Here is a 57,671-nt window from a genome sequence, read left to right as displayed (position 1 = left end):
ATAACAATACTCGGAATATAACGCCTATAGAAATAACAATTTTAATATTAGATGAAACCTTCAAAGAATATATGTTAAAAAATAACATAACCGAAAGAAATGTAATTACCAATCCATCAATAAAATAGTATACACTTTCCCCTACTATATCTCCTAGGAAAATGCAGGACACTACCGATATCAGCAATACAATTATCCAAAACAACTGTCTACTCTTTATAGATAGCTTCATAACATATACTCTCCTAAAATCCCACAAAAAAATTGTAGTTGTGACAAAAGACACAACTACAATTCTAGCACAATTATTCTATTTATTCTACTTTGTGGGGTTGACCTATAGTAAGCGCTTAGTGTTCCACCGTCATGACTGACAGCGGCACTTTTGAAATAATAATAACAGCTAAATATATGGAGCATTTCACTCCAATTATCATTCGATATAGTTCACTCATATGGAGCAATTTACTCCATATCGAATAGATTATTCAAAGTGGAGTGTTTCACTACACATGGAGGTTGTTATTATGCGAAGCAAATTTACTAAGCAACAAAAATTTGACATGGTAATGGAATGCCGCAACAGCGGCTTATCCGATTACATGTGGTGCAAGAAGCACGATATCCAGAGCAGTACCTTTTATAGCTGGGTAAAACAGTTAAAACGAGATGGAGCTAATGTTCCTGACAGAACATATGCCGAAGATTACCATATTGATTCAAAACCAGATATCGTGAAACTTGAAATTGTCGATGAACTTCCTGCTGAAAAGCCACCAGTGGTTCAGCAACTTCCATCAAACAATTGTGCCAGTATCGTAGAAATGGCAAAAGCTCATGAACTAAATATTTATGAATACATCAAATATATCCTGAGTCAGCGCCCATCGAAAGATTGGAGTGATGAACAGTTGGAAACAATTGCTCCTTGGCGTCGGGATGTAATTGAAAAATGTAAAAGATAATTGGAGTAAAATACTCGCATCCTCGCAATCCTCGCTTGGGTGCGAGAGATTTTAGGAGGGCCGCCTTTTTATTAGGCGCTTACGGTACTCATTATTTACCGTTTACGACCAGAGTCTTTCGACTAGTAATTGCAATCTAACCAATCCACATTTATAATAAAACAGGCTTTCGAACGAATCATCCGAAAGCCCGAAAAAATATTGTCAGTTTTGAGGTACTGCAAACCTTAGAATCTTTATATCTCTTGATCTTCTATCTTTTCATTAGTCTGTTCTATATCAATCTTTTGATCTTGTTCTTGGAGATGTGAGTTTCTGCCAATCAGAATTCCTTTTTCAAAGATATTCTTAATTCCACCTAACATTCCATCTCCGCCATTTTTTTTTGCTCCACCACCTAATAGAGCGAGTGCTCTCGTTATATCCGCAGCATTTGGACTTTTGCCCATCGATATATCCTCCTCCGTTTTACATGAGTCTGGGCACCGGTGCAATAGCTTTTTTATTTGATAGAATCTCATCTTCATCGTATAAAGCTGTTTGTGGTTTTGTCTTATAAATATTAAAGTACAAATACCCTCAAGCTTCATCGATATTAATCTCTACGGCCGTGAGTCTATGATAACACTTTCCAACGTAATTTCAATACACTTTTCATTTACAAAAGATTTACAGCTAACATTCTATCATATTTCATATTATTTTTTTTTATAATACCTGCTTTTTTACGACCTTATTGTTAGTACCTTGTTAATGAGCACTTTTGTTAATAGTATACAGTACTATTTTCTGTTTTCCCCATTTAAATTAACCTGCTTCAGCCCTTTCTCAACTTTAGCAAATACCCAAGTAAACACCTTACTAACAATAACCGCCAGTAGCGTATCCAGTATAAACACTGATATAAATTTAGCCCACCAAAATTCTCCGTCTCTATAACTAAAAATAATATCTATCAGCAATTCTTGGAAACAGTAAAACTCAAAACTTATTGCACCATAGAACACCATTATCTTCTTAGAAATTTTTACGAATTTGGATTCTCCATAATTACTCAGCAAATCACACATCTTAGCAAATAAAAGTGCAAACGAAACTGCTGTAAGGAATGATGGTATACAGAATCTTGAATAAGGAACAAACAAGAAGTAATCCGTGTAAATTGTTAAGTAGGCTAAATATACACTCAGAATATTGATTAATATAAGTGTGATCCAGCCAGCCTTACTAATTACTATATCCTTATTCTGAATCATTAATCCAAAGATTACTCCCATTATAAAAATAGGAATTCTATTTGTAAGAATAAATAAATCTTCTCTAAGAGTACCTATTATTAGTGGACTTACTATTGCCCAAACAACAATTACATCTATAAAGAAATGAATAGGTGCTTTTGTCTTTTCAGCTATTTTATAAAACCATGGAAAGAATAAATAATATGTACCAATTGCAGGAATAAACCACAAGAAACTATATAAATCAACCGTGTAAAATTTATAGCCACTTACATGAGCCAAAAAGCCAACAAAACTCCATGGCGAGATAAATGCTTGTATAACTCCTACAATTAAATATGCAGGAAGCAATCGTTTTAATCTTCTTACATAAAAAACAGGAATAGACTGTTTTTTTATAGCATATGTCATTCCGATTCCAGAAATAAGTAAGAATACATCTACTCCCGAATAGCCCATTGTTCTAATTAAAACCCATAACTTTGGCAGGTTCCAATCAGGTAACCAGATATGGAAAATAAAAATCCATAGAGCAGAAATACCCATAATTTCTCCTCTATATTTGTTTAATAACTGAAGTGAATTATCACCCTTCTTCATATAACCTCCGTCCCCCCTATTAATTATTATTTTCCCCTAGCAACAACCAAATATCCTACTACAGATATAAGTGAAACCAACTCGCTCAAATGCCATATCCATGGAATCTTATAATCCACAGTTATGTCTTCGGAATAATCCTCGCTGGCTATTACTATTCTATTATTATCTCCCAGTTGCCACTGAATCTCTTCTCCCGTTTGATCATCAGTAACAACCATATTTTTATACCCAAATTTCGGTAATGTAACAGTGTTCGCGTCAAACACTATTTCCACATTATCGCCCTCTTCTTCGATAATCTTCTTATCTGTGCCATCTATAAGATAAAGACTATCTGCTTCTCCAGGCCATCCATCCATATGATTACCTGCAAATGTCTCATTGGAATATGACAGGTATCTAAAAAATATTCCTGCCTGAAGAAAAGCTATAACTCCAAATAGTACAAATGAAATCTTGTATAAGTTCTTCTTTTGTGAAAATGTTTTTATAGCATAAACTCCCACTACAGTGAAGCATATGTTCATTATAGATAGATATCTCCATGGGAACTGAATTGAGCTTAATAGCTTATCTACAAAACTGCCTCCCTCAAATGCTTTCCATGGGAAATAAATCGACGATACATATGCTGCTAGTAGTCCTAATCCAAAGATCAAAAGCGCAGCTTTAAAATGTTTCTTCCCATTTTCACCAACAATTAGTTTCTTTGAAAATACTATTAGAGCAATCATAGCTACCACACAGATTACCAATCCGATTCCAAGAGCTAAAAACTCCTCGTGATTTGGCGACCATGACAAATCAGCTCCTCTACCTTGCGAAAAAGGTTTGAAAAACTGTGAGATATACAATCCTTCACCATCCACACCAAACTTTGTAATGGATGTATTGATATTCAAATGTTCTGTAAGATATATCTGCAAAAATGGAACTAGATAAAAAGCGTTGGTAAGCAGAATAACTACTACACTTAGCATTAGTTCTTTGAAAACCTTTAACGTTCTCTTGATATAAACCAAAGCAAATATAAATACAAAGATTGCAAGCATCTCTGTAGTAAGCATATGTGTCTGTAAGACACCGAATGCTGCGATAACTATAGGAGCTATTCTTTTGAATATTGGCTCTTCCTTTTCTTCAAAGTAGAGCTTATAAAAGCCATATACCAATAGTGGGATAAATGCCATCGCTGTGTATTCTCCCACTGCTGCTCTTTGATATACATTAGAAAATCTATAAGCTGCAAAAGAATAAATGAGAGTTCCTAAAAGCCCCCACTTATTCTCTTTGAAAATCCTTTTAAAACTAAAATATGATATTCCAACTGTGGCTATGTTTACCGCAATTACATATATATTGTAGGCTCTAAAAAGAGGTACTCCCAATATATTTAGTACAGCTGGAAAATACATGAAAATATTAGGATACATGGTAGAACTGATATAGCCGTACCCAAACCATGCATCGTGCTCATATCTTACTGGAAACTGACCTGACCTAAGCTCTGCTGCAATCACCTGTATTCTTCCCAGATGAAACACCAAATCATGTCCCAGATAAACACCACTTCTAAATGCTGGCAAACTAAAAAGTAATACCATCATTACTAATGAAATTGCTATGAAATTCTTCTCTTTGAATAATTTTTTTATTAAACCTTTATTATCCAAGCATTATCTCCTTACTGAACCATTCCAAAAGTTACAAGACTCTTCACAACATCCATAACAGTCAGATTAAAATCAAATGTAAAATTATGATCGAATGGATAGATACACATCAAAAAACACATAGCAATTGAAATATCACAAAGTACTGCGATTACTACTGTAAGAGCTTTGCTATTCTCGTATACTCTAAAGCAATAACCTATAGCTATAAAAGCAAGTACTCCTACCAGCCAGTAGATATCCATTCTATATCTTGGCCAGAAATATGGAGACCAAAGGGTATCCATAGCTGCTATAAAAATATTTATAAGGATAAGGGTTACTACTGATGCAATCATCTTATCCTCTTTTATTTCGCCAAATGTCTTACTGTTAAATATCGCAAATACAATAAATAAAAGAATTGGGAATGATACAAATGCTCCCAGTTCAAGTAAATTGATATCTCTTGATGAGATAACAAAATAATGAACTATTCCATGTATCTCTTCTTTTAGATTAAGTCTTGAAAGCATACTCATGTACTGAGACTGATCCTCAGTAGTAAGCTGGTAAGACTGGCCAAACTCAAATGGATTCTCAAATCGTAAATAGTTGTATGCCATAATCAATCCACCACAGACTGCATATGGTATAGCAACGAATAAAAGCTTTAACAATAACTTTATAGAAAATCCTCGTCTTCTAAAATAGGTAACTACTAAAGGAATAGCGAAAAAATTCGCAAATGCGATAGTAGGTCTACAGCCAAATGCTAAAGCTCCGAATAATCCTCCTAATACCGCATATACGATAGACTTGTTCTCACTACAGTCATCATATACTGCCTTCAAGTAGAAGAAGAAACTAAACAGCTCCACACATATTCCCATTACATTTGGAACAGTATAAAGCGATGGAGCTCCAACTGCATACCAAACAGAAATGATAGACATAGTAGCACACAGCATAATGTAACTACCAAATTTCATTTCTTTAAAGAATATGTCCGCAAGCTTCTTAAACAATAGACACATTGCAAAAATCAATACGGTTACTATTATCTGTGTGCCTCTGAATCCTAACAGCGAATGTCCCGTGATCAACAAATATGGCAAATATACCAATACAACAGGTGTCACACCAAAGTACATATAATAGTGGCCTTTGTAGTAAGCTGTGTCGTATTCAAAATTGGCACCAACCTCATCACGGCCCCATCTGTCATATGGATTTTCCATCGCTTCAAGCTTTGGGTCCACTTCCAAATCAAGATATAGATGTCCTGCTGCAAATGCCTCGGCCTGCTGTTCGTACTGCTGTCTCTGAGTTTTATGGTGACCATTATAACTTGGAGACAAATCCATAGGTAGTAAGCACACAATGATTAAGTAAATCATCAGCGCAAGCCCTATTCGCCATTCCTTAGCTGTGGCTTCATTAATTTTTATTCTGTTGATTTTTAGATTTGGATTAATTAGCACCACCATAAGCACTAAAGAAAACCAAAAAATAAAGCTGTAAACTATATTCACCTTTTTACTTCCTACCCTATCTATGCTTGATTTTATATCATTTTATAAATCTAACTACACTGGATAATTTTATCATAAGTACTTTTTTTATTCTATATATTGAATCTACGCCATGGTATATTTAATAGTCCTTATGATATAATTATATAGATTATTAAATCAAAATTTATCCTAATATATAAACCTTTTGAAAGGGGATTATAATGTCTTTTACATCAACATTATTTTTGTTTGTTTTTTTACCAATTTCCTTATCTTTTTATTATTTTTCCAAGGACTCATTTAAAGAATATTTGCTATTTGGTTTTAGCTCAATTTTTTATTCATTGGGGTCAATTTATTTTCTTGTTTTATTTCTAAGTTCAATAACTGCCACTGTATTAATTGGACGTATCATGCAAAAAATGGATAAGTCAAAACTCAAAACTCTTCTATTAGTTTTAGGAATTTCAATTAATACTGGCATACTTTTCTATTATAAATACTTTAATTTTGCTGGTTCAACATTGTCACAGCTTACCGGAATAGATTTTAAAGCACGTGAATTACTTTTGCCACTAGGCATTAGTTTCTACACCTTTAAGGCAATTTCATACCTTGCAGATATTTACTCAGGAAAATCCATACTAGATACCGAAGCTATACATGATTTTTTGTATCTATCTATTTTCTCTCAGATACAGTCTGGTCCAATCACAAGATATGGAGATTTTAAAAGATTAGATTGCAATATAAAAGATTCTTTTTCCAATGGAGCTATAAGATTTATGCTCGGTTTTAACAAAAAAGTTCTCATTGCAAATGTATTAGCAAACATTACCGATGAGGTCTTTAGCAAACCAGTAAGTGAATGCTCAACTTACTATCTATGGCTTGGTTCTATTTGTTATTCATTACAATTATTCTTTGATTTCACAGGCTATTCAGATATGGCAATTGGAATCACTGAAATGTTTGGGTACTCTTGTACAGAGAACTTTAACTATCCATACATGACAGAATCCGTTTCAAAATTTTGGAGAAGGTGGCATATATCTCTCAGTGAATGGTTTAGGGATTACATCTACATTCCTATGGGTGGTTCTAGAAACAAACACCATATTTTAGTTTATTTTAATCTCTTTGTTGTCTGGGTGTTAACTGGTATTTGGCATGGTGCTGCATGGAATTTTATTTGGTGGGGTATGGGATATTTTATACTCATTTCCTTTGAAAAACTTACCGGTCTGCCTAATCGTTTCAAGACAATTATTGGAAAAGGACTATATAGGCTATTCACACTGCTTTTTATTAATTTTCAATGGGTCATGTTTAATTCAAAAAATATCGATACAGGATTAGAATATATTAAGCATATGATTGTATACCAAAATAATGAATTAGCTACTCTAAGAGCTAAATTTTTATTTAAGGATTACATTTTCTTTATCGTTGTTGCCATCATATTCTGTTTCCCTATCGTCCCTTGGATTAAAAATAAAATGATTACTAAAGAAGTACCAGCTCGAACTTTTGACATTATTGAAAATACCATCATATTTATTTCATTTTTATGGGCAATTTCATTTATAATTGCTGGCCAAAATAATCCATTCGCATATGCCAATTTTTAGGAGGAACCATGTTTAAACATAAGAATAATATAAAACGTGTCTTCGCAATGTTCTTTATATTTATATTAGTTATAGAATTCATAAGAAGTAATTCCTATCTTAGAATACAATATTTATTGTCTTATTTAGGGCAAGAAAAGCTAACAAGTGAGTCAATAACTGTAGATTCATTAGAGAGTGAATTTTCATCGAATATATATCTTAAAAATAAATATTTAAACCTTAATGGAGCCATGGCAGGAATCCTCGGAATGCAAGGTTTTTATAGCAATATCGGAATTTATGTCACTGATGATAATTATATAGTTTCTCCTTCAAACTATACCACCACTGATTACGAATATGATGAAACAGTGGCCCTTAGAGATTTTCTTGAAGAAAACGGAATTCAATTTCTATATGTAAACGAACCTACAAAATATATAGATGACAATCTATTTCTTAACGAATTCGGAATCGAAACATATAGTAATAGAAATGCAGATAAATTTCTAAGTCGAATACACGAGGCAAATATAAACACTTTAGATCTTCGTGATAATATTAAGTCTGAAGGTCTAAACATTCAGGATTTATTTTATAGAACTGATCATCACTGGACTGTTCCTGCTGGTTTATGGGCAACAAAAATCATAGCCCAAAAACTTAATGATGACTACGGCTACAACATCGATTTATCTATTTATAATGATGAGAATTATGTTACAAAAGAATGGAAAAATTGTTGGCTAGGTGAACAAGGTCGAAAAGTCGGTGCACCATATGTAGGATTAGACAACTATATTGAAGTCAAACCTACTTTTCCTACAAGTTACGTATTCATTAAAACAGATGGTACAGTATGCGACGGGACTTTTGATAGTTTCATCGACGAATCCATATATAAACCAAACAACGATATTTATGATTCAATCACATGGCATTATTCCTATGATCGGATAGATTGTATAAATAACAATGTTGCAAATGGAAAAATTCTTATAATAGGTGATTCATATGAACATGTTACACAACCATTTTTATCACTTGGGGTACATGAAGTTCATTCGTTAATTATGAGAAAGTTCGATGACTCATTTAGTCTAAGAAATTATATTTTAAAAAATGAATATGATACTGTTATCGTCGCCTATGCTCAATTTATGATTGGCGCCCATGATGACGAGACATCTTCACAGTATAGAATGTTCAAATTTGATTATTAATATTTTCAATATTATTCTCCACTGTCCAATCGGACAGTGGAGTTTTTCAGCTCACTCTTCTCTTAGATAAATATTCATAAACGGGAAAATGAAAATTGTCATTACTGCTATTGGCCAATAATAACGGTAATCACTCCAGCCAGATGCAGCATATAAAGCAAAGACATTAAATATAGCAGGAATAAAAACAATCAAACTTAATCCTCTCCCCTTTAATAAGGCATACACTATATCCCCTAATAAAAACAACGTATAAATACCTGTTCGCCATGCCAAGATAAATATCACAGGGTTAATTGTTAATTTCGAGGTTATGGCTGCAAACATATTTGTTAATTTATTTTCAATTCTTGCAGGATATTTGTAAGGCATAGTATCCTTCCAGCTCATATAAAAGTAATAACTGGCAATTAAAAGCCAAATACTCCTTATTTTTCTTGGAATTAAGAAATATACTACTAGTACTAACGGAAAAAACACCCCAAATTCTACAGAATTAAATTGCATAACACCTTCATCCCACTTTAAGCATTTACTTTATGATTTACTTAATGTTAAAAATTGATTCTTTCCTCCTCAATAACTAGAGGTCTATTCATAATACGTTGATTCATGCTGAGTATATATTCGCCCATGAACCCTAAAAAAATGAGCTGTATACTTCCAAGGAAAAACATTCCAATAAGTATTGGTGCAGTTCCTGCCACAAATCTATCCCAATACAATAGCTTTAATACTAAATATATTATAGCAATAATAAAACTAATTCCAGCTACTCCTGCACCAACAAAAGTGGCTAATCTTAACCCAACCTTTGTATATGAAGTAAATCCAAGCATAGCCGCATCAAACAGTCTATAGAAATTATTACTGGTCTTACCTGCTCTTCTAAGCTGTTGTTCATATGGTATTTCTTTTCGTCTAAATCCAAGTTCTGCCACAATTCCCCTAAGGAATGGTGTTGGATCTTTCAGTTCTCTAAGAACCTGTATAAAATCTTTGTCATATAAACCAAAACCGGTAAAATGCTCTATCTGTTCTACATCTGAGAATTTCTTGATAGTTTTATAATATAAAGAACGAAAGGCATACATAATTTTATTTTCTTTACTTGTAACCTTCTGTCCAATTACAATTCGATAACCATTTTCCCATTCAGCAATAAATTTTGGAAGCATATCTATAGGATCCTGAAAATCTGCACACATTAAAACAGTGGCATCTCCTGTAGACTGTAACAATCCATAGTATGGTGAATTAAACTGCCCAAAATTCTTTGCATTAAAGATTGCCTTTATCTTTTTATTATTTGAAGTCATTGCGCGAAGTATGGCTCTTGTATTATCACTTGAATCATTATCTATAAAAATGATTTCGTAATCATAATTGGTGAGCTCTTTCTCAAACTCCTCTATAATAGCCTCTGACAATGGCTTGACATTTTCTTCTTCATTAAAAGTAGGCACTACAATGCTTATCTTCTTCATCTCATACTCCGTATATTATCTTCTAAACTCAATTACTTTCTTAATTCCTTCTTCGAAGGATACTGCCGGAGTGAACCCCAGATTTGAATAGCTCTTTTTTGTATCTGGCTCTATTCCGTATACTACTGTATCTCCTGGCTCAGCAAAATTACACTTCGCATTTACGAATTGATTGCTGATACTTTCAATAAACTGTCGTAATGGCTTGGATTCATTCCCTGCCACATGATATATACCAGCATCAATATCTTTACTTCCCAGTAAATAGAACATTCTTCCCGCATCAGACTCAAATAAATAATTCCATGTCTGAAGTCCTGCTGAGAAGTTTGCCTCTTCTCCTTTAAGGAACTTGTCAATACCATAATTAATCATGGTGCCCTCATTATCATAGCAACCATATACACTGAATATTCTTGCCCAGATATGCTTTATTCCAAGCTGTTCACACATTCTTTTACTAAGCATATTTGCAGAATATTTTGCAATCCCATATGATGTGACTGGATGTGGAACCGTCTCTTCTGAAATAATACCTTCACATCCACCATATTCTGCCTGAGAACCAGCCCCCACAAATCTCTTACAGCCTAATTTGTTTGCCAGCTCTACAGCCTTTAATGTAGTGCGAATATTATCCTCCTGCGCAAGTGGATAATCTCTTTCAGCCTTATTAGTGTGTCCCCATGCGAAATGGTAAAACACATCATAAGGTGTTCCATCACCCTGAAAAGAATCAAGACCATCCAAATCCGCATATTCAACCTGTAGGTATTCAGACTCAGGAAGTCTTGCTAAACGACTACTTCCTTCTCGTACTATAGCAAGTACTGTATTCTTATTTTCAATGCATTCTTTAATCAGTGCCACGCCTAACATACTTGTGGCACCAGTTACAACCACTCGCATCTACAACCTCATTAATTCTTCAAATAGATTTCTATCTATTAGTGGTTCTTGATCTTGATTTGGTTTTCCAAATTCAAGTTTAGGGAATACATATGTATTCTCATTTATTTTTATTTCAAACAAACATGGGTAATCATCATTCAACGCTTCTTTTACAGCATCTACCTGTCCTATTTTAGAAATACAATAATATTTCAACCCATATGCGCCTGCGATACCTTCGAAGTTTGGTGAAGAAAAACCACCTTCGTCCACAGTTTGAAAAAAATTATTATTAAAGTACATCTCCTGAAAATGTCTAATCATACCAAGAGCATTGTTATTAAAAACAAATATCTTTACTGGCAATTTATCTCTACATACAGTCTGAAGCTCCTGTATATTCATTTGAATACCACCATCTCCATTAAAAGAATATACTTTTTTGTTAGCACCATAGCATGCACCTATAGCTGCAGGTAAAGAATACCCCATTGCACCATGTCCACCTGAAAATAGTATTCGCTGTCCAACTTTGAGGTTAAATGACTGTGCTACCCAAACCTGATTTTGCCCCACATCGGTCGTTATTACAGATTCTCCATCAATATATTCACTAATTTTACTAACAAATTGATTTGGTAACCTATTATCCATGCCAAAAAGTTTACATTTGATTTCTTCACATATTGAAATCCAATTATTGTATTTATCTTTCTGATTTTCAAATACTTCAGATATTTGTTCAATAGCCAGCTCTGAATCGGCAACGACTGGTAACTCATCATTATGAACCTTATATTCCAGTTCTCCAGTATCAATATCGATTCTAATCAAATTGGCCGTTGGTGCAAAATTCATTCGTTTTGCGCCAACCTGTCGTATATCAAGTCGCGAACCTACCGCAATTACTAAATCACTTTTGGCTACTATAAAATTAGCTGTTCTATCACCATATGCGCCAATGAATCCATAATAATTTTCTAAACCAGCTGCACAATCCACAGCTAGCATTGATGATACAACGGGAATGCCCATAGATTTTATATATTCAAAATTCTTATCTTTTCGTTCCAGACCGTTGCCAATGACCAACACTGGTCTTTGTGCACTTTTTATTTCTTTTTCAATATTCTTTAACGTTGCCTTATCAATCGATTTTTTAATCTCTTTTTGAACATTATATGGTTGCAATTTTCCAGGTTCAATATCACCTCTAGTCACATCCATAGCCACATCCAAAAGCACCGGTCCCTTACGACCTTCATTAGCAATAAAGAATGCCTTTTCTAATTCATACTTGATTAGCTCAGGGCTATTAACTCTAGCGGAGTACTTTGTACACTGTGAAACCATTGAAACAATATCAGTTTCTTGAAATCCTCTTTGCCGAACATTCATGTTTTCCTTTTGCTCAAATGAATTAACCTGCCCTGTAATAAATACTGTTGGGATTGAATCCATATAAGCATTGCATATCCCAGTGATTAAATTAGTCGCACCTGGACCACTAGTCGCATATGCAATTCCTGTTTTACCACTAATTTGAGCATATCCACATGCTGCAAAAGCAGCACCTTGCTCATGGTAAGTAACATGCGCTGATATTTGATCTTGATATTTACTAAAGGAATCCATTAAATGAGTAACCATTCCACCTGGATACCCAAATACATGCTCTATTCCTCTGTCTATTAAAAATTCAACAATATAATCTGATACTTTCAATTTTACATCCCTATTGATCTACTGATTTACAGCCTCTTCAATTACCTGAGCCATATAATCAATCATATCATCTGTCATACCTGGGTATACACCTACCCAGAATGTATTATTCATAATGTATTCTGTATTCTCAAGTTCTCCAACCACTCTGTATGCATCTGTACCACGAATCTGATCGAAGCATGGATGCTTAATGAGATTTCCAGAGAAAAGAAGTCTAGTCTGAACGTTATGTTCCTCGATATACTTTGTTACATCATTTCTCTTAACACCACTCTCTGGTTTTACTGAAACTAAGAAACCAAACCAGCTAGGCTCTGAATTCTCTGCTGGCTCAGGAAGAATAATCTTATCTGCCACTGAGCTATTTGCAAGTGCATCGTGTAAACGAGCCCAGTTATGACGACGTCTCTCAATAAAGGTTGGGAATTTTTTAAGCTGTTCCACACCAACTGCTGCCTGCAAATCAGTTACCTTAAGATTATATCCAAAGTGACTATAAACATATTTATGATCATATCCCTGTGGAAGCTGGCCATACTGACCGTCATATCTGTGACCACAGAAATCATCCTGTCCTGATGGGCAGATACAATCACGTCCCCAATCTCTGAATGAGAGAATAAATCTGTGAAGCTGTGGATTGTTTGTATAAACACAACCACCTTCACCCATTGTCATATGATGTGGTGGATAGAATGATGATGTTCCGATATCTCCCCAAGTACCTGAGAATCTTGTCTCACCATCAATTGTATACTTTGTTCCAAGGGCATCACAGTTATCCTCTACAAGCCATAAGTTGTGCTTGTCACAGAATGCCTTCACAGCCTTCAAATCAAATGGATTGCCAAGAGTATGGGCAATCATTACAGCCTTTGTTTTAGAGCTTAAAGCTGCCTCAAGTTTTGTAACATCAATATTGTACTGAGGAACTGTTACATCTACAAAAACAGGAACAGCTCCATACTGAATCATTGGTGTAACTGTAGTAGGAAATCCAGCTGCAACAGTGATTACCTCATCACCTCTCTTAATCTGTCTATCTCCAAGTTCTGGCGCAGTAAGAGTCATAAATGCAATAAGATTTGCAGAAGAACCAGAATTTACAAGATGAGCGAATTTTACTCCAATCCACTGAGCAAACTCTTTCTCAAACTGGTCAGAAAAACGACCTGTTGTAAGCCAGAAATCAAGCATTGCATCTGTAAGAGACTGCATCTCTTTCTCATCATATACACGGCTCGCGTAACTTATACGGTCACCAGGTTTAAAGTTCTCCTTAGATTCCTTTGGTTCCTTAAAATCATGATAATAATCTGCTACAAGAGCCTTTATCTGTTCTCTTGCTTCTGCTTCATTATTCCAATTAGACATTTTTATTCCTCGTTTCTAACTAATTACTAATCTTCCCATTTCTTCCATGGTGCTTTGCCTGCTGCAAGAAGTTTTTCCAACTGTTGTTTTTCTCGAATGTTATCCATACACTGCCAAAAACCTCTATGCATATAGCTCATAAGCTGACCTTCATTTGCAAGTTTCTCTAAAGGTTCTTTCTCAAACACAGTCTGATCACCTTCAATGTAATTAAACACTTCTGGATTTAAAACCATATATCCTGCGTTTATTGGTGCGCCATCAGATAACTTCTTCTCACGGAATGACTTTACAGCGTTATCACCACCTATATCTAAAACACCCTTTGACTGATCCTGAAGCACTGCAGTAAGCGTGGCAAGCTTACCATGTTCCTTATGAAACTCCACCAATTTCTTAATATCTACATCACAGACACCATCGCCATAAGTCATAAGGAATAGTTCATTTCCTACATATTTTTGAATACGTTTGATACGACCACCGGTCATAGTATTAAGACCAGTGTCCACTACCGTAACCTTCCATGGTTCCATATGTGACTCATGAACAATCATATCAGACGTACCATTTGTATAATCAAATGTAATATCACTATTATGAATAAAATAGTCGGCAAACCATTCTTTTATTATGTGCTGTTTATAACCTGCGCAAATTATAAACTCATTATATCCATAATATGAATACTCTTTCATAATATGCCAAAGTATAGGTTTTTCCCCAATTTCAATCATTGGCTTAGGTTTAAATTGAGATTCCTCGGATATACGAGTTCCATATCCTCCTGCTAAAATTACTACTTTCATAAATACCTAATACCTCATTTTACTCAGTATACTTTAACTCAATTGATTTCTTTTTATAAAATACATTAATCATTATTTCATCTATAGGAGTTATAGAATCAAAAGATTGATCATATACATTGTCTGGTTCCAATCCAACGTATAAGAAATATGGTGACCATTCTAACGCTTTATCTCGTACAAGTACTACATTATCTTCATCACTATTCTCTATCTCAGACAATATTCCATCCCACATAGCATAGCTTTCTCTAATCAGTCCTGATTTTTTAACAATATCTATCTGCGGAATTTTAAGATATAAGCTCTGTGGAACTAACAATAAATAAGAGAACATCATAATTAATATTCCCCAACGTATTGATGTTATTTTATCAAGCTTAATATCATACTTTAATGCAAAATTCTGGCCAATCATCAATACGATAAAACACATACTCAACAGTAACAAATAATCCATAAGATAATATACTCTTACATCCATGTATGTGTTTGTATTTCCTTTACCCAAACAATAAGGAAGTATTGCTCCTATAACACCAATAGCAAATATTATCATATAAATTATTATATTATGCGATTTATCTTTTCTAGTCTTAATTCCGTAAAAGAAAATAAGCACAAACAATATTATAGCTAATGGGTGTGTTGTTATTATATCTTTCACCCTAACAATAGGATTTATAATAGCCTGCATAACCAATCTCCACATTGGAACTGTAATATTACCCAAATCACGACGCGCAAATGTACCGGGTGCAAAAACTACAGTTGATCCCATAACAATGTAGAATAAAAGAGGTACGATGTTTTTCAACCTCTCATGTTTATCTGTAAAACCTTTATAATCAATTAAATAATAATATAAATAAATTATTCCTATCGGTACACACAAAAATTCGTTTGTAGCAGGCAATATCCCCACTACAAACAACATTATGTAATCTTTTTTTTGTTTTCCCAATTTAAAGTATTTTATTATTGTAACATAAAGTAGCATTGTAACAGAAAACGGAATAGCATATGCAGTGCCACCTGTGTACCAATTATATACCTCACTATAATAGTAGGTAGACAAAAGTACTGCTACTATGAGAAATGTAATTATCTCTTTATTTTTTTCGCCAACAACTAACAAGTCAACAATAAATTTAATACTATATATTATTACATACATAGAAATAGCAAAAACAATAATTACACTCACTCCATAAATATGCCCTAAGTGTATATGCCATTTTGAATACAAGTTCAAAGGGTTAATACATTTTTGCAAGAAGAATATAAGCCATCTACAACTACCCTGAAAATATGTATGTTTTACATATTCCAAAGCATTTATAAACACGTTATTAGAAGATACAAATGAACCATATATAAAGTCATCAGATGCCGGTACCGAATAAAACATACTAAATAATATCGGTAATATTAAGCAAATATATCCGGCAAATAATAAGCCTTTAAATCTATTAATATGTTTAACCTTACTAATCAAGTTCATTTATTTTACCCTTTTTTAACCTTGTTGAAATATAAATGCTAATCTGAAACTGAGCCACTTTCAGATTGACAATCATAGTTGAAAATGTTATTCAGCTATTTTCATCTGAATTGATTTTTTACCATAATAAACATTTGGCATAATTCGTTCTTCATCATAAACCTTATCAGAACTTACATCAAAGACTTCACCATTTTGTATTCCTACTGAAAGAAAATATCTACTCCATTCTGGGACATAGTCTCTTTCTATTATCACATCATCTTCAGTTGATGCTTCTATTTCCTTCAAAACATCATCCCAATAATTAAAGCTCTCAGTTATTATCCCCCTGTTTCTCAATATATCAATCTGAACTATATTTAAATATGCATAATTCTGAATGATAGAAACATAAGCGAATAATATCAATGCTGTTATTACCATCAATTTATTTTTTGAATCAAATTCAAATTTGAATCGATAGCTTAAGTACTTTCCCAGCATTACACACAAAACCCCTAGTGAAACATGTAGACAGAAATCAAAAATATACTCCATTCTTATATCTAAATAAGTTGTATCAAATGCCCTTGCATAAATGTATGGGTATATAGCTCCTGTTATGATAATAATAAACAAAATAATTGTCTCAGGTATTCTCTTAACCTGCTCATGTTCGCTATTTGATAGAATTCCTATAAATATCAATATTGTAAATATTAATACAGCTAACGGATGGTCAACTATTAGGTCCTGAATTCTTATAACAATATCCTTAATATACTGAATAAAAGATTTTGAGATAGAAAGATCTAATTCATAATATCCCTGTCTAATCTTATTTCCTGGTGCAAAAACTGAAGATACACCGAGAATTATATACACTAAAAGAGGAGCAATATTCTTTATCTTTTTTCGAGGCTCTTCTTTTAATCTCTCCTCTAAGTCACAATAATAAATAAAATATACATATGTAATTCCTAATGCCACATCACAATATTCTATTGTGGCTGCAAAGAATCCAAATACAATGATTAACACATAATGTAACGTGCTTTTGTATCCCGATTCTGCATATTTAATCATTGCAGCAACAGCCAATACCACAAATGACATAGGAACAGAATACACCATTGCACCATTAAACCAGTTATAACACTCACTATAATAATTGGTACTTAAGAAAATTGTCATAATAAGAAATGTAACAAGTGATACATACTTTGACTCTTTTCCAAGCACTCTTTCAACGCACACCTTCAATCCAAAAATTATCACGACAGTAGTAACTATGAAAACTACTATCATAAAAAGACCATAATTGTGTCCAAGGTGAACATGACTATTTAAAGGATTTAATAATTTTGCTAAAAAGGTATTAACCCAACGTCCACACCATGTAGCCCATAATTGATATGCATAAACTACAGCCTGTATAAATGTACTTGTTTTGTCTGTTCTAATAGCATTTCCAAAATCATCACTTGCTGGAACTGAATAAAAAATAGAAAAACAGATTGGTATAAATAATATCAGATATAATAAACTATACTTGATTTTTTTCAGCATTAGAAAAACTCCTTTTATATCTTTTAGAAATATATCCTATGATTTTTGACTAACCTTCTTCTCAACTAACTCCCCAAATAAAATATTATACTTATCGTACATCTTCTTCTTTTCAAACTGCTGCACCTTATTCAGACAAGCCTTGCTTCGCTCCTCTGTCTTAGTACCCATAGCCTTTATCCCCTCTAAAAGGCCTTCCTTGTTGTACTTCTCCACAAGGATACCGCAGTCTTCATTTATCTCTTCCCTGCATCCGCCTGTATCGTATGTGACTACAGGTGTGCCGCAGGCCAGCGATTCTAATATAGTGGTAGGAAAATTATCCTCTATTGAGGCGTTCACGAACACATCTGCCTCTGAATAAATCTCTATCAGCTGCTGCACATTATTGGTGCGTGTGATAGGGATAATCTCCTTTGGAACCTCAGCCACCTGCTCTGGCTGCAATCCCACGATAGCCAGCACATAATCCTCTGGAAGGTGCTGCCCCACATATTTGATATCTTCAAAGCCTTTTCTTACCGTCCACTCCGAAGCAAGTGCAAGAACAAGCTTTTTATCTTCTATTCCATGAGACTTTTTAAAATCTCCCTTTGAAGGTGCAAACACAGTCAAATCAATACCATTGTTTATGACTTCTATTCTGCAATCCCTCAGGAACGATTCCTTGGCCAAATCTCCAAGCCATGCTGATGGTGCCACCAGCGTAAGGTTCTTACTGATTCCAGCAAAGAGCTCTTTCTTTAATTCGTAATTACGTTTTGAACGATCCATCCAAATTGACTTTGGATAACGTTTCTTTTCTGGGCAATCATGACACTGTGTTTTCCATTTATCACAACCAGCCAGATCAAAATATGGGCAGTGCCCTGTAAAAGGCCAGCAGTCATGCAGTGTCCACACTACAGGAATATCAGCCTCTTTTAGATACTCAAACAGTATTTTATAATTGCAAAAATAACCGTGGATGTTGTGAAGGTTCACAATGTCCGGATCATATTCTTTTAATCTCTTAACCAGCTTTTTTGTAGCTATTACAGAGCCAAGTCCGTGGGCATCAAACAATCTGGATACCACCAGATGCCATGCCAGATCCATCTTATTGCCAATCTTGTAGCGGTTTACTCCGTCACCTTCATTGGCCTGTCTGGCCCAGCATGCCAGTCCTTCGTTGCCCTCAGCCACAAAGTTCTTATATATATCATCACATATGGTGGCTGGGCCGCCGCCCTTACCACTCTCTGCATTAATTAACGCAAGCTTCATCTTTATTCTCTCTTTATTTCCTGTATCTTCTAGGAATCATATATACCAGCTTTCCCTTTTTAGAAAGCTTAATAAGGACATCCATCATCTCCTTGCAATCCTCTACCAATCCAAGATTGCAGTCGCCGATATATTCCTCTGAAAGCACATCTGCTTCCTTCAGGTATCCGGAAGTGCGCTCCTCCATACAATACTGAGCCCACATATCCTTCTGGACTCTTACTACCTTTTCTGATACCTCTCCGTCTATACGAACCTTATAGGTCACATCCTGGTACCAATCCTTTACAGGCCATTCATCACCCATTAAATCTGGAGCCATATGAGAGCCCATTGTGTTACTGCTGCTGGCCTTTACGCCTGCGAAAAGCAGCTTGGCATGGTTATCATAGCAGTAGCGCCATGCACTGGTCTTATCATAGACTGAGGTAGCCTCCATATCATGAGCCATCATTTCGTCAGCCTTTGGCCCCATGGCTGCCAGTGAATTATATGGAAATCTGGTGCGGATGACTCCATCCTCACATAAAAACTTATTTGGGAGCATTCCTGTCCAGCAGATAGTCTTCTTTGGATCGTATGGTCTGCTCTTTTCTGTAGGTGGTGTCAGGTTTGTAGTAGGAAAGCATGGGAGCACAAATGTGACACCCTTTTCTGCCACCTGTTTCTTCATGAAATCTATAAATTCCTCCGCAGTGATGCCTATAGTCTTCAGACCATCCATTGATGAATGGATAAGTACTATGTCATCCTGCTTTATAAAGGCATCTAGCTTTTGAAAGTACTGTACCTTCAGAATTGGATCTATTTCGGCTGGCTGGTCACTGCCAGAATGGGCCTTGCTGGCTCTCATTCTCTTAGCCATCTTTTTCAGTTCTGGGAACTTACCAAGGAATACTCTTGCTCCAACCTCAATAAATCCATAACGCTCTAAAAGCGAAAGTTTCATTTATTTATTCTCCTTCTTTATCAGAAGTGTCTTGTTATCGTATTTACGTAGTGCCTGACCTGTGATGTAAAGGTCTCCTTCACCTGCTGGGAACATAATGGTTCCAAACTGTCCCACACCCATAGGAAGAATATCTTTTGTGGCTGCAAATATTTCTTCACAAGTGAATTTGCCATCTTCATTCTTCACATAATATACTCTGGATTTTCTATCCTTTATTCCAGGTCCTGGCTTATGTGTAAACTCATATCTCCATCTAGGGAGCTTACTATCAGGTTCCACTGATGTGGAAAATACCATCTCGCTATCCGATATAACCTTTCCATAAATGGATGGTCCTGATATTTCTGCTATAGTCTGAATTTCTTTAGACTCAAAGTCTAGGTAATACAGATAGTTGCTTTCAAGTGGCGTGTCTGTGGTATATAGCATGCCTCCTTCTGTAGGAAGGGCTATACAAGCTCTATAAGCCTGCTTACCACTTACTATTACCTTCACATCCTGAAAGCCATTTCTGGCCTCATATATGCCTGATTCCGCGTCTTTATCGCCAGTTAGGATATAGACACAGTCTTTTTCTTTACATGGGACTAATCCATGAATATGGTATATGCTGCCTGCCGAAAATGTATAGACTACATTCCAAGAAGCATTATTATCCCTTTTATAAATATTTACAGCTGTACCTTCATGATTCAAAAAGTACTCGCCGTAATAAATACCATCTTCAAATCCGCTGATACCTTGTATTTTCACAAGGCTGAGTGGGTTGTTCATTTCAGCCCTGAAGCTATGCTCCAATTCTATCTGGCCATTTGTGCAGTCCACTCTGTATATAGCACCATGGTAGGTGATTAGTGCTGTGGTGTCATCTACGAAGATGCCGCAGCGGGGTTCCAGGCGAAGAGCTCGGGCAAACAGTCTTATTGAGCCCAATTTTTGCTTTAATGAACCTACTGGAATATAAGCTATTTTATATTCTTTACAGTTTAAGTCAGTAGATATAATCAACTTAGGGCCTTTACTGAATATAAAATATTTATTTGAGTAACAAATCAGTTTATTGTTTGAAACAATTTTTGATGTCATTTGTAATCAAAGGCTCTCCGTAGGAGAGGCTTCCTTTTCATAGGCTATTCTTTAATTCTATGTATTCCATCTAGGCAATGCTCAGCTACAAACATCTTTAAATCAGAATTATCATCTGATTCATAGTATTCCACAAGCTTCTGCTTGAATTTACCATCAAGCTCTACAGGGACATTAAAAATACCTTTGCCATGTTCGATAAGAATCTTGTTCATAGCATAGCTACCAACCCGCTTATTACCATCCTTAAATGGTTGCATTCGCATTATATATAGACCAATGTTAATTGCTTGATCTGTAATGTTTTTTGAAGTATCTACCTTGAGCATTTCACAAAGCTTATCAATATCTTCATTTGAAGGAATCTCTGGTCTCCAACTTGTACCAGAAATCATCACTTCATCTTCTCTAATCTTTCCAAGATATCTGTAGTCTACATCAAATCTGGCTATTAGGTTGTGGATATCTTCCAAAAATATAAGATTCAAATCTTTATTAAGATTATCCAATAGATAATGCCAACCATCTCTAAGACAGCACACCTTACTTACATCCTTAGGTTTTACAGATTCCACATTCACATCATTTAAGATATCCTGTGTCTCTGCAAATGTAACACCTATACCTTCAAGATTTGCCTGTTTGTATATAGAATCAACCAATATTCTTTTTGCACAGAAGATGTTTTCTTCCTGTGTCATATCAAATAAATCTGGGATTAACATTTGACACCTCATCCACTTCTATTAAGTATAAATTTTATCATTTCTTAGAGCAAATGTAAAAACAAGGAATAGCATCCAGCACAGCACAGACACTAGGGTTCCAAGCTTTAATCCTGGGGTGATATAGCTGAATTCTACATTGTGGTTTCCTGCTGGTACTTTGATGAGCATCATGCCACCAGACACTATGATATCAGTCTTCTCTCCGTCCACTGTGGCAGTCCAGCCTGTGTCGTATGGAACGCTGAAATATACGTATGTATCCTTATCGTAGGCTGTGACACATTTCATGCCATGGCCGTCTTTTTCAAATCCTAATACTGAGCCGTAGGTGTGCTCCACCACATAGTCAGATACACTGGTCTCGAAATCGATGTCCTCTGCCTTTTTCTCTGGAAGGTCTGATGTCACCTGAGTGTAAAGCTCATCTGTAGTACCAGCCTTATCCACTACCACACTATCAAGAAGTGCTATAGCTCTCTGTGTCACATCCAGCTTTCTAAGCTCATCCTCTGTGATATATGAATCTGCTGCAAAGCCGATAGGACATGCACCTCTTTCCATAAGGTACATGGTCTTATAGCTGGTAGGAAGCTCCTTTATAAGCACTCCTACACTCGGATCGAAAGCATAGAAATACTTTCCTGCCAAAAGCTCTGCCAGCCCTGGAATGTCGTTCTTTGGAATAGCTGTTACCTGAGCATAGTAATCAAACAGATCCTCGAAATCGCGGATGCTGTTTGTATCTGTGGAAGACTGATTTGAAAAGCCTGCCACATGAGCCACCATGCTTGTAAGATTCATGGTGTCATTTAATCTGTACTGACTGCTAGGAAGCTCTGTCTGCACAGCCGCCTCAAAGCGCATCTTATAATCCTTATAATCCATCCATGCGCATGTGCGATAGATATGAATAGTGGCTGTCATAAGCACCACTGAGAACACGATGAGAGATGTAAATACCACTCTGTATCCATCCTTTAAAAGTGCTGCATACAAATATGTGAGCACTGCGCCAAAAATAGCCACAGCCACCAGGATATAAAATCTCTTTGGATTGTAAATCATATCCAAATGGTTTGCTGCCACAGCCAGCACCACAATAAGCGCCAGGTATATTACCGAGCCTGCTCCTATAGCCTTCACATCTGGCTCCTCAAACATTTTTACTGTAGCAAGAGCAGCCATCAGTGTAAGCATGTACCACCAGCGCATCTGAGCTGCACTGTACATGTAGAACAAATCACTGAGTAGTGGAATAAAGCTGGCCACCAGACAGTAGATAAGGATCTTTGAAAGCCAATCCTTCTTTCTGCTAATGATGTAGGCAAGCACTAATCCCAGGCCCACCATAGGAAGATAAAAGCCATGGCTGGCGAAGCTCTGTGATTTCACAGCACTTATCTCTGTAAGTGTCTCTCCTGGAATCAGAAGTGCCTTTAGGATGTACAGGTAGTTTTGCACATCTGTAGTAAGCATGCTGATAATTCCTGAGAACTCACCTGTACGTGGGTTACCTGAAATAAAGATGATGTTTGGAATGAACACAAAGGCAGCCATTCCCACACCCAGTATTCCGCAGACTACACACTTCACTGCATCCAAGACCATGGTCTTGATATCCTTGCTGACAAAGCGACAAAGATAATATATCACTAGGAAAACCACCTCTCCTACAAAGAAGAAATAGTTGATAAAGCAATTTAAAAATATCGTAAATATGAAGAATTTATAATCCTTCTTTTCCTTGTATCTCTCCAACCCGATAAGTAAAAGTGGGAAGAAACAGATAGCATCATGGAAATGATAGAACAGCAGATTCACAAGTGAATAGCCTGAGAATGCATAAAGCACTGAGCCCATCACTGCCCATTTGCTGTCATTTACAAATCGTCTCAGATACAGGCATGAGAAGACGCCTGCAAAAGAAAACTTAAGCATGAAAAGCCATGCCACTATATAAGGGAAAGCATTTGCTGGAAACAGCATGCTAATCCAGAAAAATGGACTGCCCAGCTCATAAAAGCTAAAGCCATCCATTGTGGATGTTCCAAGATCGATATCCCAGCTGAAACCTGTGATGCCACTATCCAAAAGTGCATTGTGCAAACCGATAGTGAAAGGTATCTGCTGGTCGTTAAAATCATTTGTTAACACAAAAAAGCCCTCTCCCTTCACTACGAAGTAGATGAAAGAGAGAAAAGCTATTGTAAAACAAATTATTCCGGATTTTACGTAATCCTTTTTTAAGAAGTCCTTAAATTTAGTATTCATTATTAAATCGATATGACTCCATTCCTTCTCTTAAAAGTTTGAGCCCCATATCCTTGCTCTCAGCGTACACTGCTGGCATACGACGTGAAAGGAAAAGATTAGGTGCCTCTGTAATAGAATAAGCTCCACATCTATTAAAGGTAAGAACATCTCCCTCTTCCAAAGAAGACATCTCCACCTCGCGCACAAGAACATCTGCTGTAGTGCAAAGGCTACCTACGATACAGTATTTATCCTTTGCTGCTCTTGTATTGCTGACAGCTATCTCAGGAATCTTCATACCCTGAATCTGTCCGAAATAATTAAGATGATGAATACCACCATCTATAATAACGTAATTAACGCCCTTTGAAGGCTTAATCTCCTTAACAGTAGTCTCAAAGCGGCCGCATGTGCCGGCGATAAAACGTCCCATCTCGATACCAAGCTTCACTGTAGATTTGAAATCTGCGATGGCATCCATAGCTACTGCGAAGTTCTCAAAATCCTTATCGTCAGAAGGACCATCGAAATACTCCACTCCTGCTCCAGGACCAAACTCTAAGAAATCAATAGCTACACCTATCTCCTTAGCTGCATCTAATAGGCCATGTACATTAGCCTTATCTGCTTCGAACTTGGCAGCACGAGTCTTCTGTGTGCCAGAGAAATAGTGAATACCGGAAAAATCCACATGTGGGTAATCTGAAAGTGTCTTAAGAAGACCTACCACTGTGTCCTGATCCATTCCAAACTGATTGCCACTGGTGAGACGAAGAAGCACTTTTGCATGACAGTCTCTTTCAGCGCACACCTTTTCAATAAGGCGAAGCTGGCGAGGGCTCTCAGCTGTGATAATATCCACTCCGTACTCCACTGCCTCTGTGATATCCCATTCTTCCTTTAAAAGACCTGAATAAATAATCTTTTCAGGTGGAACAGAAGCTGCCTTACAGATAGAAAGCTCGCCAGGAGAACAAACCTCCAAATGGCGAACCATGTGAATAATATAAGGCACCAAAAAAGGGTTAGCCTTTATTGAATAGGTTAACTCTATATCTGGGATGAGGGACTTTATTCTGTCCACTCTCTGCTGCAATATATCGATGTTAAAAATATATGCTGGTGTATTAATCATTATTTCTGTAATGTCTCCACTAATGAAACCATAGCATCTAATGAATTAAAATGTGCTGCTGTAAGATACTGTGGCTCTACCTCAATATCAAACTCTGACTCAAACTGTGAAATGATAGCAACGATGTCGAATGACTCTAAAACACCGCCGTCTACTAAATTATCCTCTGTGGCGTAATCAATATCTGGTCTAACGCCCTCTAAAATTGCAAGAACTTTATCCTTCATTACTATACATCCTTTCAAGTTCCTTTAAATCTATTTTGCTGTTTGGCAGCTTAGGCATGCTCTCTAGATTAATCATCTTACGTGGTACCATGAAACCTGGTATGATTCCGCGAAGACCTGCAGAAAGCTCCTTAATAGTTGCCTCGCCTACATAATATAGCACAAGAACCTCGTTTTTGTCATCATAAATAACAGCGTTCTCTCCAACGCCTGCTATAGTAGCTGCTGCTGCCTCGATTTCATCAAGCTCTACTCTGTGTCCCATGTGCTTTATCTGGCGATCCTTACGGCCGTGGAACTCGATATTTCCATCAGGAAGAATACGTCCTACATCACCTGTCTTGTAGATTAGCTCTCTGTATCTGTTGTTTACAGGATTCTGGATGAAGTCCTGATTGGTTCTCTCTAGATTCTTGTAGTAGCCAAGGGCAAGTGTAGGACCTGTAACACAGATTTCTCCAAGCTCTCCCTCTTCTGGTACCTTTCCATCCTCGTCGATAAGGATGATTTTGTAATCGTCGTATGCTTTTCCGATTGGCACACTGTCGTATTCCATTGTGTGCTCGTCCACCACATAATATGTACATGATGCTGTTGCCTCTGTAGGACCGTACTGGTTTACAAACTTTGCATTTGGTAGGTTTGTTGTCCAGTATTCAAGTACTGGCTTTGTCATAACTGAGCCTGAGAAGCACACCTTATTTACAGTCTTAAGTGTGTCGTTCTTAAATGCATGAAGTGTATCAAGCAATGTCATAGAAGATGATGTCCATCCGATAGATGTTACTCCTGCATTATTCAAAGCATCAAAAAGCTTGTTAGGCTGCATGAAGAATTCCTTTGGTGTAAGGAATGAAGATGCACCTGTATATAATGGAATATAAATATCTCTGATAGCTGCAATGTAATCCAGTGGTGACTGATTTCCAAGTATATCCTCATCAGTGATTCCCATTACCTTTACATATGCTCTGATGTAGCAGATTACATTTCTGTGGCTGGCGATAACGCCCTTTGGAACTCCGCTGGAACCTGATGTGTAGATAATGTAAAGAGGATCAAGCTCTGTCATGTTTTCTCTTACTGCATCAAGCTTAGCCTGATCTGCAGGAGTCTTTTCCAGCTCCTCCACTGTAAGTACCTTTACCTCAGACTTGCCCACCTGCTCTAAGATACCCTGTACCTTTTCCTTTAAAGCCTCGCTTGTAACTACTGCTGCAGGCTCCAGGTTATCAAAGATTGAATTCAGTCTCTTGATAGGAAGAGTAACGTCGATTGGGGCGTAGATTCTTCCTGAGTATGCTACACCAAGGTAGCTGGCTATCATCTTTGGCTCCTTACCCATGACAACGGCCACTGGGCCCTCTGGGAGGTCTAAGTTTATGATGGCAGAGCCTACGGACTTAGCGAGGCATGACACCTCATCAAATGTGAGACTGTACTCAAGGTTTGAGTATACTGTTTTGTTTGGATATTTTGCTGTGCTATTTTCTAGCCATTCTAAAATATTTTTCATAATGTTACCTATTTTTGAAAAGTCTTTTTAAGGATTGGGATAGGCTTCGCGAGATTTCCGAAAACTGTCTCCCCATCTTTTACTGCACGGCCTACTACTGAGCCCATACCTACTGTTACGTTCTTTCCGATGTTGATACGGTTCTTTACGTTGGCGCCTACACCGATGAATGTGTTCTCGCCTACATCTACGAAACCAGCAAGTGTGGCCTGGGCAGCCATACATACATTTTTATGAAGAACGGACTCGTGTCCGATACTTACAAGGTTATCAAGCTTTACATTGTCTCCGATGACTGTCTCGCCACATGTGGCAAGCTCAATAACATCGCAGGCACCCAGCTCTACATTGTTTCCTATGACAACTCTTCCAAGGGATGGCATAGAAATCAAATCTCCCTTATCATCCTTTGCCTTTGTAAATGAATTACATCCTACTACTACGTTCTCGTTGCAGATAAAGTTATCGCCAATAGTAGCGTGCTTAATCTTTGCACCAGGAAGAATAAGTGCATTGTCACCAATGTGTACATTTGGTCCAATGAAGCATCCTGGATAGATGGTGCAATTCTCGCCCACTGAAGAATCAGATGTGATGTAATATCCTTCCTCCTCGAAAAACTCTGGAAGAGGCATGCGCACATCTCTGTAATCCATGGCGAACAGCGCGTATTCATACTGTGGATATTCGCAGAATACCACATGGTTGTTTGCTAAAATCTCATCTGAAAAAGTTATGTTATCTTCTGCAAAAACAAGACAATCCTTATGTCCCTCAAGAAAAGCTCCAAGGTGTTCTACCTGCTTTTTGATAAACATGAAGGTGTTATCTCTTGGCTCACCTACATAGGATGTTCCGTCAAGAGTCTCTATGAATTTTGCTTTTTCTTCTGCACTAATCATAATCTTTCCTCTCTATTTAAAAGCTAAACTCCTATTCCATAAACCTCTTTTGTGGCTGCTTCCCACTCACCTGTCTCTCGGAAATAGTGTTCCAGCACATCTCTGACAGCGCCGTGTCCGCCAGCTACTGTGCTGACGTAATTAGCTCTTTCTTTTATCTCGATACAGCTGTCTGCTGGGCAGCCGATGTATCCAGCCAATGCCATAGGTGGAAGGTCATTTAAATCGTCGCCGATGTACATTACCTCCTCCTTTGAGATGCCATTATCTGCTAAAAACTCCTTCAGATAGCTGGCTTTATCCTTAACGTTCTGGAACAGGTAATCCACCTTTAACTCTGTCATTCTGCGGGTGGTGGCAGCGCATTCTCTGCCTGTGAGAATCATAGTCTTTACACCGAGCTTCTTTGCCACAAAAATACCTGCTGCATCCTTGGTGCAAAATTTCTTCAGCTCATTGCCATTCTCATCATAGTAGATGCCCGCATCAGTAAGTGTTCCGTCCACGTCAATAATAATCAATCTAATCTTGCTCATTATTATTTCCTCTTAAATGACTTCGCATATACGGATGGAGTAAGGAACTCCACATTAAGCTTAGAGTAGCTGTTCTTTATAATCTCAGTTCTAAGCTCCTGATCATAGTCATCAGGGCGAACCTTTCTCTCAAGACTTGTCTCGTAGAAATTGTCCTCGTTTCTCTTGAAGCCATCAAAACCTGCGATGTAAATCTTCTTGTTCTCGCAAAGTCTAAGGAGATTTAAAAGCATCAGTGTGGAATCATCGCAGAAGATATCATCATGGTAAACAAGCTCATTTCTTGATACCACATATCCTGGATTCTCCACATCCTCCATAAGGTTTGATGTGATAATCATCTTGGACATATCTACATCTGCGTCATAGTGATAGCGCTTTGCATTTGAGAAGAAGTGATAGTTCATATCTGCTCCGTCATACATGAAGTTTACGGAGATGAGACATGCGTCCTTCTTCAGCTCATCGCTAAGTGTAAGAGTCTTCAGGCTGCTACCTGGAGCAATTACTACAATCTTATCAAACTTGTTAATCTCAGCCACAACAGCCTTCAGATCTGTCTCGTCATCGAAATTGGAATCCATGTATTTCTGGTAGATTCCCTCGATATAAGCCTCGTCGAAAATCTCTGATTTCTCAGGCTCGATTTCCTTTAAGAGACGGCTGATATCCTTTGTTCGAAGACGTTCCTTATCTGTAAGGTATTCTGCGTAAGTACGGTGCACACTGCACTGGGCAGAAAGAGCGTAAGGGATGGAATATCCCCACTTTGTCTTCTCATATATAGGCATGATAAATTCGTCGATAGCATCGTAAACTGGCTCGATGGCATAGGATGTATCGTACTCGTGGTTCATGTAATCCATGAACTGCTCGATGCAAAGGTTTCCAGGAACCTTTCCCATACCGAAAAGTGAACCGTCGATTGTCACGTCTCTCACTGGAGAGACGATATTTAAAATGTACTGTGCAAGAGAATATGCAAGACCTAAATTCTCGTGAAGATGAACTCCCAGTACAATGTTTTTATCTAAGTTGTGCTCAATCAGGTAGTAGATTCTTCCTAAATCTGACTGGCGCATGGCGCCGAAAGTATCAACGATGGAAAATCCATAAGGTTCCATTCTGTTGACCCTGTCGATAATCTCTAAATATTCCTGATCTGTAAATGAGCTGCCGTGGATTGGGTTGATGTATACCTTGTAATCCTTTTCCTTTAAAATAGCCAGCTGCTTCTCAGCCCAGTCGAACTCTGTCTTTCTAAATGAAAGGCGGATAAATTCTACTGTGCCATCATTTGGCTCCAAATGTGACAAATCCACATTGTCAGCCATCAGAGAAATCTTTGATGAGCCCATATCCTTTGGAAGATACTTTTTAAGCTCGCTGATGGTGTGGTAGCGCGCCACATCGTCGCCTGTCTCAGAATCCCATAAGAATCCTGCTTCTATTATATCTATTTTGGCCTTAACCAGATTTTCGATTGTGGCCTTTATTACGTTTTTACCAAAAGCGCCCTGATTGATATGACCACCGTCTCTCAGAGTGCAATCCAGTAATCTGACTGATCCCATATAAATCCTCGTTATTTCTTAATAAGTGACATGTATACTGCGTTTGCCAGCTCAAAATCCTCTGGGTAATCGATATCGATAGCCTCTATCTCGGAACACTCACAGATAAATGGATTCTCGCCTGTACGTCCGTGATACTTTTCGAACACCTCTCTTGTGAATACGTATGGAGATGAAAGCTCGCAATAATATGGCTTCATATCCTGTGTACGTGGTGCACAGTCAAGTGCAAAGTTCAGAGGCTTTCCATCGAACCACATAAAGTTCTGAAGCTTCTTTGCTGCAAATGCTGAATCGTACTTTCCGCTCTTTACTGCATTGATACAGTCTGTAAGGGTCTTCTTTGTGATGAAAGGAGATGTGGCATGATACATAACGTAAAGATCCGACTCCTCCTGCTCTAAGAATGCCTCGATGATATCTCCGCAGCGGATAGCCTGAGTGTCAAGTCTCTCAGGTCTCTGTACGAATTCTACTCCCTCTGGAAGGTACTCCTGAATGTCAGGATTGCTACAGAATACCACGATTCTGTCTACATCGCCATCCTTTTTTGCTTCAAGAGCTGTCATAAGAGGTACCTGGAGAAGGGCTGTGCCATCATCAAATTTCTTTAAGTTCTTTCCAGGTGTGCGCTCGTTATTGAGCTTTATAGGCATGAAAATTGTTGTTTTCATAATTGATCCTTTCTATTGAATAAGTACTAATTTTCCAGCTTCTTTATCCATTTCGTAAACTCCGCCCTCGATAATCTGTGTCTCGCTTACAAAGATGTCTTTATAATTTGCGATGACACTGTCGGTGACAGAATATATAACTACGTAATCATACTCCCCTTCTATAATAGAAATCAACTCCTTTGAGCTAATTAACGCTTCACCGTCTCCTGGAGGTGTAGCTGGGAAGTAGCCCTCGCTGCTGTCAAAGTTGCGAGGCTTTGCTATTGTAGAAAGAATAGCGCGGAATAAATCCTCGTCCTCAGATACTATCACAAGGACGTTTGAATCCTCATCACAGGACTCATTTACCTTTTCTGCTATCACATTCACCTTCTGTCTTGTAGAAAGTGAATCGTTTACTGATGACTTGCTGGTGTAGTAGAGCACGTCATCCTTTTTGCTGTGATATACGCTGCATACCATAGCAATGGCCAGTACCACTGGAATCACCTTTCCATCTGCATCTATAAGCATGTCCCTCAAAAGCCAGAACATCAAAAGGATTCCTGTAAGGAACATGATGCCGCAGTATCTGTCGAAGGATGCCAGATTCAATGCCTCGTCCTCTGCAAATCGCGAGATGTAAAGAGGAAACATCGAAAGAATGTAAAATACAATGGCTACTCCTGGAACCGCTGCGCCTGTCACTGCCGAAACCTTAGTGAGCTGCTTTCTGTGATAGAGGCTCACATGGAGGCAGATAAATGCGACCACCAAAAGGAACATGATGGTGGAATAATTAAATCCCATACGCTCATAGTAAACATATCTATAGGTAAGAGCAGCTCTGAAGCTGTCGTAAACAGCTGTGGCAAACTCTGTTCCATTTCCTTTTATAGTGGCGATGGTGCCGCTGATATCAAACGGCTGACTAAACTTTTGTGTAGTCTGACTAACACTAAGCTCAAGCTTCCAAAGCATCTTTGCTGCAATCATGGATGCTATAGGAAGAAGTGCAAGGCCTGCCTTTTTCTTTCCAAAGCCTTCTCTAGAGAAGTAATCGATGGCATAGAAAAGTCCCATAAACATGGCAAGGTAAATACCTACGTCCTTCGAAAGCACAAGCACTGCTGCAAGCAGAGTGATGTACGCCTCATATACCCAGTCCTTTTTCTTTGTGATGGAGATGGCTGCAAAACCGCATCCTCCCAGTACTCCAAGGAATGGATCTATATAAAGGGATGAATAAACATCCTTGAAAAAGTGCAATGGTAAAAACAGACATACTGGCCAGCTAATGATGGTGACTATCTTTTGTACCAGGCTTCTTCCCTTAAGCTTAAGGAATGGAAGCATCACGATAACAGCCAAAAGCTGATAAGCGAAGTACACCTTCCACTCGGAGAAATCTCCGGTGATGGCCATGTTTATCTTTTCCATAAGATACTGGAAAAGGGACATGGCTGGTGGATATGATGGGAAGATGGCGCCAGAACCTGCTGTGGTGCCAAATCCATCTATTCTTGTCATGATTACCACTGTATCAAGCCAGTGGGAAAACTCGTCTATATGTACAGCTAATCTATCCTGATTGTAATAAGATATCATGATTGCTAGTATCGTAAATACGATAAAACCTGGAGTGAGGAAATTAAATGTCGCTTCTTGAATGTTGGTCTCACTCTTATTTTTATATAGCCAAAAAACTGTGTATCCATAGAGACCTAATGCTGCAAGGCAGACCAGAATCCAGCCTATACCAAGGATATTTATAAGCCCTGTCATAAAAAGAATCAGAATGATTCCCATGGCTGAAAGGGGCAAAGTCTCCTCAAAGGTTCTATTAAGTTTAATGGCTGCAAAGAAGCTAAAGCTACAAATTACAGCTATAAACAATACAACAGATAACACGTTTACTGCTCCTTAGATTTAAAGATAATAGTTCTCTGCACTGTGTAGTTGAAGAGGTAAAGAATAACCTCCACTGGTACCTTGATGATTACTGGTGCAACCATAGGAAGCAGTGCTGAGAGATTTGTAACAGCCCATCCGGAAATAGTTCCTGAGATAACTACCAGCACCAGATACTTAGCCAGCTGGACCGCTGTGTTACCCTCACCCTGGAATACCATCTTCTTATTGAGAGAGAAGTTTACAAGGCATGAGCATGCTCTGGCGATGTATGTAGCCACCATAATCTTGGCGCCACATGAATGAGCAATGATAAATACTATGTAATCAATCAAGGCTGAAAACAGCGATGAGAATGAATACTTGATAATAATACTGTATATACGAATAGAGTCTTTTACTGGATTGAAGTGTGAAGACTCGTTGTTGTTCTCGTATACAGTCTGGATAGTCACTTCCTGGCAGCCTACGTTGTTAGACTTCATATCAAGGAACATGTTTGTCTCGTACTCGTATTTTTCACCTTCGCATTTTGCTGCGATTTCAAGGAAGCTAAATGGAAGTCCGCGAAGACCTGTCTGGGTATCGCTTACATTGATACCACATGCCCACTTATATACCTTACGTGAGATGCCATTTCCCATGCGGCTTCTCCAAGGCACGTTTCCTGTATCAAACTTTCTGCAGCCTAATACCACATCATCTGGGTGCTGCTCCATGCAGTCTGCCACCTTTACAATATCCTCTGGACGGTGCTGTCCATCTGCATCTACAGTGATGAGACCTGCCTTTACAAGCTCAGGATTCATCAGGCCATAATTGATAGCTGATTTTAAGGCTCTTCCCTTTCCCTGATTTACTGCGTGTGTAACAACAATCGCTCCCATCTCCTTAAGCTTGTTAAAGATAGGTGCGTACTTTTCTTTTCCGCCGTCATCTACTACCAACACGTTTTCAAAAAGTGTAAGTATCTCCTCTGTGAGAGGCACAAGGCTCTCGAGAGGCTGATAAGCTGGAATAACTATTAACTGTTTTTTCTTCATTACATATGCTCCATAACTATCTTCCAAGGAGGACTATATCTCCCTCAGAAGCAATTTCATTTGTGTACAGATTTAACAGGTACTGGCCTGTCTCGTTTGTGACGAACATCTCGTATTTTGGATGTGTCTTATCTAAAAGCATGTAATCCGCCATGTTGTCCGGATTAAGCTGATAGTAATCCATAATCTTAGTGTTTAGCTGGGTGCGGGCATACACTGAGTATGTACCCTGCCAAGCTGGGCTGTTAAGGTAGCCTGCGCAGTTTGCGCCGAAAGCTACTAAAAGCTTGTCATCTGCTGTGACATTTTCCTCTAAGAGGTTCATCACAGCTTCGTTGGTGTTGAACTCGTCTTTTGGAAGAGCCACGCCTTTCAGCTCGCCTCTTTCCACATAGAACATAGGCTCAAATACGCTGGTGAAGCCGCCGTTGCTGTCTGCTACCCAGATGCCATTAAAGAACATGGCCAGCAGCATAAGAAGGGCCACCATACCTCTGTAATCCACCTCTTCCTTTGAGAAGAGAAGAATCATGGCAAGCACTACGTATAGTGCCATATTTCCAGGTACTGCAATGCCCTGGTTTGTGGAGATGGACCAGATGAGCTGAGCCACCACCGAGAATATAAATACTGTCCAGAGAATCTTCTTCTGTTCCAGACCGGTATTTCTGTAAAGACCGATGCGGGTGTATGTTCTGTCTTCCTTTGATCTCATAAAATATGGGAACCAGAAGAACACGATAAGGCATCCGTAAATGAAACGTGAATTGCTGATGCCATCCACTCTAAGCACAAGAATTCCTCCCATAAAAAGGAAGAAATAGAGAGTGAGAAGCACTCGTTCTGTCTCCTCTGCTACCCCGCGAAGCTTATCCCAGATTCTGATAAGGATGATTGGGAAGTATGCGATGCCTGCGAATACTGCGTATGTAGCAAGCATATATCCAAGACGGATGTACATGGGATTGTCGTAATCCTGATCGCCAAGGTTTGAAATCTGGGCGATGATATTGCCCCAGCCTGTAGTGAACTGCAAGTAAATCACTACTGCTGCACCAATCAGAATGCATGTGATGACGTATCCAGCCACTGTGCTTCTAGGCGCCTCATCCTGGATGGCAAGTACCAGCCAGTAAACACCAAGGAACACTGCCATGATAATCATGGTAGGATAAGCCAGCACCGAAATGCATACAGCTACTGCTGAAAGCACAGCATACACTGGCTTTCTGTTATTGTAAAAGCGAATGATAAAGCAAAGGATAAGCACCATTGCTACATCGCAATATGACTTATATGAAAAATTCTTCCAGTCTACTACAAACATAAAATAGAATGCAGCCGCTGAAAAAGCACCACCCTCAAAGTCAGCACTTCTAAGTGTGCAAAAAAGATAGATGGCTACGATAAATCTGATGAACAGATAGCAATATCGCATATACAATACCAGACCGATATTGATAGCCAGCTCTGCAAATAATGGCTGAAGCACCTGATAATAAAGTGCCAGCAGAGGATAAGCTAAAATACCTCCTGTCTGAAGAGCCTCCCAGCTGTCTGTAAACATGTGCTGCCCCTGATAGATGCCCTTGTAGATGGACAGAAGACCGTTCTCATCCACATAGAAACCATAGCGTATTGTAGCAACAGACCACACTGCGATAATCACCACAGCTAAAAATTGTAATAAACCCTTTTTTTCTTCGAATAATTCTCCCATATTATGCCTCATTAATTTAATCCATAGTCTCTTTCATTTTATACTATTGTCTTTGCTTATGCTAGTCTGACGTTGTATAATAGTTTGGATTATTACATAATCAAATTTCTACCTTGGAGGTATTTATGGCTAAAAAATCCAGAGGTATTATGGCCACCACCATTGTGGTTACCACTCTTACCTTGTGCTTTAAGCTTCTGGGCTTCGTAAAGCAGATGGTTGTCGCCTACTATTTCGGCACCACCGGAGCCACAGATATATATAATGTTGCCTTTAGTTTTGTGGGTATGCTTTCATCGGCATTCATTAAGGCCATCACCATTTCAATGGTAAGCATCTACACCCACACCCTGGTGCAAAAGGGAAGAGACGCAGCCTCGCGACTTATATCCGCCTGTCTGGAGCTGCTGCTTCCGGTAGTCCTTGTGGTGTTGCTGTTCACATACATGTTTACACCTTTTATTGCAAAGCTACTGGCACCTACCTACACACCGGACGACTCGCTGATGCTGCAGCATTTCCTGTACATCTGCTATCCATTCTTCCTGTTTGCAGTGGTCACCCTGGTGTGGACCACCATCATGGATTCCAATAAGGATTTCGTGGTCAGCCGTACAGAGTCTTTCATCGGCAGTGTCACCACCATCCTTTGCTGTGTATTTTTAAATCATGTGCTGGCTGTTACATCTCTTGTTGTGGCTCAGTACATCAGCTACATCATCTTTGGTACAATGCTTCTTATCAGAGGCCGCAAATATTTTACATTCACTTTCACAAAGCTTAGTGAAGTGCCTGAGGTCAAAATGGTTCTCCTTACAGCCCTTCCACTTTTCATCGGAAACTCTGTAGGCCAAATCAACAGAATCGTCGACCACTCCATCGCCACAGGCCTTCCGGAAGGAAGTGTTACAGCCCTTGCCGATGCAGTAGTTTTAGAGGATTTCGTTTGTAATATCCTCATCAATAATGTTGTAGATATTTTATATGTAAACTTCTCTACTTATGTAGCAGAGAACAACCAGGAGCAGCTTTTGAAGACCATGCGCACCGCGGTAAATATCATGATTTGCATCATGGTTCCTATCACCATCATCACCTGCATGTGCTCAGACCAGATTGTAGCTATTGCTTATCTTCGTGGTAACTTTGATCACAATTCACTTGTTATGACAAGCGCGGCTCTTATCGGATATGCCATAGGCTTCACCAGCTCCGGTGTGAGAGACATCGTTATCAGGGTTCTCTATTCCTTCAAGGATACAAAGGGACCTATGATTACAGGCTTCTTCGCCGTAGCATCAAACATTATTGCCAGCATCATCCTTTCAAAATTTATTGGTATTATGGGTGTTTCAATTGCCAGCTCAATTTGTCTTACAGTAAACTTTTTGATTAACTCACATATGCTTAAAAAACATGTGCCATCATATTCAATCAGACAGTTTGCACCTACACTTTTCAAGCAGATTCCTGGAGCCGCAGTGCTGGTACTTTTAGTTTACGGAATCAAGCATGTATTCAGTTCTAATCTTTTGATATTTGGATTCTCAGGATTGTTTGGACTTATTATTTATGCACTTATCCTGATGCTTATGAGAATTGAAGAAGTAAATATGGTAAAAGATAAAGTCTTTTCTAAAGTTTTAAAGAGATAATTTTTTAATCGAGATAAAAAAAGAGGTCGTCCAGAAATCCTGGGCGACCTTAATTTTTGTATTGATTATACAAGATCGATACGTGGGTGAGAGTTTGGTGTAAGAACAGGAATAGCTCCCTTCTTAGGACCTGTCTGACCCTTTACGAAATCGTATACACTGTAAATTGTGCATCCGTTCCAGATTGCATCGTGAGGTGTTGGAGTTGCTCTCCAACCATTCTCTACTGGATGTGTAGCATAGTGAATGTAATATGCAATAATATCATCGCCATATACTGACTGAAGATCTGGATTTCTTGAAGCATATACATCTACATTGAATGCTACTGAAGGCTGTCTCTGCTCCCAGATACCGAATGTGATGAAATGGTTGAATAAAACCTGCTCGTCACTTCCAAGCTCCTTTACAACATCTGGATAGTACTTTGCGTACTGGTCAGCCTTGAACATTGTTTTGATAGTAACAATCTCTTCCGCTGTGAGATCTCTTCTATGAGTATCAGCAGCAGATGCAGCTAAGCTACTTGTCGAGAATGTTGTGATAGCAATCACTACTGCCAATGCCATAGCTAATGCTTTTGTGATAAATTTCTTCATAAATACCCCTTTCCCAGCGGTCATTTTTATGCAGACCACCGCATTTTTACTACTCAAGTTGAGTGTATCTCAAAAATACGTACAAATCAAGAAAAATGGGTTTAATTCATCATTATTTCACTAATAAAGCGGGTCAGGTTCTCTATTGCGTTAGGTTCGTACATTCCATTTGGATTTACGAAGGCAGCTTTGTTGTTTTTTATCAGGTCTGTAATCTCTTCTGCTGTGTCTACAAGAGGGATATTTTCCTTCTCGATAAGTGTCTTAAGATTTAGTGCTGTGTCTCCAAAGTTCAGAAGGATTACCCTGCATCCAAATCCGATTCCCTCCTGAAGGGCTGCTGTTCTGGTGCAGACTATAGTGCCGCTTTCAGCCAGGTATCTAAACATGTGATTCTCTGAGTTGTCGATTACCTCCACCTTGCTGTTTGCCAGCCAAGGGAATCTCTCTTTATAATATCCAAACTCCTTTGGATGAAGCTTGTAGATAACTCTGTATTCATCACCAAGAGCCTCAGAAACTTCCGCAGCCATCTTACTGATCTGCTCGCCTTCTGCAAGGGCAGAGATAAACACGATAGTCTTTTCTTCTCTTGGATATTTTGCCTTGTATCTATCCCTTTCTCTTTCGAAGAATGGGAATCCCACTGGAACCAGTTTTACATTGTCAGGGAAGTGCACCTCATCCTCCTGGCTCTTGCTGTAGGTAAGGTGATAATCTGGCAATACGGAAATACGTTCCTCAGGATTAAACTGCATAGGTGTGTGGGTAGGGAATGCAAAACCGTGAGCATACTCTGCTGTAGGGATGCCTCTCTCCTTTCCCAGTTCACTCATTGCAAAATTATTTATAAGGTAATAGCAAAGCTCCACAATAAGCTTTGGCCGAGCCTTGTCCAAAATCTTTCCGCAGTACTTTTTGGTGATCTCGTAGTAGTACATTCTGTCTACCATCTCATCCACCATTTTGTCTGTGATATCTGGGCCAAATTCCTCTTTGATGGCCTTAAAGATATCTGTGAAGGCTGCTCTTACACCGGCCTCATATCTCTTGCGTTTTGGAGTGTTAAACTTTGTGGAAAGCTTTACAGCAAGATTTGTTTTGAAGGCCACCCTGTCTGTAAAATAGACATTGTCCATTCCGTTTGGTGTGCTGTGCTTTCTGTTTTCTGGCTGCTCCAAAATCACGCTGTTGAACTTCTTTGAGATTTCATCCAGGTAGATGTTCTCATAGACACCTGTGTCAGCGTTCTTTGAACGTCTTCCATCGCACACAAAAAGGACGTCCACATTTCTATAATTGAAAGGCTTTAATGCGTTTAGCGCCATGGTCAATAAATCCTTTTTATTGATAGGTGGCTCGCTGCCCTCTGCTGTACGTCCTACTGTCTGTTTCTTTATTTCGTTGTGTATTTCATAGCGGTAGAGGGACCAGATTGGCATCCCCTCCACCTTTATGTCATTGCATTTGTGCTCCCGCTCGAAAGCGAGAAAGTTTTCGATTGTTGATTCTTTCATGCTCTTCTAATTAATTGCTTTCATAACAAGATTTTGATGATTGCTAACTACTGTATGAGCTGGCACATCCTTTGCAATAATGCAGCCGCCACCGATAAAGCTGTACTCGCCGATGGTGACACCAGGAAGGATGATAGCGCCATTTCCAACCAAAGTACCCTTGCCGATTTTAATAGGGGCATGGGTAAGTGGCTGTCTGCCGATAGGCTCATCTGGCTGTCTGTATCCATGTGTGGAATCGTTTACCATTACGTTTGGTCCGAAGATAACATCATCCTCGATAACGATATTGTCCACGCAGGAAATGTGGCAGTTCTGGCCCATCTCCACCTTATTTCCAATTGAAATATGCGGTGTAAATTTTTCGTTAGCAAAACTATCTATGGCTTCAATTCTAAGGCCCTGGCAGATATATGTGTAATCTCCCACGGAAATATTCTTTGAGCCATGGACTCTGAGGGGTTTAATAATTACAGTGTGCCTTCCGCATGATTCCATCTTCCTGTACATAAACGTATACAAAAAACAGTATCTTACGATTCTATACAACTTCTTAATTATTCCCATAATACCTCTTTCTATTTGTCCTCGTATGTTCGCTCGCTAATAATGTATCTCGGTCTCGCCTTTGTCTCCATGTAGGTCTTTCCAACGTACTCACCGATAACTCCAAGTGAGATAAGCTGGATTCCTCCAAGGAAGCATACTGCAATCATGGTACTTGTCCAGCCGCTCATTGTGTTGCCAAGGAAGTGCTGAACAAAAGAATAAATAATTAATACCAGGCTTATGAATGCTACAAATACACCGAAGCCTGTAATAATTCGAATTGGTTTGATGCTAAGTGATGTGATGCCGTCGAAGGCCAGGCTCAGCATCTTTGAAAGTGGATAGTGACTTTCTCCTGCTATACGCTCGTTTCTCTCGTAGTAAACGCTGGTGCTCTTAAATCCTACCAGTGGGAACATTCCTCTAAGGAAGATGTTTACCTCTTTGTAGTTTGCAAATTCGTTGAGCACTCGGCTGGAAACGAGACGGTAATCTGCATGGTTGTAAACTACCTCTGCGCCCATGCTGTTGAGAAGCTTGTAAAAGCTCTCTGCTGTAAATCTCTTAAAGAATGTGTCTGTATCTCGCTTGCTTCGAACGCCGTATACTACCTCGCAGCCATCTGCGTAAGCATCTACCATTTCGTTCATGGCGTTGATATCATCCTGTCCGTCGCAGTCGATGGAGATGGTGATATCACAAAGCTCCTTCGCCTCCATAAGGCCTGCAAGAACTGCATTCTGGTGACCGCGGTTGCGGCTCTGGGTGATGCCCACATAATGCTCATCCTGCTTCGCCAAATCCTTGATGATTTCCCAGGTGCTGTCCTTAGAACCATCATTTACGAACATGATGCGGGACTGGTCTGAGATTTTCTCAAGGCTTACTAATTCATTTATCTTTGCCAAAAACAGAGGGGCTGTGATTGGAAGTACAGCCTCTTCGTTGTAGCAAGGGATTACTATGTATAGAGTTGGTTTCATGTTTATCTCCAGTTCATAAGTATCTTATCTATTTTGCGTGAATCTCCCCACACCGCTTTCGAGTCGTATGGGCGGTCAGGGAATGTGCCATAAGCAAGACTGATGTTGTATCCATTATCTGTAATGAATTTTTCAACACGGTCTGCCAGCTTCATAGGCTTGCCTGTGCAGCACTCAATGATTCCAAGAACCTCATCCTGCATGCTGGCCTTTGCCACCTGCTCGCAGAATAAATCATAGTCTGTGAAGTCGAACTGGTTCTGGCCTGTTGTGAATGGGAATGTCTCATCTCCTGCCTCAGCAGCTGCTGTAAGCTTAGAGAAAATGCTGCAACCTCTGTGAGTGTTGCCCACGATATAATATCCTCTGAGCCACTGGAGCTTCACATTGTTTTCTTTACAGGCAAGGACTGTAGCCTGACGAAGGGCGTTCTTTGCGATTCCATAGAGAGACTGTGGAGCACATGGAGTGTCTGACTTGATGCAGCCTTCCATGAATCCTATCTCATGCATGGTGCCCATGACGCACATCTTTCTGATGCCTGCCTTGCACATCTTCTCGATGAAAGCATAGTGGTTTGGCAAATCCTTCATGTGGTTTTCTGAAGCGTGGCGGAAGCCGTCGCGCCATGCCAAATGAATCACCACATCCGGCTTCTCAAAATAACCATATGGGTCATCCAAAGTGAAGAGGTCTGCGTCGATGCGCTTTGCACGCTCATCCACCTCATCTGTATGGAAATCTGTAGCTACTACCTCGGCACCAAGGTCCAGCATTGTCTTTACGACTCCCTGGCCTATATATCCGTTTGCACCTGTAACTAAATACTTCATGTTTTATACCTCGAATAATTTATCAATCCACGAATGAATACTGTACTTCTGTCGCACTTCCTCGTTCTCCAGATATGGCTGGTCGAGCCACTCAGAGCCTGGGAGTGTGAATGCACTATAGTCTCCTGTCTGCTCTGCCTTGTCTGCTTTTGCAGCCAGGTCTGTAAGAATCAAGTCATTAGTTTCATTATAGAATTCATAGTCACGTAAATATATGTTATTAGTAACTAGTTTTCTTTTAATTCCCAGAGTTTCCATTGTGCGCATTGTTAAACCTTGCTGGGCCTCGTGTGCCAAATCAAGGACTGCCTTAGAATTTCTTACCATATCTCTAATCTGGTCTGGTGAGAATGGTTCAAAACTGATGATATCCATATCCAAATCCTTTACAAGCTTTGGATCTTTTAGCTTCTTGCCACGGTAAACCTTTGGGTCTAAAAATATCTTCAGGCAAAGCTTTTTGTCTGGGTTTGCTTCTTTGAATGCTTTGAAGTATCGGTAGCGGAATGGGAAGTAAGCGGAAACCGATACATAGTCATATTTATATTCTATATTTTCATTTGATGTATTATTAAACTCATCAGAATAAAAAAGTGGCAGCAGCTCATACCCCAGCTCTGATTCTTTAGCATCAACCGAATCGAAGGTTCCTCTCCAGTCGAAGAGGCGTCCGATTTCTCCCTTGTGGCGGAGATTCTTAAAGGAATCCCATGAATAATAAATGGACTTTCCTGATGATTTTAATGCCTTGTTTTTCAGCTCATGAATGGTCTGCTCTGAAAGAACATTTCCTCTGATGACTAAGAGATAGTCATAGCCACCGGATGGCATTTCAGAAAGAATCTTATTCTTAAGTTTTTTATTGAAGCCATCAAATATCTTTGGATTATGAAAGATATCTCCAAGGTTTTTTAAGATTAAGAACTTTGTCTTATCTGGTTCCTCATCATAAAAAACTGGACGGGCTCCACGCGCCTCCAAGTCCTCTCTCATCTTAGACTGATATGAGTAAAACTTTGGCATTATAATTAAAATATTTTTGTCTTTTAAATCTATCATAGTGTATATATTCTTCTTGAAATCACCGCATAGTCAAAATTTAATCTCGCGAAAGAGAATGACTTTGCCTTTACCTGCTCAAGGAGCTGCACGTTCTCAGAAATCTTTCTGAATACATTTTCAATATCTTCTTCAGACTCAACGAAGAAAAGATTCTCATGGTTGCAGTCTGTGTATGTGTCGTCTGTGTATGTCTCGAATGGATAAGCCATGTTTGCACATCCGCAGCACATAGCTGTCTCGAATGTGGAAGACTGGCTACCTGGCTGGCAGTAGAGATCTACGCCGGCGAGAAATTCCTCGATTTCTTTATTTACCTTCCAACCCATGAAATGTACTCTGCTGTCTGCCTCGATAAGTGGACGGATGATAGGCTCCATATCATCTGGAATAGAACCGAATACAAACATTGCCATTCTAGGGTCATCAATCTTTTTGAATGCACGAAGAAGCTCTGCTGTACGCTTTGGAGCTGCAAGCTTTCCAGAGTGAGCCATGATGATGGCATCCTGTGGAAGAGCGTATTTCTTGATAATCTCCTGGCGGGCATTCTTCTGCTGCTCAGCTGTGTAAAGGGTTCCGCCTGGAGCCATAAACTCCTGCTTCTCCTTTGGAATTCTGTAAAGGTCATTCATCCAGTTGCGCATGTCGGCGCCAAGGTAAAGAACCTTATCAATCTCAGGCATAGCCTTGCTGATGAAGTGTCCGTGAATAACCTTGTAGAAAGTCTTGCTGATAATATTTCTGGCTGAATTGCTGTAGTCCTCGTGGCAATCCATGAAAAGAAGGCACTCTGGATGTTCCTTGCAATAATCAGCTGCAGTCATAATCTCATATCCACTCATTCCGTGGAAAAGGATTGTATCTGGCTTGAATTCTTCGATGAGTCCTCTTACCTTTTTGCACTTCTGAGTCTTCTCTGTCCAGAGCTCTGAGCACATTACTCTGTCCAAGCTAAGTCTGATAAGGTGAGCACCGTTGTCCATGATAGTGTCCTCCTCTGGACCCTTCACAAGCTCGCCTCTCTCAAAGTGCCATCTGTCAGTGATGAGCAACACCTCGTGTCCATCGGCACGCTGGCACTCAATCATCTGATTCTCCTGATATAACATTCCCACTGTAAAGTGAGAAGCCAATGCTAAATGCAATATTCTCATAGTTTATTATTCATCTCCAGTCTTGTTCTTTTCAGCCTCAAGAGACGCTAAAATTTCGTCTGCTGAAACTACCTTATCAAAACCTTCTGTACTCTCCTTCTTGAAAAGGATTCTGATGGTCATAAGCACCAGCTTTACATCCAAAAGGAAAGTGTAATTCTCGATATACATCAAATCCAGCTTAATCTTGTCGTAAGCGGATGTGTTGTACTTTCCGTATATCTGAGCGAAGCCTGTAAGACCTCCTTTTACCTTGCTACGGAATTCAAATTCAGGGATAGCCTCTGTATATTTCTCCACGTGCTCAGTTCTCTCAGGACGTGGACCTACGATAGACATATCTCCCTTTATAATGTTAAACAACTGTGGAAGCTCATCCACACGTGTAGCGCGGATCACGTGTCCCACCTTTGTGATTCTGTCGTCGTCATCTGTGGCTGGACGCTGCTCAGCATCCTCCACCATACTTCTGAACTTAAGGATGTCGAATACCTTTCCATCCTTTGTGACACGAGCCTGCTTGTAAAATACAGGGCCGTGATCTTCCAGCTTAATAGCTGCTGCAATGATAAGCATAAGTGGTGAAAGTACCACTGAAGCAATCACGCAAAGCACGATGTCGAAAAATCTCTTTACCAGCTCCTGCTCAGGTGTAAGACCTGTTGTGTTGATTCTTACAAGTGGAGTGTCAAACTGGTGGATATCCTCGCCACCGCCGATGATTACATCGGAAATCTTTGGTGTGATATATGTCTGAATGTTGTGCATGTAGCAGTGCTTTAAAAGGTCATTACGCTGCTCAGCACTAACATCTGAGATAACTAATCCATCATAATTCTCAAGCTCTTTAAAGATAGCATCAAAGCCTTCATCTACGCTGATAAGCTTTTTGATGTTGTAAGTATCCTCGCGGGTATCCATCTTTAGCTTTAATCCAACAGACTCCTTATTTCCATAAACCATAAGAAGACGGCTGGCCTCTGAATGCTTGTTGTAGATGGCAAAAAACGTATATACGAACATTCCCTGAACCACAAAATCAATAAGTGTAAGTCCAAGTAATGGACCTGCAGGAATAAGCACGTTTGCCATAAGTGAAAGCTGCAGATATGTAACAAGGTTTGCAATTGTCACTGCAATCCACTGTGAAAAAAGAACATCTGCAATCTTAAGAATTCCGTACTTGAATCCCTCACAAAGATGTGTGATTACAAGCACAAGAATAAAATACACGCCCATCAGCACGTATTTTCCACGTCCTACCATTGGCCAGAAATACTGCTTGTCGAAAATGAAATTACGCCATACATAGTAGTAGATTAATGTGAGTACAACTAATTCAATTATGCTTTCGATTTTTCTGATAGTATTATTATTTTTCACTATTTCACCCTTTTACTGCTTTGAAGCCATTACGCTGTCCTTTGATCATAAAGAAGTATGCCAAGAAATATGAATAATATGGCAACAAATATTTGTAATACATATCAATTCCCAAATCCATGAAGAAGAAAGAAATCATGATTGAAAATACCATAATCTTTGCTGTCTTGTTGGACTTGAAAGCTTTGATTGCAACATACACTGGGAACCAGTAATAAAGCACGAAGCCCACGATTCCGTAGGAGAACAATACCTCCAGGAAGTTCATGTGAAGCTGCACATGTCTGTAGGCAATCTCTGTGCCTTCGTGATATTCCTCGATGGCTGAGTATGGCATCTCTCTAAATGAATAGAAGCCGTGACCCCAGATAGGGCTCTCCCAGAAGTGAGCCTTGAAGCCTGCCATCATGGCCATACGCTGGCCTGTGCTTGTGTGTAAATCAGGCTCGCCTGAGCTAGCCATTCCTGTAAATAGCTCTGCTATTCTGTAGCCAAGTACTCCGTAGAGAGGTGGCACAACCATAATAGCTGCAAAGGCAGCCACGCCTAATACAATAAGGATGATAAGATTTCTTCTGATAATCTTTATATCATCCGAAGCACCGATAATCATTATCGCAAATACGAATACGATTGGAAACGCTGAAGACTTTGCTCCAGTAGCAATAATCTCGAAGATACCGATGATGGTAATCCAGAGATACTGCTTTACTTTTCTTAAAATAATGAGCTGATAAAAAATAGGTATTAAAAGAATCAGCACAAGATTTCCTGTATCGATAACTCCACCGGCAGGTGTGGAACCTACGCGGGAGTACATTCCCATCAGCCATTCGCCCCATACGTAATCGTAGCAAAGGCTTGTGATAAGGGTGGTGATGATAATCACCGAACCGCTCACTGAAAGGATATCAAACACATCATCCTTATTATAAAACAACAGTGTCAAAATAAGAATCGCTGGAAGTGCAGTCATGATTGTAATCATTCGGCTGTAATAATCTGCAGCTGTAAATAGCTTGAAATGTCCGTATATGAAAACCATGGTAGAAAAAAGCAGTATCCATACAATAGCCGGACTTATAAGGGCCTTTTTCATTGGAACCTTGTCTGTGGTGAAAAGCAGTGCACAAAACAGTGCTGCAAGTCCGTTAAATAAAAGATTTATCAGGACATATACTCCGCCGTAGTACAATCCCAGATTACAGCGAGCGAAAAGAATTCCTGTAATCAAAAACATGGTTATATATTTCTTATTTTTCAAAAGAGTTTCTTTCAATTCCATTATCTCCTTGCTAGAAACCAAAAACATTTGGAGCTGTCTTATACCAGACGATTCTCGCTCCCAGATCCTTCAGGTAAGATGCCAGAGCGCCTGCTGTGTAATCAGCGCTGGTCATCAGCCAATCAGGACCATCAAATATTGCCACCTCAGGAGAAACTGCCTCGTAAAAGCCTGTCTCTGTAGGCATGCTGTTATTTCCATGGTGAGCGCACTGTAGGATATCAGAATCCAGTTTGTCACCGTATGTCTTTACCAGATAATCTGCAATGTATTTGCTGTGGGCATCGGCACAGATAAGTGCGCTGCGATTTTTGGTCTCAATCTTGAAAACCAGAGAGTCGTTATTTGGAATGTCCTCACGACCTTCTGAATTTAAAACCACATCATCCATTGCATTAAAGAATGTCAGCTTCAATCCATCTGAGAATGTCAGCTCATCATCTCGTTTTACCATGTTGATGTTTTCAGCATCCTTTGTGATTTCCTGGAACTTCTCGTAAGTATCCACGTCATCCCATTCCTGAAGATTCAGGCTGTAGAATGTGTCTGCATCAAGTGGTGTTGCGTAGATGTTTATAATCTTGATCCCCTGAGGATTTTCATAGATGGCATTAAATGTATCGATGTGATCCTTGTGATAGTGGGTGAGAATCCAGGCATTTACCACGCCGCCATTCTCCATAATCACATCGCGCATCTGCTGCTCGTTGCCAGCATTTCCTCCATCTATCAGGATGAATGTACCATCCCTGAGATTCTTAAGTGAGTATGCCAGTCCCTGATCTCCCGATTCGTCCTCGTACTCTGTAAGGACCCATCTTGGATTGTTTGGAATCAGCACCGCATAATTAGGTGTGCGGCCATACAATGTAAATCCGTAGTTCAGGTAAGCATTTAAAATATCATCTATGGCTGAAACAACCACATAATCAACATCATTTGCCCTTGCGTACTCGGCCACATCTCCCACCTCTGGCTTGAGGTTTGTGAGCTCGTAGGCTTCGTCAGCTATATATCTGCTGTAAGGCATAGAAAAACGGCTGTCCATCTGGCGCAGATAAACTGCTACATCCTGTGGTGCCATTATTCTGATTGTATCTTCCTCATAATCTGCAAACAAATCGCAGATAGTAACCACATCCTGTGGAACCTTGTTTCGGTTTTCTGCCTTTGTGTACCAATCCTCGGCGTAAATGCAGCGACCCAGGATTACTATGGCCACACATGCTGCCATGACACCTATCAGCTTTTTACCGCCCTTTAATTTTCCAAGGCCAATGGTAATTCCATATCCAATAATTACCATCACCAGAATCAGACTGAAGAATCTTAAAAAGTACTGATCGAAGGTGGATGGTTCCAAATATTTCCTGCTAAGGAAAAGTGTAATTGGATTGTATATGAAAACCAATACTAATCCTGTGTACCAAAGGAATACGTATCGTTTTATTTTTTCTTTTTCAAAAATAAATATCAGCACAAGACCTATTGCGAAAAGCAGCGGGTATCCCAAGCTTCCCCAATAGTTCCTGGTGACATCTATAAAGTAATTAATCCAGTCCATTTACACTCCTATGTGTCTGGTACTTTTCTGAATTTAAAGTATTTAAAGTCAAAGCTCTGCATATCCTTCTGGAGCATCCATAGCATCAGATAGAACACACCTAAAAATGCCGGTCCAAAAAGGCTGGCTGCAAGGTATCTCAATCCGTATATGCGTCTATGGTATATGCACATCACAAACCAGGCTACACAGGCTACGATTGAAACGAAAAATCCTGCAAGGATGGTAAGTGAGCAGGCGCCCAAAGATACTGCTGCAATAGGAAGCATGTAAGCTGTCTTTACTTCCTTTGCATAGAGTCTCATGAGATAGACTGTCATAAATGGGATGGCTATTGCTGATAATACAGCCTTTCCCTGCCATACTGCTCCAAGCAGTCTGAAGGTGTTGGAGTAGTGTGAGTACAGACCGAATACGTAGGCAAGTGATATGAGAATCATTGCAATGAGTCTGTTGTCCATCTCTTTAAATAAAAATTTTACTATGTAGTACGTAGTCAAATATGCAATCAATACAAGGAGCACTGGCAGTAATGTGTGGCTCAGTGTTGTTACTTCAAAGTTTGAAATCCTTGAAAGGAATGCAATATATGTAACCCATGATGTGGCTGCTCTTTTTTCAGCAATGTTTGCAAGAGCACCGGTAATGAAGTTTACATATGTAAGTGTGTCGCTGCTTACAGTGTCTTTACTGGATACCACATAATCGTAATCGTCGTAAGACCATTGATTAATCTGATACTTAAATGCAAAGTATAACTGGGCTGCGAGAATTATCGTAAATACGATAATGTATACTATAACAAATTTATCTTTTCTAATGGAACCTAATAAACAATTAATTTTGTTTTTGATGTAGGCTACGCTTCCTTTAATGGCTTTTCTGTCCAGCCAGAACCATGCTAATACAAGTACTGATATCACACCGATGTAGATGTAAGTCAGTGTGGAGAAGGCTCCGATTACAGGATCCTTAAAGGTGTTCCACACCTGATACCAGTTGCAAAAGGCAAATATGATATAGAAAATACCAAGGTTTCCAAAAAAGCCTATGAGATACTCAGCTATCAAACCACTTTTTGCCTTATATGTAATTAGCCTGCCTATTGCCAGTGGAACCAGTGAAAAGTTCAAGAGCAACAGAATAGCTCTAATTATTGTCATTTAGTTTTTTCTCCATCATAAGCTCTGCAATTTCGAAGTCGATTGGATAATCTATATCCACAGAATCCTCACGTGACATCACATAAGTAGTGGTGTTGTCACAGTAGTAGGTTCTCTTTTCCTTGAGGAGCTCGTAATCCAAAATGTAGATGGCTCCGTTAGGGATATAGAATGTGGCGTTTGTCTGACGGTTTGCAATGTTGGAACCTGCTGCTCCAAAACCTGCATTGCTAACGCGACCATTTTCATCTACCACGTGGTACCATCCTGGTGGCACCTCAGCCTCTGTAAATGAAATAAGTGTAGTGCTTTTGTCTACCTGGAATTTCTCTATAGCCTCGTCGATGTGATGTGAATCACGGCAAGGAACTGTAGGCAGGCACACCATAAACTTATCAAGCTTTTCGCCTGTCTCATTCATTACAAACTCTGCTGCATGAATATATACATCTACAGCTGAAGCTGTGTCGCTGGCAAGGTAATCTGGACGCATGAATGGAACCTCAGCGCCAAACTCCTTTGCAACTCTTGCAATGTCTTCGTCGTCTGTAGTGACGATGACTCTGTCGATGTGCTTTGCGTTCTTGCAGGCCTCTATTGTGTAACCGATAAGAGGCTTGCCGCAAAGTTCTTTTATGTTTTTTCCAGGGACGCCCTTTGAGCCGCCTCTAGCTGGAATAAATGCTATCATTTTAGAAATCACCCCATGTGAAGATATCATCATATTTTACGTCGTGCTTAAGCTCGCGGCCGATAAGTGCCTCATAGTACTTTGGAGAGATTCCTGTACCTGGGCGCTTGTAGTCGAGGTCATCAAATGTAAGAACGTGACCTGCAGGCATATCGTGCTTAGCTACGATTGAGCGCTTGAACTCGTCGCGACGGTTCTGATCCTCTACTACTACCTTGTGGTAGTTACCAAGCATTGTATAACCCTGACGAGCTGCATCACAGATAGCCTTAAGCTCTGCTGGGTCTGCACTAACCTTGTGATCCCATCCTTCCATGTTCTTATCCATTGTGAAGTGCTTCTCGATGATGCATACGTTCTTTGCGATGCTCATGATTGGAGCAACTGTTCCGATTGTATGATCTGAGTAACCAACTGGATAATCGAATACCATGTTGTACATATCGATGTTGTTAAGGTTCACCTGCTCATCCTTTGGTGGGTACATAGATACGCAGTGAAGGATAACGATTTCGTGACAGCCACCCTCTTCAAGAGCTCTAACAGCTGCACATACATCATCCATACCTGTAAGACCTGTAGAGATAACAACAGGAACACCCTTGCTACCTACGTGTCTAAGGAATGGAATGTTATCTACATCAAGTGATGCAATCTTAAGATATGGAACGTGAAGTTCATCTACAAGCATATCTGCGCCAGCCATTGAGAATGGTGTAGATACGAAATCGATATCAAGCTCCTCACAGTACTTCTGAAGCATGAAGTGCTGCTCCTTGTTTACTGCATAAGCTTCCATAACAGTCTTAAGAGAATAGTCTGTACGGTTTCTGTAATCGTCGCCGAGGAAATAGTTGTCCTCGTATTTCTTCTTTGAGAAAAGGTCGTCTACGGTCCATGACTGAAGCTTTACTGCATCAGCACCGCACTCCTTTGCTGTCTTTATAAGTGTCTTGGCAAGCTCCATATCACCGTTGTGATTAGCACCAAGCTCTGCAATAATGTATGGTCTCTGATTTCCTTCTACCATTGCCTGATAATTAAATCTCATATTTATTCCTCCATTTGAATATCACTCCACCAGTAACCCTGGTGATTTGGATTTTCTCCTAATCTATTTATATCTAATCTTTCTAGCTTTTCTAGCAATCCTTCAAAGTACTTATCCTTTTTAGCAAGATTAGAATAATGAACCTTTTTAACATCATATTCCTTTTTAACATCTCTGGATACTCCCACCATGTTATTATCGGAAATACGATATATGCTGGCTGCATCTTCTACATATATTCCTGTTCCTCCAGCCAGAACTATTCTCGAGAACAGGTACCAGTCGAATACAGGGCTATCACTTTCTTTTAAAGAATCTATGAATTCCTGAGTAATAATCTCTGAATTCATATTGATAGCTGATGATGTTAAACCTACAAAGTTACATTGTGATATAGCCTTAATGCTATCAATTCGCTTAGGCATTACCTTAAAAACATCTTTACCATTATCAAAGATTAACTTGTTATAGAAAAAAGCAGCATCTTTATTTTCTTCAAATGTTTTTTTATATTTTGCTACTCTGTCGACACTAAAAGTATCATCAGCATCACCAAGTATCACCAAATCATATCCTAAATCCTTGGCACACCCTAGCATTTCTATTCTTGTCCCAGCTATAGATAACTTTTGCTGGCTTATATCTAATATCTTGTAATTTATTGTTAATGATTCAAGTATAGTTTGAATTTCCTCTAACTCATTACTATTGTAATTATCATTAACTAGTAATAAATCAAAGTCTTTATCAGTCTGCTCATCCACAGACTTCAAAAAATCATCAAGATACTCTCTCGCCTGCTTGTAAATAACTGTAGCAAATGCGGTTTTCATTTCAAAATTCCTCATTTAAAGTTTAAAAGTTCTGTACTTCTATGTAAAGTTTTTTACATAGAAGTTTATCTCATATACACATCTATCTCATCCATCAGCTTCTTCTTAGAGAAGTGCTCTTTGTTGTATGCGTATGCATTCTCACTCATTTCTGTGAGGCGGGATGCTGAGAGATTGCGCATTGCGATGATGTTGCAGGCAAGTGCTTCTGCATCTCCGATGTCTGAGCACATACCGCAGTCTGCTTCTGTGATGACGCGGACTGTCTCACCCTTGGCTGAGGCAATGATAGGCATTGCGCAGGCCATGTATGATTGAAGCTTTGCTGGAATAGTCTTTGCAAAAAGGTCATCATCTGCAAAAGAAAGGAATGCTGCATCTCCTGTAGCCAGGTAATCCGGAACCTCTGTAGCCTTTACACGGCCGGTGAACTCGAATAAGTCCCATACCCCTGCTTTTGTGATGCTGTCCTCAAATGTATGGCGTGCTCTTCCATCTCCTACGATGGTAAAGCGTACATCCTTGATACCTTCCTTGCGAATGATGGAAGCAGCCTCTGGAAGAATCTCCAATCCCTGGGCCTGTCCAATGTTTCCTGTGAAGATTACATTGAATCCCTTGTGGGCTTTCTTCTCCTTTGGCTCGTAGAACTCCTCAGCATACTGTGGCCAGAAGCTGACCTTATCATGCTCTGCTGGGTCTACGTATTTACGAATAGCTTCCACAAAGCTTGGGCTGGTGCCCCAGATATGTGTGCAGCCCTTGTAGATTTTTCTAACCATTCTCTCGATTGGCTTTACTACAAGTGGGCTGTGGATTCCTGTGATCATCTCCACGTTCTCAGGCCACAAGTCCTGAACATACAAGTAGCATGGCACATTATGCTTCTTTGCATATGCCACGCCTACCTTGCACTGATTCATCGGTGAGGTCTCCAGCATGAACACCTCATCCGCTTTAATTTTAGTAAATAGATTCCAGAAGAATCCGAAGAATGGGAAGCTGAAATAATTCATCACAAGACCAAACTTCCCTTTTCCTCTTGGTATCAATGGGATACGGATAACATCCACCCCGTTGATGGTCTCTCTTCTCTTTTTGAACAATCCATAGCCAGGATAAATCTTCCCCTCAGGATAATTAGGTAAACCTGTAACCACAGTAACCTTGTATCCTCTTTTTACCCACTCGAAAGCAATATCGCTTATACGAAATGGCTCAGGGTAAAAATACTGGCAAACTATTAAAATATGCTTTTTCATATATTCTCTCTAATTAATTTTTTTATTAAAACGGAGCTGGCATTCCATCTCTCAAATGGAATAAGAAATAAAGCAATCCGCACATTGAAAATGCAAGTGCAAGATTCTGAATGTAAATAAGCGAAAGGGCCAGCTTGTTTTCTTTTGCATCAGTACCAAGCACGATGCAAAGGGCCATGTAAAGTGGAATCAGATATCTGAATGAAATCTGGATTCTCTGGCTGTCCAGCGGTGTAAATCTAGTCATACAGCCTACAAAAATGGCTACAAGGCAGAATAAAATACCAAGAATGATAATTGCTATCTGCCACTTTTTGATTCTCTTACCTTTGATGAAAATAATTCCAATAATCAAAAGGGCTAACATTGTGATAACGCAAGCCATTGGAACCTGAGCATTTAACATTACATGTCCCAATTCGCTACCAACAATGTGCTTTATATTGAACCAGAAGTCTACCTTGATTCCATCCCAGGCAAACTTAAGTGTTTCCATCTTGTGAGTGGTGAAGTAATACCAGGTCCATGCTTCTCTTGAACCGTCCTGCTCGATTGTCTCTCCAGCATATTTCCAGAAGACCTGATTTCCAATCATGTAGTAATACTTTATAAAAATCTTTCTTACTACAAATACACAGCCTAGAACAATGGCAAGAATAATTCCATATTCGTACCACTTTTTGCTGAGGATTACGTCTGACCACCACTTCTTGAGAGGGATGGCAAAAATCCATACTGCAAACAACGCGTACACTGTCTTATTTGGAATAAGAATAAGTACGCAGCCTCCAAGGATAATCAAATCCCATGCATGAAGCTTTACATGTGGCTGGCTATAATATAAACAAAGTGTGAGTAATGCCAGTGAAAACAGGATACTCATATTGTCATAAGAATAAGAACTGCAAAGGTGAATCACTGTAGGGAATAATGCAAAAGTAAAGAACTGATGCTTTCCGACAGGAAGAAGCTTCAGCGCTATCCAGCCTGCAATAATCAGAGACAGTGAGTTCATAAATCTTCCCATGAAAATTACGCCGGCAAATCCAAAGCCAAGTAATCTTGCGATGGTTATACCAAAACCAGATACCAGATATCTTGATGCTTTTGCTGGTGCAATCTGGCATTCTATATCATCCTGCATATCCTCGGCATGCTTAATCCAGTTGCCATTGGCAAGTACAGGGTACTGATATGGGAATGTTACATCCAGATATGGGAGCATATAGTAATCCTCTGCTCTCATGTAGAAAAAGGACTGATCCTGCACCCAAACGCTAGGGTTGCTTGAATCTGTACTAAGATTGTGGTCCTTTTTACCCATCATAATGTTTGATGCGTGATATGCGCTGTAGTAGTGAGCCACCTCATCAACACCTGAGATAGGAGGCATTACCAGCTGCATACAAAATGTCCAGGCTAGAGCCATGATTACGAACAATCTTGGGTAGTTCCATTCTTTATCTAAAATGAGAAGTCTCAAAAGATATATCGTAATTGCGAATATTACCAGGAAGATAATTCCATAGTAGAAATTTGTTCTTTTTGTTGCTGCACTGTTGAAACAGTTTGCAAAGTAGAAATAAACACTATAAATAATAGTTGCTGCTGCAAGAACTACAGCAGCAAGCTTAAGTGCTTTTTCTTTATTCATGTCGGTAAAAAAAGCTTTTAATTTTTCCAAACTAATTCCCTCTTTTATTTTCCTCTAAGTCTGTTTTCCATCTTACTGAGTTCGTCCAGCTGGCCCATATCCATCCATGAATTCTCATTGATTGGATAAACGCCAACCTTCTTACCATCTTCCTTGATACGGTTGATGATATCTGGGAAACCGATGAATTCGTCGTCTTTGATGTAATCAAACACCTCGGGCTCTACGATGTAGATACCTGTATTTGTAAAGAAGCTGAACTCTGGCTTTTCTTTCATATCGATGATATTTCCGTGCTCACCAAACTCTACAACGCCGTAAGCCACCTGGAAATTTCTGAGAGAGCAGACCATAGTGATAACATTGCCCTCTTTTTTGTGATGTTCACAGATAAGAGAATAATCATCTTCGATAAGGATGTCGCAGTTTGTGAGAATGAATGTCTCATCAAGCTTTCCACGTAGAAGTGAAAGTCCGCCGCCTGTTCCAAGAGGAGTATCCTCATCGGCATACTCGATGGAATATGGCTTCTCCACCTCACCGAAGTAAGACTTAATCATGTTCTTCTTATGATTTACAATCATAATCATGCGGTTGATTCCATACTCAGAAAAACCGTCGAAAATAAGCTCGGCAATAGGCTTCTCTCCCACTGGGATAAGTGGCTTTGGAAGGATTCTTGTGTATGGATAAAGACGTGTGCCTTTTCCACCTGCCATCATAACTACAGGTGTTGAAAGGCTGCTCTTATGCTTACGCTTTCCAGCGCTCCAGAATACTGTATCGATAACAATGCCGTTATCATCTACGATTGGAACACCCTCGATATTGTAATGGCTAAGGAATTCCTTTGCGCCATCGATGTCGTCTTCCTTTAAAGTCTTAGGAGTGTAGTTGGCAATCTCGCTAACCTTATTATTTAAATCTCCACCTGAAAGAATAAAACGGCGCACATCACCTTCTGAAAGTGCAGCGATCAACTTCATTTTTTCATCTACGATGAAAACAGTTCTGCGGGCACTCTCATCGAAAGTCTTCATAGCCTGTAAAATTGTGTCATCTTCTTTTATAAATACATTTTCCATGTTGTCTCCAAAGTATTTATTACAGTTTATAGCATCTATATATGCAAACTCTTGCGGTACCAATCATTCCTTCGCTGAGAATCAAATCACAGCCAAAGCCCTGCTCGGAAACCTTGTTTACAATCTCTTCATTTGACCAGTTGTCACCTACAATAATCCAGTTGGTAACACCCTCATTATCAACAAGCTCCATGTTGTTGATGTCGGCATCATTGACGTACTGCTTGCCATCAAAATAGTACATAGGCAGCTCGTCTCCGCCAAAGTTGGTGATAATCATATCATCACCATCTACATAAGCCAGCACATCCAGTACAAACTGTGTGCGGTTCATGATATCAACATCACCATAGTAAATCTCTTTGTAGGCTGGAATCAGCATGGACAATGTGAATGCCAGAAATACTGGTGTCCAAAGGATTCTCATTTTCATCTTTGAGAAAAGAATTCCCAAGATAAGCCAGGCAACAGGTGCCACCACATAGATATATCTGGTTACAAAGAATGGACTTACAAGTGCTGAAATCCAAATGCCTGTAGCCATAGTGCCAGCGATTGAAAGAAGGCCGGCAATAATGACTTCAACAGTCTCTGAGTAATGAATCTTGTTTCCATATTTTACCTTGTACTCTCTCGCCTCTGATTTTTCTACAGTGGCAAAGCCAGTCTCATAAAGCACTGTGAGCACAAGCATTAATATAATTACAAACCACATTCCAAATGTGAAGTGGTCTGAGAACAGATAGCTGAAGCACTCTGAAAATGATGAGTATTCTGCTATCCAGTAGTTGTCAATTCTGGCAGTGAAACAGCTGATAAGCTTGGTGAGCCATGGCAGATAAACTGCAATAGCGATACCGCTGACAATCAATGTCTTTATCAGCTCTGTTCTCTTGTAGACAATGGCTCTGATAAGCAAATATGCATAGAAGAAAGCCACTGCTACCAAGGCATAATAATGTGTATATGCTGCGGCAAGTGATGCTATGGAAAATCCCACATAGTATTTTATTGCCGGTCTTTTGATAAGGCAGTAGGTGAAATAGTATGTTAAAAATACAAATACTGCTGCCCATGAATACATTCTGATTTCTACATTGAATCTAAGTGCTGCATCTGAGATAGATGTGAATGTAATCACTATCAGTGATGCTGCTGGACCAAATTCCTTCCAGATAACTGTAAGTGCAAATATCAGCATACAGGCAAGGGCTAAAACTGAGAAGAAATGAAATACAGTCGCCCTCTGGCCAAGGATTCCACAAAAGGCCTTGAGTCCAATGTAATAAAGTGGTGGATGTACATCGGCGGCGGTGTAATCAATCAGCTGATTTACAGGATATTTTATAATCCAGGCTGTGTAGGCCTCGTCGCCCCAAAGGTTTACATCAAACACTCTTATATAGTTTAAATAGAAAAGCACTGCAGAATAAATGCAGGCTAAAATCCTAAAGGCTATATTTCTATAGCCTTTAAAAAAATCTAGTATCTTCATTATTCCCCTAAGTGAATTAAATATTGTAAATATCTACCTTATACCTATCTAAGTTGTGTCTTAAGAACTCAATTGTCTCAGCAAGACCCTGCTCGAATGTGTACTGAGGCTTCCAGTCTGTGAGCTGAAGAATCTTCTCGTTAGAACCAAGAAGACGATTTACCTCTGACTTCTCTGGACGAAGTCTGTCCTC

50 protein-coding genes (1 of these 50 running past the window's edge) are annotated in these 57,671 nt (G+C 39.2%); 4 read left to right on the top strand and 46 right to left on the bottom strand.

Annotated elements, in window-relative coordinates:
* On the bottom strand, positions 1 to 232 hold the start of the coding sequence (locus G592_RS0102130; protein WP_028246353.1) for a glycosyltransferase family 39 protein. The gene continues 1,082 nt to the left of window position 1, outside the view; 232 of the gene's 1,314 nt are visible here — the first part of the coding sequence; its start codon is at positions 230 to 232; its stop codon lies beyond the left edge, outside the window.
* Positions 233 to 527: 295 nt separating this feature from the next.
* Here G592_RS0102130 and tnpA point away from each other — a divergent pair, with 295 nt between their 5' ends.
* On the top strand, positions 528 to 965 hold the full coding sequence (gene tnpA / locus G592_RS18120; RefSeq protein WP_420329240.1) for an IS66 family insertion sequence element accessory protein TnpA: 438 nt from the start codon (positions 528 to 530) through the stop codon (positions 963 to 965).
* Positions 966 to 1,201: 236 nt separating this feature from the next.
* Here tnpA and G592_RS0102115 read toward each other — a convergent pair whose 3' ends face one another.
* The 4 genes from G592_RS0102115 to G592_RS0102100 all read right to left on the bottom strand — a co-directional run bounded on the left by G592_RS0102115 (position 1,202) and on the right by G592_RS0102100 (position 5,993).
* Complete coding sequence (locus G592_RS0102115) at positions 1,202 to 1,414, bottom strand: hypothetical protein (RefSeq protein ID WP_028246352.1); 213 nt, start codon at positions 1,412 to 1,414, stop codon at positions 1,202 to 1,204.
* Between the two features lie 333 nt (positions 1,415 to 1,747).
* Positions 1,748 to 2,803 carry an acyltransferase family protein gene (locus tag G592_RS0102110; RefSeq protein WP_028246351.1) on the bottom strand — a complete coding sequence of 352 codons (1,056 nt, stop codon included), beginning with the start codon at positions 2,801 to 2,803 and terminating at the stop codon, positions 1,748 to 1,750.
* A gap of 26 nt (positions 2,804 to 2,829) precedes the next feature.
* Entirely contained in the window at positions 2,830 to 4,479 is a 1,650-nt protein-coding gene (locus G592_RS0102105; RefSeq protein WP_028246350.1) for a hypothetical protein, read from the bottom strand.
* 11 nt (positions 4,480 to 4,490) lie between these two features.
* The gene (locus tag G592_RS0102100) at positions 4,491 to 5,993 is read right to left on the bottom strand and encodes a hypothetical protein (protein ID WP_028246349.1); all 1,503 of its coding nucleotides are present in this window, start codon (positions 5,991 to 5,993) and stop codon (positions 4,491 to 4,493) included.
* Positions 5,994 to 6,196: 203 nt separating this feature from the next.
* Between G592_RS0102100 and G592_RS0102095 the strand changes: the two genes are divergently transcribed.
* Both G592_RS0102095 and G592_RS0102090 read left to right on the top strand, forming a co-directional pair.
* Positions 6,197 to 7,606 carry an MBOAT family O-acyltransferase gene (locus tag G592_RS0102095; RefSeq protein WP_028246348.1) on the top strand — a complete coding sequence of 470 codons (1,410 nt, stop codon included), beginning with the start codon at positions 6,197 to 6,199 and terminating at the stop codon, positions 7,604 to 7,606.
* Positions 7,607 to 7,614: 8 nt separating this feature from the next.
* Positions 7,615 to 8,811: an alginate O-acetyltransferase AlgX-related protein gene (locus tag G592_RS0102090; protein WP_028246347.1), complete on the top strand. Its 1,197-nt coding sequence runs from the start codon at positions 7,615 to 7,617 to the stop codon at positions 8,809 to 8,811.
* 51 nt (positions 8,812 to 8,862) lie between these two features.
* On the opposite strand, the gene G592_RS0102085 is transcribed toward G592_RS0102090, so the two are convergent.
* The 23 genes from G592_RS0102085 to G592_RS0101970 form a co-directional block, all read right to left on the bottom strand.
* Complete coding sequence (locus tag G592_RS0102085) at positions 8,863 to 9,318, bottom strand: hypothetical protein (protein WP_028246346.1); 456 nt, start codon at positions 9,316 to 9,318, stop codon at positions 8,863 to 8,865.
* A 47-nt stretch (positions 9,319 to 9,365) separates the two neighbouring features.
* Complete coding sequence (locus G592_RS0102080) at positions 9,366 to 10,298, bottom strand: glycosyltransferase family 2 protein (RefSeq protein WP_028246345.1); 933 nt, start codon at positions 10,296 to 10,298, stop codon at positions 9,366 to 9,368.
* A 15-nt stretch (positions 10,299 to 10,313) separates the two neighbouring features.
* Positions 10,314 to 11,207 carry an NAD-dependent epimerase/dehydratase family protein gene (locus G592_RS0102075; RefSeq protein WP_028246344.1) on the bottom strand — a complete coding sequence of 298 codons (894 nt, stop codon included), beginning with the start codon at positions 11,205 to 11,207 and terminating at the stop codon, positions 10,314 to 10,316.
* The gene (locus G592_RS0102070) at positions 11,208 to 12,914 is read right to left on the bottom strand and encodes a thiamine pyrophosphate-binding protein (RefSeq protein WP_028246343.1); all 1,707 of its coding nucleotides are present in this window, start codon (positions 12,912 to 12,914) and stop codon (positions 11,208 to 11,210) included. It lies immediately after the preceding gene.
* Between the two features lie 18 nt (positions 12,915 to 12,932).
* A complete protein-coding gene (gene rfbH, locus G592_RS0102065) occupies positions 12,933 to 14,291 on the bottom strand; it encodes a lipopolysaccharide biosynthesis protein RfbH (protein WP_028246342.1) in 1,359 nt (452 codons plus the stop codon).
* Between the two features lie 26 nt (positions 14,292 to 14,317).
* On the bottom strand, positions 14,318 to 15,100 hold the full coding sequence (gene rfbF / locus G592_RS0102060) for a glucose-1-phosphate cytidylyltransferase (RefSeq protein WP_028246341.1): 783 nt from the start codon (positions 15,098 to 15,100) through the stop codon (positions 14,318 to 14,320).
* 19 nt (positions 15,101 to 15,119) lie between these two features.
* A complete protein-coding gene (locus G592_RS0102055; RefSeq protein WP_028246340.1) occupies positions 15,120 to 16,604 on the bottom strand; it encodes a hypothetical protein in 1,485 nt (494 codons plus the stop codon).
* An 87-nt stretch (positions 16,605 to 16,691) separates the two neighbouring features.
* Positions 16,692 to 18,155 (bottom strand): hypothetical protein, encoded by a 1,464-nt coding sequence (locus tag G592_RS0102050; RefSeq protein ID WP_028246339.1) that lies wholly within the window; start codon positions 18,153 to 18,155, stop codon positions 16,692 to 16,694.
* A 36-nt stretch (positions 18,156 to 18,191) separates the two neighbouring features.
* Entirely contained in the window at positions 18,192 to 19,421 is a 1,230-nt protein-coding gene (locus G592_RS0102045) for a glycosyltransferase (RefSeq protein ID WP_028246338.1), read from the bottom strand.
* A 13-nt stretch (positions 19,422 to 19,434) separates the two neighbouring features.
* Entirely contained in the window at positions 19,435 to 20,370 is a 936-nt protein-coding gene (locus tag G592_RS0102040; protein ID WP_028246337.1) for an AAC(3) family N-acetyltransferase, read from the bottom strand.
* Positions 20,371 to 21,459, bottom strand: a complete 1,089-nt coding sequence (locus tag G592_RS0102035) for a hypothetical protein (RefSeq protein WP_028246336.1) — start codon at positions 21,457 to 21,459, stop codon at positions 20,371 to 20,373.
* A gap of 44 nt (positions 21,460 to 21,503) precedes the next feature.
* The gene (locus G592_RS0102030; protein ID WP_036951559.1) at positions 21,504 to 22,184 is read right to left on the bottom strand and encodes a Fic family protein; all 681 of its coding nucleotides are present in this window, start codon (positions 22,182 to 22,184) and stop codon (positions 21,504 to 21,506) included.
* Positions 22,185 to 22,205: 21 nt separating this feature from the next.
* Entirely contained in the window at positions 22,206 to 24,458 is a 2,253-nt protein-coding gene (locus G592_RS0102025) for a YfhO family protein (protein ID WP_028246334.1), read from the bottom strand.
* On the bottom strand, positions 24,448 to 25,575 hold the full coding sequence (locus G592_RS0102020; protein ID WP_028246333.1) for an alanine racemase: 1,128 nt from the start codon (positions 25,573 to 25,575) through the stop codon (positions 24,448 to 24,450). The genes G592_RS0102025 and G592_RS0102020 overlap by 11 nt, the downstream gene beginning before the upstream one ends.
* Positions 25,575 to 25,802: an acyl carrier protein gene (locus G592_RS0102015; protein ID WP_028246332.1), complete on the bottom strand. Its 228-nt coding sequence runs from the start codon at positions 25,800 to 25,802 to the stop codon at positions 25,575 to 25,577. The genes G592_RS0102020 and G592_RS0102015 overlap by 1 nt, the downstream gene beginning before the upstream one ends.
* The gene (locus tag G592_RS0102010) at positions 25,792 to 27,318 is read right to left on the bottom strand and encodes an AMP-binding protein (RefSeq protein ID WP_028246331.1); all 1,527 of its coding nucleotides are present in this window, start codon (positions 27,316 to 27,318) and stop codon (positions 25,792 to 25,794) included. Before G592_RS0102010 ends, G592_RS0102015 begins: the two co-directional genes overlap by 11 nt.
* A gap of 8 nt (positions 27,319 to 27,326) precedes the next feature.
* Positions 27,327 to 28,220, bottom strand: coding sequence for a hypothetical protein (locus G592_RS16855; RefSeq protein WP_051194719.1), 894 nt, complete (start codon positions 28,218 to 28,220; stop codon positions 27,327 to 27,329).
* A gap of 23 nt (positions 28,221 to 28,243) precedes the next feature.
* Positions 28,244 to 28,756, bottom strand: a complete 513-nt coding sequence (locus tag G592_RS0102000; RefSeq protein ID WP_036951557.1) for a KdsC family phosphatase — start codon at positions 28,754 to 28,756, stop codon at positions 28,244 to 28,246.
* A gap of 2 nt (positions 28,757 to 28,758) precedes the next feature.
* Positions 28,759 to 30,330 carry an aldolase catalytic domain-containing protein gene (locus tag G592_RS0101995; protein ID WP_028246329.1) on the bottom strand — a complete coding sequence of 524 codons (1,572 nt, stop codon included), beginning with the start codon at positions 30,328 to 30,330 and terminating at the stop codon, positions 28,759 to 28,761.
* Positions 30,331 to 30,341: 11 nt separating this feature from the next.
* Entirely contained in the window at positions 30,342 to 31,004 is a 663-nt protein-coding gene (locus tag G592_RS0101990) for a cytidylyltransferase domain-containing protein (RefSeq protein WP_028246328.1), read from the bottom strand.
* Between the two features lie 12 nt (positions 31,005 to 31,016).
* The gene (locus G592_RS0101985) at positions 31,017 to 32,897 is read right to left on the bottom strand and encodes a hypothetical protein (protein WP_036951555.1); all 1,881 of its coding nucleotides are present in this window, start codon (positions 32,895 to 32,897) and stop codon (positions 31,017 to 31,019) included.
* A gap of 2 nt (positions 32,898 to 32,899) precedes the next feature.
* The gene (locus G592_RS0101975) at positions 32,900 to 33,940 is read right to left on the bottom strand and encodes a bifunctional glycosyltransferase family 2/GtrA family protein (protein ID WP_028246326.1); all 1,041 of its coding nucleotides are present in this window, start codon (positions 33,938 to 33,940) and stop codon (positions 32,900 to 32,902) included.
* Positions 33,941 to 33,956: 16 nt separating this feature from the next.
* On the bottom strand, positions 33,957 to 35,660 hold the full coding sequence (locus G592_RS0101970; protein WP_028246325.1) for a hypothetical protein: 1,704 nt from the start codon (positions 35,658 to 35,660) through the stop codon (positions 33,957 to 33,959).
* A gap of 125 nt (positions 35,661 to 35,785) precedes the next feature.
* Between G592_RS0101970 and murJ the strand changes: the two genes are divergently transcribed.
* Complete coding sequence (murJ, locus tag G592_RS0101965; RefSeq protein WP_028246324.1) at positions 35,786 to 37,315, top strand: murein biosynthesis integral membrane protein MurJ; 1,530 nt, start codon at positions 35,786 to 35,788, stop codon at positions 37,313 to 37,315.
* 65 nt (positions 37,316 to 37,380) lie between these two features.
* On the opposite strand, the gene G592_RS16850 is transcribed toward murJ, so the two are convergent.
* The 18 genes from G592_RS16850 to G592_RS0101875 form a co-directional block, all read right to left on the bottom strand.
* On the bottom strand, positions 37,381 to 37,914 hold the full coding sequence (locus G592_RS16850; protein ID WP_028246323.1) for a hypothetical protein: 534 nt from the start codon (positions 37,912 to 37,914) through the stop codon (positions 37,381 to 37,383).
* A 101-nt stretch (positions 37,915 to 38,015) separates the two neighbouring features.
* A complete protein-coding gene (locus G592_RS0101955) occupies positions 38,016 to 39,356 on the bottom strand; it encodes a hypothetical protein (protein WP_028246322.1) in 1,341 nt (446 codons plus the stop codon).
* 81 nt (positions 39,357 to 39,437) lie between these two features.
* Positions 39,438 to 39,998, bottom strand: coding sequence for an acyltransferase (locus tag G592_RS0101950; protein WP_028246321.1), 561 nt, complete (start codon positions 39,996 to 39,998; stop codon positions 39,438 to 39,440).
* 11 nt (positions 39,999 to 40,009) lie between these two features.
* Positions 40,010 to 40,963, bottom strand: a complete 954-nt coding sequence (locus G592_RS0101945) for a glycosyltransferase (protein ID WP_028246320.1) — start codon at positions 40,961 to 40,963, stop codon at positions 40,010 to 40,012.
* A 2-nt stretch (positions 40,964 to 40,965) separates the two neighbouring features.
* Positions 40,966 to 41,796, bottom strand: a complete 831-nt coding sequence (locus G592_RS0101940) for an NAD-dependent epimerase/dehydratase family protein (RefSeq protein ID WP_028246319.1) — start codon at positions 41,794 to 41,796, stop codon at positions 40,966 to 40,968.
* Positions 41,797 to 41,799: 3 nt separating this feature from the next.
* Positions 41,800 to 42,855, bottom strand: a complete 1,056-nt coding sequence (locus G592_RS0101935; protein ID WP_028246318.1) for a hypothetical protein — start codon at positions 42,853 to 42,855, stop codon at positions 41,800 to 41,802.
* Positions 42,852 to 44,012: a glycosyltransferase family 4 protein gene (locus tag G592_RS0101930; RefSeq protein WP_028246317.1), complete on the bottom strand. Its 1,161-nt coding sequence runs from the start codon at positions 44,010 to 44,012 to the stop codon at positions 42,852 to 42,854. The genes G592_RS0101935 and G592_RS0101930 overlap by 4 nt, the downstream gene beginning before the upstream one ends.
* Before the next feature lie 6 nt (positions 44,013 to 44,018).
* Positions 44,019 to 45,395, bottom strand: a complete 1,377-nt coding sequence (locus tag G592_RS15360; RefSeq protein WP_051194717.1) for a sugar transferase — start codon at positions 45,393 to 45,395, stop codon at positions 44,019 to 44,021.
* A 4-nt stretch (positions 45,396 to 45,399) separates the two neighbouring features.
* Entirely contained in the window at positions 45,400 to 46,680 is a 1,281-nt protein-coding gene (locus G592_RS0101920) for an O-antigen ligase family protein (RefSeq protein ID WP_155942137.1), read from the bottom strand.
* A gap of 10 nt (positions 46,681 to 46,690) precedes the next feature.
* Positions 46,691 to 48,244 (bottom strand): ComEC/Rec2 family competence protein, encoded by a 1,554-nt coding sequence (locus G592_RS16845; RefSeq protein ID WP_051194716.1) that lies wholly within the window; start codon positions 48,242 to 48,244, stop codon positions 46,691 to 46,693.
* An 8-nt stretch (positions 48,245 to 48,252) separates the two neighbouring features.
* Entirely contained in the window at positions 48,253 to 49,407 is a 1,155-nt protein-coding gene (locus G592_RS0101910) for a DUF6077 domain-containing protein (RefSeq protein WP_028246315.1), read from the bottom strand.
* On the bottom strand, positions 49,394 to 50,098 hold the full coding sequence (locus G592_RS0101905) for a cytidylyltransferase domain-containing protein (protein WP_051194715.1): 705 nt from the start codon (positions 50,096 to 50,098) through the stop codon (positions 49,394 to 49,396). Before G592_RS0101905 ends, G592_RS0101910 begins: the two co-directional genes overlap by 14 nt.
* 1 nt (position 50,099) lies before the next feature.
* Positions 50,100 to 51,149 (bottom strand): N-acetylneuraminate synthase family protein, encoded by a 1,050-nt coding sequence (locus G592_RS0101900; protein ID WP_028246313.1) that lies wholly within the window; start codon positions 51,147 to 51,149, stop codon positions 50,100 to 50,102.
* Positions 51,150 to 51,151: 2 nt separating this feature from the next.
* Entirely contained in the window at positions 51,152 to 51,982 is an 831-nt protein-coding gene (locus tag G592_RS0101895; RefSeq protein ID WP_028246312.1) for a glycosyltransferase, read from the bottom strand.
* A gap of 65 nt (positions 51,983 to 52,047) precedes the next feature.
* Positions 52,048 to 53,244 carry a glycosyltransferase family 4 protein gene (locus G592_RS0101890; RefSeq protein ID WP_028246311.1) on the bottom strand — a complete coding sequence of 399 codons (1,197 nt, stop codon included), beginning with the start codon at positions 53,242 to 53,244 and terminating at the stop codon, positions 52,048 to 52,050.
* A gap of 25 nt (positions 53,245 to 53,269) precedes the next feature.
* Positions 53,270 to 54,928: a DUF2142 domain-containing protein gene (locus G592_RS0101885; protein WP_028246310.1), complete on the bottom strand. Its 1,659-nt coding sequence runs from the start codon at positions 54,926 to 54,928 to the stop codon at positions 53,270 to 53,272.
* A gap of 14 nt (positions 54,929 to 54,942) precedes the next feature.
* Positions 54,943 to 55,983, bottom strand: a complete 1,041-nt coding sequence (locus G592_RS0101880) for a sugar phosphate nucleotidyltransferase (protein WP_028246309.1) — start codon at positions 55,981 to 55,983, stop codon at positions 54,943 to 54,945.
* 19 nt (positions 55,984 to 56,002) lie between these two features.
* Positions 56,003 to 57,478 (bottom strand): glycosyltransferase family 39 protein, encoded by a 1,476-nt coding sequence (locus G592_RS0101875; RefSeq protein WP_028246308.1) that lies wholly within the window; start codon positions 57,476 to 57,478, stop codon positions 56,003 to 56,005.
* Between the last annotated feature and the right edge of the window lie 193 nt (positions 57,479 to 57,671).

The organism is Pseudobutyrivibrio ruminis CF1b (assembly GCF_000424005.1).
Lineage (GTDB): Bacteria > Bacillota > Clostridia > Lachnospirales > Lachnospiraceae > Pseudobutyrivibrio > Pseudobutyrivibrio ruminis_C.
Note: the sequence above shows the minus strand (reverse complement) of the source record. Positions and strands in the feature narration are given on the sequence as shown.

Coding starts and splice junctions, on each gene's coding strand:
- tnpA (WP_420329240.1), top strand. CDS start 528: ATGCGAAGCAAATTTACTAAGCAACAAAAATTTGACATGGTAATGGAA.
- G592_RS0102115 (WP_028246352.1), bottom strand. CDS start 1,414: ATGGGCAAAAGTCCAAATGCTGCGGATATAACGAGAGCACTCGCTCTA.
- G592_RS0102110 (WP_028246351.1), bottom strand. CDS start 2,803: ATGAAGAAGGGTGATAATTCACTTCAGTTATTAAACAAATATAGAGGA.
- G592_RS0102095 (WP_028246348.1), top strand. CDS start 6,197: ATGTCTTTTACATCAACATTATTTTTGTTTGTTTTTTTACCAATTTCC.
- G592_RS0102090 (WP_028246347.1), top strand. CDS start 7,615: ATGTTTAAACATAAGAATAATATAAAACGTGTCTTCGCAATGTTCTTT.
- G592_RS0102085 (WP_028246346.1), bottom strand. CDS start 9,318: ATGCAATTTAATTCTGTAGAATTTGGGGTGTTTTTTCCGTTAGTACTA.
- G592_RS0102080 (WP_028246345.1), bottom strand. CDS start 10,298: ATGAAGAAGATAAGCATTGTAGTGCCTACTTTTAATGAAGAAGAAAAT.
- G592_RS0102075 (WP_028246344.1), bottom strand. CDS start 11,207: ATGCGAGTGGTTGTAACTGGTGCCACAAGTATGTTAGGCGTGGCACTG.
- rfbH (WP_028246342.1), bottom strand. CDS start 14,291: ATGTCTAATTGGAATAATGAAGCAGAAGCAAGAGAACAGATAAAGGCT.
- rfbF (WP_028246341.1), bottom strand. CDS start 15,100: ATGAAAGTAGTAATTTTAGCAGGAGGATATGGAACTCGTATATCCGAG.
- G592_RS0102055 (WP_028246340.1), bottom strand. CDS start 16,604: ATGAACTTGATTAGTAAGGTTAAACATATTAATAGATTTAAAGGCTTA.
- G592_RS0102050 (WP_028246339.1), bottom strand. CDS start 18,155: ATGCTGAAAAAAATCAAGTATAGTTTATTATATCTGATATTATTTATA.
- G592_RS0102045 (WP_028246338.1), bottom strand. CDS start 19,421: ATGAAGCTTGCGTTAATTAATGCAGAGAGTGGTAAGGGCGGCGGCCCA.
- G592_RS0102040 (WP_028246337.1), bottom strand. CDS start 20,370: ATGAAACTTTCGCTTTTAGAGCGTTATGGATTTATTGAGGTTGGAGCA.
- G592_RS0102035 (WP_028246336.1), bottom strand. CDS start 21,459: ATGACATCAAAAATTGTTTCAAACAATAAACTGATTTGTTACTCAAAT.
- G592_RS0102030 (WP_036951559.1), bottom strand. CDS start 22,184: ATGTTAATCCCAGATTTATTTGATATGACACAGGAAGAAAACATCTTC.
- G592_RS0102025 (WP_028246334.1), bottom strand. CDS start 24,458: ATGAATACTAAATTTAAGGACTTCTTAAAAAAGGATTACGTAAAATCC.
- G592_RS0102020 (WP_028246333.1), bottom strand. CDS start 25,575: ATGATTAATACACCAGCATATATTTTTAACATCGATATATTGCAGCAG.
- G592_RS0102015 (WP_028246332.1), bottom strand. CDS start 25,802: ATGAAGGATAAAGTTCTTGCAATTTTAGAGGGCGTTAGACCAGATATT.
- G592_RS0102010 (WP_028246331.1), bottom strand. CDS start 27,318: ATGAAAAATATTTTAGAATGGCTAGAAAATAGCACAGCAAAATATCCA.
- G592_RS16855 (WP_051194719.1), bottom strand. CDS start 28,220: ATGATTAGTGCAGAAGAAAAAGCAAAATTCATAGAGACTCTTGACGGA.
- G592_RS0102000 (WP_036951557.1), bottom strand. CDS start 28,756: ATGAGCAAGATTAGATTGATTATTATTGACGTGGACGGAACACTTACT.
- G592_RS0101995 (WP_028246329.1), bottom strand. CDS start 30,330: ATGGGATCAGTCAGATTACTGGATTGCACTCTGAGAGACGGTGGTCAT.
- G592_RS0101990 (WP_028246328.1), bottom strand. CDS start 31,004: ATGAAAACAACAATTTTCATGCCTATAAAGCTCAATAACGAGCGCACA.
- G592_RS0101975 (WP_028246326.1), bottom strand. CDS start 33,940: ATGAAGAAAAAACAGTTAATAGTTATTCCAGCTTATCAGCCTCTCGAG.
- G592_RS0101970 (WP_028246325.1), bottom strand. CDS start 35,660: ATGGGAGAATTATTCGAAGAAAAAAAGGGTTTATTACAATTTTTAGCT.
- murJ (WP_028246324.1), top strand. CDS start 35,786: ATGGCTAAAAAATCCAGAGGTATTATGGCCACCACCATTGTGGTTACC.
- G592_RS16850 (WP_028246323.1), bottom strand. CDS start 37,914: ATGAAGAAATTTATCACAAAAGCATTAGCTATGGCATTGGCAGTAGTG.
- G592_RS0101955 (WP_028246322.1), bottom strand. CDS start 39,356: ATGCCAATCTGGTCCCTCTACCGCTATGAAATACACAACGAAATAAAG.
- G592_RS0101950 (WP_028246321.1), bottom strand. CDS start 39,998: ATGGGAATAATTAAGAAGTTGTATAGAATCGTAAGATACTGTTTTTTG.
- G592_RS0101945 (WP_028246320.1), bottom strand. CDS start 40,963: ATGAAACCAACTCTATACATAGTAATCCCTTGCTACAACGAAGAGGCT.
- G592_RS0101940 (WP_028246319.1), bottom strand. CDS start 41,796: ATGAAGTATTTAGTTACAGGTGCAAACGGATATATAGGCCAGGGAGTC.
- G592_RS0101935 (WP_028246318.1), bottom strand. CDS start 42,855: ATGATAGATTTAAAAGACAAAAATATTTTAATTATAATGCCAAAGTTT.
- G592_RS0101930 (WP_028246317.1), bottom strand. CDS start 44,012: ATGAGAATATTGCATTTAGCATTGGCTTCTCACTTTACAGTGGGAATG.
- G592_RS0101920 (WP_155942137.1), bottom strand. CDS start 46,680: ATGGAATTGAAAGAAACTCTTTTGAAAAATAAGAAATATATAACCATG.
- G592_RS16845 (WP_051194716.1), bottom strand. CDS start 48,244: ATGGACTGGATTAATTACTTTATAGATGTCACCAGGAACTATTGGGGA.
- G592_RS0101910 (WP_028246315.1), bottom strand. CDS start 49,407: ATGACAATAATTAGAGCTATTCTGTTGCTCTTGAACTTTTCACTGGTT.
- G592_RS0101905 (WP_051194715.1), bottom strand. CDS start 50,098: ATGATAGCATTTATTCCAGCTAGAGGCGGCTCAAAGGGCGTCCCTGGA.
- G592_RS0101900 (WP_028246313.1), bottom strand. CDS start 51,149: ATGAGATTTAATTATCAGGCAATGGTAGAAGGAAATCAGAGACCATAC.
- G592_RS0101895 (WP_028246312.1), bottom strand. CDS start 51,982: ATGAAAACCGCATTTGCTACAGTTATTTACAAGCAGGCGAGAGAGTAT.
- G592_RS0101890 (WP_028246311.1), bottom strand. CDS start 53,244: ATGAAAAAGCATATTTTAATAGTTTGCCAGTATTTTTACCCTGAGCCA.
- G592_RS0101880 (WP_028246309.1), bottom strand. CDS start 55,983: ATGGAAAATGTATTTATAAAAGAAGATGACACAATTTTACAGGCTATG.
- G592_RS0101875 (WP_028246308.1), bottom strand. CDS start 57,478: ATGAAGATACTAGATTTTTTTAAAGGCTATAGAAATATAGCCTTTAGG.